This is a genomic window from Oceanimonas smirnovii ATCC BAA-899 (genome assembly GCF_000381965.1).
Classification (GTDB): Bacteria; Pseudomonadota; Gammaproteobacteria; order Enterobacterales; family Aeromonadaceae; genus Oceanimonas; species Oceanimonas smirnovii.
Map to the genome: position 1 here is coordinate 172,485 of NZ_KB908458.1, position 55,318 is coordinate 227,802.

Sequence of the window (55,318 nt, forward strand, 5' to 3'; positions counted from 1 at the left end):
TGATCCTGAAAAATCATACCGATGCGCCGGCGCACAAAGGGAATATCCCGCCGGGCAATACGGCTGACATTACGGCCGTTGAAAAACACCTGGCCGTCGGTGGGCCGCTCCATCACGCTGATCAGCTTGAGCAAAGTACTTTTACCGGCCCCGGAGTGGCCGGTTAGGTATGCCATTTCACCCTTTTCCAAATGAAAGCTGACCTTCTGCAGCGCCTGAAAGCCGCCGCTGTATACCTTGCTAACCTGCTCAAAGCGGATCATTTAGTCTTCCCGGCTGAATAGCGCCTCAATAAACTCGGAGGCATTAAAGGGACGCAGATCGTCGATTTGTTCACCCACACCGATATAGCGAATGGGAATACCGAACTTATCGGCCACCGCAAAAATCACACCACCCTTGGCGGTGCCGTCCAGCTTACTGAGGGTAATGCCGGTAATGGGCACGGCGTCGTTGAAAATTTTGGCCTGGCTGAGTGCATTCTGACCAGTGCCCGCGTCCAGGGTGAGCATGATCTCGTGAGGTGCCGCCGGGTCGATTTTCTGCATGACCCGCACTATCTTTTTCAGCTCTTCCATCAGGTGTGCCTTGTTCTGCAGGCGACCGGCAGTATCGGCAATCAGTACATCCACCTTGCGTGCCTTAGCCGCTTCAACGGCGTCATAAATCACGGAGGCGGCATCGGCACCGGTGTGCTGTGCAATCACCGGAATGTCATTACGCTCACCCCACACCTGCAACTGTTCAACGGCGGCGGCACGAAAGGTATCGCCGGCAGCCAGCATCACCGACTTGCCCTCGGCCTGAAACTGACGGGCCAGTTTGCCGATGGTGGTGGTTTTGCCCACACCATTGACGCCCACCATCAGGATCACATAGGGCTTGTGCTCGCTGTTAATTTCCAGCGGCTGATCTACCTTGGCAAGGATTTCTCCCATTTCTTCCTTGAGCAGCTCATAGAGGGCTTCGCCGTCTTTCAGCTGCTTGCGGCTGGCCTGGCTGGTGAGATTGTCGATAATCGACATGGTGGTTTCCACCCCCAGATCGGCGGTAAGCAACTGGGTTTCCAGCTCCTCAAACAGATCGTCATCAATCTTTTTACCGCGAAACAGGCCAAAAAAGCCGGAGCCCAGATTTTGCCGGGTTTTCAGCAGCCCAGCCTTAAGACGGGCAAAAAAGCCTTTTTTCGGCGTTTTTTCTGCCTGAGCAGCGGCTTCGTCAGCAAGGCGCTGTTCTTCCGCTTCCTGTGCCAGACGCTCCTGCTCGGCGGCTTCCGCTTCGGCGGCAAGACGCGCCTCTTCTTCTACTGCCAGGCGAGCTTCTTCTTCAGCCTTGGCTTCTGCGGCCAGCCGCGCTTCTTCTGCCGCCCTGGCTTCCGCCGCCAGCCGCGCTTCTTCTTCAGCCTTGGCTTCTGCGGCCAGCCGCGCTTCTTCTGCCGCCTTGGCTTCCGCCGCTAACCGCACTTCTTCTGCCGCCTTGGCTTCTGCGGCCAGCCGCGCCTCTTCAGCGGCCTTGGCTTCCGCTGCCAGCCGCGCTTCTTCTGCCGCCTTGGCTTCCGCCGCTAACCGCGCCTCTTCCGCGGCCTTGGCTTCCGCCGCCAGCCGCGCCTCTTCCGCGGCTTTGGCTTCCGCCGCCAGCCGGGCCTCTTCCGCGGCCTTGGCTTCCGCTGCCAGCCGCGCTTCTTCCGCCGCCTTGGCTTCGGCTACGGCTCGCTCTTCGGCCGCACGCTCTTTAAGTTGCGCTTCTACTTCGGCACCGTGGCCGGCTTCCGCTTCCGACTCTATTGCATTCTGTTCCTGTGTCTCTTCCGGCTGCTCTTCTTTCTTTTTGCCAAAGCCAAGCCAGGAGAAAAAACCTTTTTTCGCCATTATTGCCAATACTCGCTGTTGTTCGGAACGATTAGGGCTGGCCGCGATTCGGCCGCTTCATTAGAATATCCGTCTTTTAATGCAGATATGCTCGTCCCTTAACGGGATGAAAAACCGCCTTATACTAGCACTTTATTGAAAGACGGCGAAACGAGATGGCAAAAGCAAAACCGGCAAAAAAAACCACATCGGCCACGGGCCAGATAAGAATTATCGGCGGTCAGTGGCGCGGGCGAAAATTGCCGGTGCTGCACAGCGAAGGCTTAAGACCCACCACAGACAGAGTAAAAGAAACTCTGTTCAACTGGCTGATGTTTGATATTCGCGACAAGCGCTGCCTGGATCTGTTTGCCGGCAGCGGCAGCCTGGGGTTTGAAGCCCTTTCGCGCCACGCCGCTGAGGTAGTGATGGTGGAAAAAGACACAGCAGTGGCCAGCCAGCTTACTCGCAACCTGGCCAGTCTGCCAGAAGCGCCGGGCACAGTGGTCCAGGCAGATGCGATACAATATCTGCAACAACCGGCTCAGCCGTTTGAGCTGGTGTTTCTTGATCCGCCTTTTCATCAGGAGCTGTTGCCCCGAGTCTGTGAGCTGCTGGAAAAAAACGGCTGGCTTGCCGACAACGCCCTTATTTATATCGAACGGGAGCAGGGCCTGGCACTACCGGCACTGCCCGCCCACTGGCAGCTGCATAAAGACAAGCAGGCTGGTCAGGTCATTTACCAACTCTACCAAAGGGAGCAATGTTAATAATGAAGGTACTCAACCTGCTGATGCGGCTGATAATGCTGATGTTCTGGGCTGGCATTATTTATGCCCTGCTCGGCCCCGGCTTTGATGAAGCCGGCTCTACACCGCTGATTCTGGGTGCTGTTGTGCTGGTGATGCATATTCTTCAGATGGTGATGCTGAAACAGGTATCCAATCTGCTTAACCCCAGTGCCGGCGATTATCTGGAAGTGCTGGTCTTTGGCTCTTTTGCCATGCACCGCCACCGCGCCCGCCTGAAAGAACTGACCGGGCAGCAAAAACGATAAGTCACTACTCCGGGCCTTCGGGTCCGGAGCCACACTGCCAGCAAATTTCAAAACTGACATCGTTTTCTTCTCCACACGCACGGCAAAACCAGCTACCATCCTCTTTGTGCTGATAGTGCTGTACAAACTCACGAGCCTGCTGCCAGTTTCCCGCGGATACCAGCAGAGTAATCTGAGCCACATCCATGGGCAGCTCACCCAGCGCCCCTGACAGCGCTTCGCCTTTTAACCGCACATCAATACCCCGGCTTTCCAGCGCTCCTTTAAGAGCATGGGCTTCCAGGCTGTTGGCGGCATCAAATACTCGTATCCAGTCGTTCATTCACTCACTGCCAAATGCACAATAGAAAAAGGGGGTGACGTCATGTCACCCCCTTTTGGGTTGTCGTATGGTTAATCCGTAAACCAAGTTGCTCCCTGCAATCCCTGACAATACCTTTTCCTTAAGGTGTTCCTCTTACCGTTCCTTCGGCGCGTCCTTATGGTCTTCCTGACCGCAGTTCATCCTGAGCTGCCTGACTGTCTCCGTCCGGGGAGGTGTCCTTTACCGCATCCTGCGGTGATCCTTATGCCGTTCCTGGCAGCCGGTCTGTCCTGACCAACTTCTCTTTGCTTCCTGCACCACTAACTATAGAGAAGTTTTCTTTTGCCTCAAGCGGCCCACAGACCAAAAAGACTGCCCGCTTACTCGCTTAAAACCAACGAACAACACAAAGCACTGTTTAATAAAACAAATACCAAAAACAGAAGCATAAAATTCGCAACTGAAAGCGCCTTCTCCCACACTCAAAGTAAGAGATCTCTTACACTCAAACGGGCCGTTTTCCTTATACTGTCTCGCGGAAACAAAAACAGTGGCACCCCGGCCTTCGCTTTCTTAGGATAAACCTGTCTATATAAGGAGGGTTTATGAACCAAATAGAATTACCTTCATCATTGGTATCTCCCGAGTGGCTATCGAAGCATCTGACACACCAGGATGTGGTGGTGCTGGACGCCAGCTGGCATATGCCCGCCAGCGGCCGCAATGGCGCAGAGGAATGGCAACAACAGCGTATTCCCGGCTCCCGCTTCTTTGATTTTGATGGCCGGATTAAAGATCAGCACACCAGCTTGCCCCATATGCTGCCGGACGAAAAACTGTTTTCAAAAGAGGTGTCAGCACTTGGTATCAGCAATCACCACATTGTAGTGATTTACGACAGTCTGGGGCTGTTTGCCGCCCCCCGCGCCTGGTGGATGTTTCGCGCCATGGGTCACCACAAGGTGGCCGTGCTGAACGGCGGCCTGCCGGCCTGGCAGCAAGCCGGTCTGCCGCTGGAACAAACTGCACCGGCGGCGGTACCTCCCGGCCAGTTCAGCGCCAGGCTGCAGCCGGGCTGGATCGCCGATGCCGATATCGTAGCCCGGGCACTGCAGCAAAATAACTCGCGCGTACTCGATGCCCGCAGCCGGGAGCGCTTCAGCGGGACGGCTGCCGATCCTCGTCCGGGCGTGCGTGCCGGTCATATGCCCGGTGCTCTGTGCCTGCCTTTTAATGAGTTGCTGCAAGACGGCCGCATGCTGCCGGAGCAAGAGCTGGCAGCCATTTTCGCACCTCTGCTGACGCCGGAGCAGACACTGATTTGCACCTGTGGCTCAGGAGTAACTGCAGCCATTCTGGCACTGGGAGCAGAACTTGCCGGCCATAAGAACATTGCCGTTTATGATGGTTCCTGGACCGAATGGGGAGGATCCGCGGACCGGCCGGTAGAAAAAGACGTCTGTTGATAATAAAAAACCCGCCAGGATGGCGGGTTTTTTATTATTCATGGCACAGCGGCTTATTTCTGAGCTTCCGCATCGGGGGCCGGACGCTCAGCTACCCCCATTTTGAGGGCAAGCCAGATTACCAGAACCAGAGTAATCATCACTGACAGGAAGTTGGTACCCATTTCCGGGAACTGAGTACGCAAAAACGCTGAATAACCAAATACCCCGATCAAAAAGCTCAGCAAGGTACAAACCGGAGTGTCACCTTCCATCGGTGCGCTCAGATACTCCTGATACAGCATGTAGGCTGCCAGCACCAGAGAGATGATGGGAAACACGGAAAACGCCAGTTCACTGACACTCAGAGTAGCCAGGGTGGCGTTACCACACAGGCCTACCAGCAGTGCCAGCAGTATGGGTTTACGGCGAACATTCTTCTTTCCAGACATAGTGATCCTTCCTGATTTAGGCCTAGAGCCGTTTTGCTTTATTATATGCATCTGCGCCCTTGGCGATCATGCGCAGCTGCAGAATCATGCGTTCCGCCAGCACGGCACGCTCATCTTCGTTCATATCCAGTGCATCGGCACCGGCACTGAACACCAAAGTGACCATGGCCTGGGCCTGAGCCTCAGCATAATCACGGCTGGTCTTCTGCTTTTCTTCGAGGTAGTCGGTCAGTTCAGCGGTAAAATGCTGAATCTCCCGCGCCACCGCCTGACGAAAAGCTGCAGAAGTGCCCGATCGCTCCCGCAGTAACAGACGGAACACATCAGGACTGTTGTCGATAAATTCCATAAAGGTTTTTACCGAGATTTGTATAACGCTGCCCCCGTCGGCAATACGCTGACGGGCTTGCCGCATCAGCTGACGCAGGGTCAATCCGCCTTCATCTACCAGGGTCAGCCCCAGCTCTTCCATGTCTTTAAAATGACGATAGAAAGAAGTGGGTGCAAGCCCGGCCTCCCGGGCAACTTCTCGTAAGCTGAGACCGGAAAAGCTTCGCTCGGCACTTAACTGTCGAAAGGCCGCTTCAACCAGAGACCGACGGGTTTTTTCTTTTTGCTGCGCGCGAACGCCCACGACACACCAGACTCAAAACTTTAGTGGACCGATCATACCCTGTTTGTAGCAGAGCAGTCAGCCCCAGTGGCTGAATTTGTGACTATTCGCGCCAATGTCGATGGATGAGCACAGTGAGCGTAAACCCTCTTTCGCCGCCTCAATTTTAATCATTTCATGATGTTTGGCTTTCGATAGCGCCCTGATCACTATGTAACCCTAAGTGCCAGAGTTTTCTTTGACAAAAACTCTGCAAAACTCCATAGTTTTCGCAATTTTCTATTGAAGTGAAGTGTACGCTTTAGTTTACACCCATCAGGAGCAAGCAGACGTGAGTGCAAGGGCGCAATTCAGCAGCAAGCTGGGATTTGTCATGGCCGCCGCCGGTTCGGCGATTGGCGTAGGAAACATCTGGGGCTTTCCCACTCAGGCCGCCAGTAATGGTGGCGGTGCTTTTTTGCTGGTATATCTGCTGATGATATTGCTGCTGGGATACCCCATGCTGGTGGCAGAAATTACCATAGGCCGCCACGGTCAGGCCGGTCCTTTTCATGCACTGCAAAAGCTCACCGGCAACCGCTCGGGCAGGGCCATTGCCGGCCTGGTGGGGCTGGCGGCAGTCGTTACGGTCAGCTTAATCTTTACCTTCTATGCCATTGTATCCGGTTGGTTTATTGCCTATGCGCTGGATCCGCTGAGCAACATGCTGGGCATGAAAGGAGACTGGCTTACCGCTTTTTCTACCTCCCGTAACCTTGTGTTCACGCTTATGTTTGCTCTGCTCAGCCTGTATGTGGTGAGCAGAGGGCTGGAGCAGGGCATTGAAAAATGGTCGAGCCGGCTGATGCCGCTGCTGCTGCTGATGCTGATTGCACTGACTGCTTATATGCTCACTCAGGACGGTGCAGGTGAAGGTCTGCACGCCTATCTGGTTCCGGACTTTTCCCGGGTGCTGAACCGGGATGTGCTGATCGGTGCACTGGGCCAGAGCTTTTTCTCATTGTCGCTGGGGGCAGCCGTCATGATGCTGTACGGCTCCTACCTCAGCCGTCAGTCCAGCATTCCGGCGCTGGCCGCTCAGGTGACTCTGCTTGATACCAGCGTGGCGTTTTTGGCTGGCCTGCTGATTTTGCCGGCCATGTATGTGGCCCAGCATAATGGCGTGGCGATTTTTGCCGACGATGGCAGCCTGCTCAGCTCCGATACCCTGGTGTTCTCTGTGCTGCCGGCATTGTTTGAAACCATGGGTCAGGCCCAGCATCTGATTGCCTTTGCTTTCTTTTTGCTGATGATAGTGGCGGCACTGACCTCCTCCATTTCCATGCTGGAAGCGCCGGTGTCCCTGACCATAGAAAGCACCGGCATGTCCCGCATCAAGGCCACCTGGCTGATGACCGCACTCTGTACTCTGATCAGCATTATTATTGTGTTTAACTTCGGCAGCCTGTTTGGCCTGGTGATCACCGCTACCACCCAATATGCTCAGCCTCTGGTCAGCCTGTGCATCACCCTTTATGCCGGCTGGGTATGGCAGCGCAACAAGGTGCTGGCAGAGCTCAAAGCCGGCTGCCCTGATGTAGAGCAAGGTCTGTTCTGGAAAATCTGGCCCTGGTATGTACGCTTTGTGTGCCCGGTGCTGGTACTGGTGGTGATTATTCAGTCCATCGGTGGCTGATCCTTTCACCACTGTTCAAACACAAAGGGCCGCAATGCGGCCCTTCTTTATTAACCCGGTTAACGGGTTTCCCGATCTTGTGGGGCACTCGGGCCGGCGGCCAGGCGAGTGCTCTGCTCTTCATCGGCCAGGGCCAGCAAAAAAGCGTATTCCCGGGCCAGTTCATGATAAGCCTCAAACCGGCCTGACTTGCCGCCGTGGCCGCTGTCCATATCACAATGCAGCAGCAGCAGGTTATCGTCGGTTTTCATCTCACGCAGCTTGGCCACCCACTTGGCTGGCTCCCAGTATTGCACCTGAGAGTCGTGTAAACCGGTTGTCACCAGCATGTGCGGGTACGCCTGGGGTTTTACCTGATCATAAGGGCTGTAAGACTTCATATAGTGATAGGCATCAGCCTGGTTGGGGTTACCCCATTCACCGTATTCGCCGGTGGTCAGCGGAATAGACTCATCCAGCATGGTGGTTACCACATCCACAAAGGGCACCACGGCAACCACGCCCCTATACAGCTCAGGGGCCATATTTACCACCGCTCCCACCAGCAGACCGCCGGCACTGCCGCCAGAGGCAAATACTCTGTGCTCATCACCGTAACCTTGCTGCACCAGAGCGCGGGTCACATCAATAAAATCATTAAAGGTGTTCTGCTTGCTCATCAGCCGGCCCTGGTCATACCAGTCCCGGCCCAGCTCCTCTCCCCCACGCACATGGGCAATGGCATACACAAAACCCCGGTCCAGCAGGCTTAAACGAGCGCTGCTGAAGTCCGGATCCATACTGGCACCGTAAGAGCCGTAGGCATATACCAGCAGCGGATTACTGCCATCGCGCTTAAACGAATCAGCCCGATATACCAGCGAGACCGGCACTTTGGTGCCGTCCCGGGCGTTCACCCACAACCGCTCACTGCGGTAGTCGGCAGCATTGAACTGCTCGCCCACATATTGCTGTTTCAGCTCCCGCCGCTCACCGGTATCCATGTTTACTTCATACACGGTAGATGGCCGGGTCATGGAAGCATAGCCATAACGCAGCCAGGGCGTATCGGCTTCCGGATTGGTGCCCAGCCAGCTGACATAGGCAGGATCATCAAAGGCGATTTGGTGTTCGGTATTATTATGTCTGTTCACCTGACGCAGGTGCAGCAGGCCTTCACTGCGCTCTTCCAGCACCAGCCAGTCGCGAAACAGAGCAAAACCTTCCAGCAGCACATCGGCACGGGCAGGAATCAACGGCTGCCACTCATTCGGCTCGCTGACCCTGTCGGTCACATACAAGCCAAAGTTGGCACCGTCTTTGTTGGAGCGTACATAGAAGCGGCCATCATAATGGTCCAGATCATATTCATGACCATGCTGCCGGGGCCAGAATAACTGAGGCGCGGCAGCGGGATTGTCGGAGGGAATAATACGCAGCTCGCTGGCATCGGTGTTCCAGCCGCCAATCACAATATAATCTCCCGAACGGCTCTTGTAGAGGCTGGTATAAAAGCCGCTGTCGGGCTCTTCATACACCAGCACATCCTGGCTCTGTTCGGTGCCAAGGCGGTGGCGGTATACCTGAAACGGCAGCAGGGTACCTTCATCCTGTTTCACATAAAACAGAGTTTTGCCGTCGTTGGCCCACACCAGATTGCCCGAGGTATTTTCCAGCACTTCGTCATAAAGCTCACCGGTTTGCAGCGATTTGAAACGGATCTGATACTGGCGGCGGGAAATAAAATCTTCCGAAAAGGCCAGGGTCTGCTGATCCGGGCTGACCGCCATCTGGCCCTGATCATAATACGCTTTACCGTCTGCCCGCTGGTTGCCGTCCAGCAACACTTCAATCTGCTCGGGCCGGCCATCAGGATAACGCTCGGTAATGCCATATTCCTGCCCTTGCTGATAGCGGGTACGATACCACCAGCCCTGCTTGAAATAAGGGACAGTGTTATCATCCTGCCGTACCCGCGCCACCATTTCCTGAAACAGGCTTTGCTGAAGATCATTAAGCGGAGTGAGCACACGCTCACTATAGCGATTTTCCTGCTCAAGATACTGAATCACTTCAGGATCTTCACGCTGGTCATCGCGCAGCCAATGATAATTGTCTACACGAATATCATCATGATGACTGAGCACATGGGGAATTTTTCTGGCGACAGGCGGTTGCAGCTGCACGTCGGCTCCTTTGGCATAGGATAGGGTACACAGCACCCATGCTAACATCAGGCAAAGCCCTGCCCTATTCCCCATGCATCACCTCCGGCACACCTGCTCAAAAAACCATCAAATATTACTCACGAAGTGCCACAGCAGCCAGCAAAACCGGTGAAAAATGCCAAATAAAACGAAAAATAAAGTCAAATGAGGCCGCAACCGCAGCCTCCAAGGGAGAAGTGATTACTTACGTTGCCAGCGACCGTCAGCCAGCTGCACATACTGGCCCGGAGGGGTGCGATCAATATTCAGCTGACCGGCACGGCTTTGCACTATCGTCAGACTGGTGCCGGTTTTTTGAGCAATATCCCGGTAGCTGTCGAGCCGCTTGCGGTTAATGTCATTCACAATGGCGCTCACCTGAGCACCACCTTGCACCGCACCCACCAGACCATTTACCTGTTCACCAATCAGCCCCTGCTGTTTAGCCTGCTGCAGATCCAGTGCCCAGGCCGACAGGCTGAGAGTTGCTGCCAGAATCATAGCCAACCATCTCATATCAGTCTCCTCAGAACAGTTCCTGCTCTTGTTCAAACAGTTTTTCCAGCTCCCGATCTACCCGCACCCGAATCTCGTGATCTACCTTCACATTTAAATTCACGGTAATGGGCTTGTCGGGAACCATGACTTCCACCCTGGGTGTGCAGGCACCCAGCAGCAACACTGCCAGCACCATAGCGGTTTGTTTCATTGTTCCTTACCCCCTTGCCACTGCGCCGGCAGCCGCTCACTGAGATCTTCGGCAAAGCGCAGGCTCTGCAGCAACTGTAACAGGTTTTCCTGATGGCGGTAATTGAAGTTAACCGGGTGCATTCGCTCGCCTACCGGAGCCCGGCCCTGCAACCGCGTCATGATCACCGCCTCACCGTCAACAGCCATGGTCATGTCGGCGCTAAGACGCTGGTAACGTAAATCTTCCAGCATGCCCAGGGTAAGCGCTAACGACATATTGTCTGCGGCAGAATCACGCAGCGCCTCACCGGCCTGATAAGACACCCAGCCGTTATGGCTCCAGAGACGACCGTTATGAACACTGACAGCACCATCAAATACAAAGGGCAGCCGGCCATGCAAACGGCCGTCACCGGTCAGTCCCGACACTGTGGTCAAATTCAGCAGGCTGGCCAGCGATACATCCTGAATATGCAGCTCGCCCTGTAAGTGAGCACTTAATGGCATTGGCGACAGTGCCAGCCGGCCTTCCAGCACATTGGCGGTAAGCCCTGACAGCCAGGGCCTGTTATTACGCCAGCTTAACGCAGCGTGAATATTAGTGACGGGCACACCGGTACTCAACGCCTCTATGGTCAGACCGCTGCCGGCATTCAGCCTCAGCCGTCCCTGCTGCCAGCGACCAGCGAGCTGGCCGCTCACGCCAGTGGCGCTCAGCTCTCCCCGGCTCAGCCGGCCATCTTCAAGCCGCGCCAGTAATATCAGCGGCTGAGCAGCACTCAGTACATTGGCTGATTGCAGCGCCAATACCAGTTGCCCTTGCTCCACGTCTACATCGGGCAGCGCCAGCCAGCGGTTCAGCCAGGCCAGGCCAGCGGCCAGCGACAACCTCTGTTCAGGCAGCTCAAGGGCCAGCCCCTGCTGCCAGCGCCAGTTAGCCTTTACTTGCAACTGCGGTGACAATATCAGTTCCGCGCTGCCGTGTTCATAACTGTTAAGCTGCAAAGCCAGCTGTGCCCGGGGCAGTGCCTGCTGTTGCCAGCGGCCGCCCTGCCAGCTCAGCTCCCACCGGCCAATACCGCCCAGGGGCAAAGCGGCCGCAGGCTGCAGCATCAGCTCGTCGAGCTGCAAGTGCTGCCAGTTGAGCCGGTTTATATGCAACCGTGAGCCGGGATCCCAAAACCAGCCATCCTCACCGGTATGCAGCTGTGCGTCCAGTTGCAGCCGGCCGCTCAGCGGGGCAGGCAACCCCGTCTCTGCATTCAACCGCAGCCCTTGCCCGGGCTGCCAGCTGCCCTGCATACTCACCGGCTGTTTCAGTGCCGGCAGTAGCAGGCTGCCGGGCAGGATACCGCGCCAGCGCCAGCCGCCCTGATCCGGCGTCAACACGATAGCAAGCGGGCTGCCTTCAGCCTGCCAGTCAATCATGATGTCGCCATTATGATGGCGCAACCTGGCCGGACCATTAAGGGTCCGGCCAGGTAAATGCAGCGTTAACTGATCAATGGCAAAATCGACCGGCGGCAGGGTCAGCAGCACAGAAAGGGCATCTCCTTCACCTTGTGCGCCGGTATTACCACTACGGGAACACCCCAGATCCAGACCCAGATATGCCAGCGTGCCGGTGACTTTACCATTGTGCCAGTGCAGCCTGAGTGAGTGAGCCTGTTCTTTAGGGCAGGCTGGTACTACTGCTCGTTCCATCTGCGCCGTCAGTTCAATGCCGGCGGGCAAAGCCGCCGCCGCAGGTAAACTCAGCAATAAAACCGGCAACAGCCATTTCATCATGCCAAACTCCTTGCACTACTCCGCTCAGCTCTTAAGCTAAATCCAGTAACAGGGGGAAACCGTAAATGGATAAATTGGTGCTTTGGGGCATTGTCGTGATTGCTTTTTTGGTGCTCGGAAGGCGGCTTTATCAGCGCTTTTATGATCATACTCAGCCTGAGCACAGCATCAGGGTTACGGTCAGTGGCAAGCATATAAAGCAGTTTATGGGGCGCACCTCCAAGGAGGAAACTGAACTGCCGGCTCAGCGACAACAGTTCTATGTCAGCTTCCGGGCGCGCCCGGGAGACCAGGAACAGGAATTTCAAGTAAGCGAGCATCTCTATGAGCAGCTGCTGCTGAACAGCACCGGCACCCTGGTGTTCCGGGGCCGGCGCTTTATTGCCTTTGAGCCCGACGACACTAGCCAGGATAGCGACTGAATACCGCTGTGTTGCCCTGTGCGTCAAAACTCAGTACTTCATAGGGGGTGCCGGGAATATCCATGCCCGGTGCACTCTGGGGCATGCCCGGAATGGTCAGGCCGCGATGCTCTGGCTGGTTCTGCAGCAGCTGCTTTACATCATGTGCCGGCACATGCCCTTCAATCACATAGCCACCAACCTGAGCGGTGTGGCAGGACGCCAAAGACGGTTTGACACCGGCCCGCACCTTCACCGATTCCATATAATTGGTGTCTACGCTGGTCACGTCAAAGCCGGACTCGCGCATGTGCTCTACCCAGTCTTCACAGCAGCCACAGGTAGGTGACTTGTATACGGTAACCGAAGGAAGTGCTGCAGGTGCTGCCAGCGCAGGCCCGGCCAGCAGCAGTGCCAGACTCATCAAGCTTTTTTTCATCATGCTTTCCTGTGTTGAATGACCCGCCACCAGACTAGCAAAGCTCGGTCTTCGGGTCGCCTGTTGTCGGTATTCAGACCGGCGTCAAACGGTTATGCTTACCACTTTATAAAGTATAACTCCGGAGCCAATATGTCTTATCTTGCCCTTAAGCATGCACACATGATGTTTGCCATTATCAGCATAGTGCTGTTTATGCTGAGAGCCTGGCTGGCGGTCCCCTCTCCCGCCCGCATCAACAACAAGCTGCTGAAGATTTTGCCTCATATCAACGACACCCTGCTGCTGATATTTGGCATCTGGCTGGCGGTCAGCCTTAAGTTCAACCCCCTTGAGAACAGCCCCTGGCTGGCAGCCAAAATTATTGGCCTGGTGCTCTACATCATAGTGGGCACCATTGCCATCAAACGCGGCAAAACCCGCGGCCAGCGCCTGATGGCTGCGCTCGCTTCCATTGCTATTTTTGCCTACATCTATGGTGCGGCAGTCACCAAATCACCACTGTCCTGGCTGGTGCTGTAACGCGCGTTGCCGGGGTTAACCGGAAACACCGGAAACGGCCCCGGCTTCAGCCAGCGCCAGCCTGCTTCCTGATACAGGGCATTGGCTGAGCGCGGATCCAGCATCAGTGCCGCCAGCGGCCCCAGGGGTTGATCCATGGGGACCAGCATATCTCCCAGCCCCAGCCTCAGCTCACCGGCTTCAGTACGCGCCTGTACCCGCCATTTTTCTCTGACACCCGGTTTTGCTCTGGGCTGTGGCTGCAGCGCCTCTATCAGGATGCGCTCGGCCCGGACGTCTTGGGGTGCCCGTAACGTCATAAAGCGAATATGATGCCGTTCAAGCCAGCGAGCCATTCGTTCACGTTCCCGTGTGATGGCATAGGCTGGCGGCAACAATACCTGCTCCCCGGCCACGATGGCGTTGTAATTAACAAACTCATGATAACGGCGCTCACCGCTGCTGAGTCTGACCAGTGGCAGCCTCACCTCGGGCTTGGCATGATTACGGGCAAAGTGCACATCCATGCTCAGGGAGCGATCCGCGCCGGCCGACTGCCACTGTGCTTGAGCTTGCCGCGACACCGCCATCAGCCGCTGGCTGTCGTCGGCCGCCAGCTGCAGCAGGCTTAGCAGGGCCAGATACTGCTTGCGAACCCGCTCGGCAATATTGCGCGGCGTGGCGTAACTGCCGCTTTTATTGTCCAGCCGGCTTTCCACCAGCACAGACACCCGCCCCTGCATGGCCGCATAGTTACGCAGATTGGTAATGCCCAGGCCACCCCGGGCCACCCGCTGCCCCAGCTGCGTAATTTCCCCCCGGTAGGCCTCGGCCCTGACGCCGGTTTCGCTGACCTTGCGGATCAGCGCCGGCAGCAGATAGCCGGCGGTATAATCCTGCAGGCGGGCATCGATATTAGGGTTGTTGCCCACCTCGAACTGCACTTCCACATCGGTAAGCCAGCCCTGCTGTCTGGTCAGCACCCGTTTCCAGATGCCCGACTCGTGCGCGTCGTATACCAGATCCGGATCAAAAGTATGCAGCGCATTCACCAGCAGCCGGGTTTCGCCGGCGTTCAGCGCCACATAGTCAATATTGGTGTTGTCGTTATTGGCATTGTGCCGACGGGATAAATCCCGGCCGTCGGGGTTGGCCATGGGCACCAGCACCAGATTCAGCCGCTCCAGCAAAACCTTATGCCGGCCCAGAGTCAGCTCCTGTGCCAGTTGCTGCACCGCTTCGGCACCGGCGGGTTCATTACCGTGCTGGGCCGCCAGCACCAGCACTGTGGCCTTGCCGGGCTCGGGCCGGTAATGCTGCAGAAAGGCCGGTGAAGAGGATATCAGCAGGGCATGAACCGGACGGCCGCCGGCAGAAGTGCCAATGTGAACCCTATGAGACCGATCGTTGTGTTCGGCCAGGGTAAACAGGTAGTGGTCAATGTCGCGGCTGTCGGGCAACGACAAATAATTTGCTTTCTTTAATGGCGTCAAGGGTTCCAATCCGGCCCAACCCTGATTTCCCCAGAGGAACAGCAGCAACCACAAAAGACGCATAGAAACCCCAAATAGTTATATAAATATCAAAAGGTTATAGTTCTAAAATCACATTGCAGCAAGCGCTGCAGAACGTCAGGAACAGACCGAAAAACAGCAACTGTGGAAAAATGGCGACACTCGCTCATGAAAAAGGTGCGTCAAAACTTGTCACACCCTGTGCCTAGGATACAATCATCCCAAGCAAGAGGGCATAACCATGAGTAAGAAACTGCTGAGACAACTGACCCTGGCGCGCTGTGTTCCCTACCGTCCATACAAGCTGACCGCACGCCAGCTGCAAGAAAAACTGGAAGAAGAAGGAATTCAGGTAAGCCTGCGGACCGTACAGCGGGATCTGGAAGAAATGTCGGGCATGGGCCTGTTTGATCTGACTTCCGATGATCGCAGCAAACCCCACGGCTGGTGTTTCGAACGCAATGGTTTGAACGACTTCGCCAACTTTATGCCGCTGGGCCTGGCCATGGCACTCAAGACCTGGAACGACCAGGCCGCCGACCTGCTGCCAGCCAGCGTGCTGACCGAACTGACGCCCATCATCGACAAGGCGACTCAGGTTATTAACGACAGCCAGAGCGAGCTCGCCGGTCGCTGGATGGAAAACGTGATACAGCTGCCCAAGCCCTTTGCCGGCAGTCCGGAAATGCGCCGCGCCACCACCATACGCGACGCCCTGTGGCGTGGCCGCAAGTTTACCGCCGAAATCAAGCGCCAGATCAAGGGCCGCACCGTGTGGCTGCGCTATGAGCAGGTTAACCCGCTGGGCATTGTCAGCCGCAAAGACGGCACCATGCTGCTGTGCACCATGACCGACATGGATCCGAAGATTTACGGCATTCCCTTTGAGCACATCAAGGATGTGGAGCTGACCAGCCGGCCGGTTACTCAGCCTCGTGAGTTCAGCACCCACAAACTGGTGCGGGAAAAAGGCTATCAGGAAGAGGCAGAAACCATTCGTTTTGTTGGCCGCATTGCCAACTCGGGCCGCCCGCTGCTGGAAGACACCATTCCGGGTCACAATCCGCGTTTGACCCGTTATGACAAGCAGAGCATGATGGTAGAAACCGATGTGAAAGATTCGCCCGAATTCCGGCGATGGCTCACCGATATGGCCGGCAAGGTAGAAATACTGGCCCCGGAATCACTGAAGTCCGCCAAATAAAGGCACCCACACCGATGATAAGGGCTGACTGGTTCAGCCCTTTGTTTTTTCACGGAGACCAGGATGGATCAGATCCTTTTTGAGCCCGCCGAACCCGACTGCGACACCATTCGCATCAGCGTAGTGGGTGTGGGCGGCTGTGGCGGCAACACCGTCAACCTGCTGGCCGATCATCAGTTACCGGCCCATGTCAGCACCATGGCCATGAACACAGATGCCAAGGCCCTGCAACAAAGCCGGGTAGAAATTCTGCAGCTGGGTCGTGAGCTGACCCGGGGTCTGGGTGCCGGTGCCGAAGCGGAAACCGGCCGCAAAGCCGCCGAGGAAAGTGAAGACGAGATCCGCGCCCGTCTGCAAGGCGCGGATCTGTGCTTTATTACCGCCGGCATGGGCGGTGGCACCGGCACCGGTGCCGCTCCTGTAGTGGCGCGCCTGGCCCGGGAAATGAACATAATGACGGTGGCCATCGTTACCCGTCCCTTTGGCTTTGAAGGCAAAAAGCGCGCTCAGGCGGCGGAACACGGCCTGGAAACCCTGGCCGAGCATACCGACGCCCTGCTGGTATTGCCCAATGACTATCTGCTGCGGGTACTGGGTGCCCGCACGCCACTGCTGAAGGCGTTTTCTGAGAGCAGCAAGGTCATTCAGAATGCCGTACGTGGCCTGGCCGACATCATCGGTCAGACCGGCCTGATTAACATCGACTTTGCCGATGTGCGCACCATTATGAGCCAGCAGGGCAAGGCAGTAATGGGCATTGGCCTGGCCAGTGGTGAAAACAAGGTGGAAGAAGCCACCCTGCAGGCCCTGAACAATCCGCTGCTGGAAAAAGTAGAGCTGGAGCGCGCCCGGGGCGTGCTGCTCAATGTGGTCGCCTCAGCGGATATCGGGCTGGATGATTTTCAGAAAATCGGTGATCGCGTAGCCGAAAGTGTGGGCGAAGAAGCCACTGTGGTGTCGGGTATTACCCTGGATCCGGACTTAACCGACAGCATTCAGGTCACCATGATCGCCACCGGTATTCAGCCGCCAAAAGAAACCATAGCGCCGGTGCAGCAACCTCAGCATCAGCCCGGCCAGCCAGCAGAACAGCCGCTGCAGGAAGGTCTGGATATTCCGGCGTTTCTGCGCCAGCGCCAGCAATAATTTCAGGTACAAAAAAAGGCCGACGCAATGCACCGGCCTTTTTTAATGCTCAAACCCGGACTCAGCCAAACACGTTCAGGCACCAGGTAATGGCCGGAATGGCCACGATATCGATCAGTACGGCACCACACAAAGGCGCCACAATAAAGGCCTTGTGGGAGAAAACCCGATAACGATCGCACACAGCACCCATATTGGCCACCGCATTGGGAGTGGCACCCAGACCATGCCCCACAAAGCCGGCACAAAGCACGGCAGCATCATAGTTACGGCCCATCAGCCGGAACATCACAAAGTAGGCCAGCAGAATAATGGCCAGGGTCTGCACCGCCAGAATGATCATCAGGGTTGCGCCCAAATCCGCCAGCTGCCACAGCTTCAGCGACATCATCGCCATGGTCAGAAAAATACCCAGACAAAAATCCCCCACCAGGGTATTGGCACTGTCGGAAATGGGCAGCAGACGTATCAGCTCATTGAGATTACGAATTATGATAGCCACAAACATGGCACCCACATAGGAGGGCAGAATCACATCAAAATGGGCGCGCAGGTTATCACTCAGCCACAGCCCCACCACCATGGTGCACAATACCAGGGTGACGCTTTTCAGCAGCAGGGTACCGGTGACGGTTTCCCGGCCGGGCTTTTCGGCCTCTTTCAGCGCTTCCAGCTCGTGTACCTGCTCCGCCTCAATGGCCACCTTGTGGCGCTTGATCAGCAGACGGGCCACAGGCGCACCCAGCAGACCGCCGGCGACCATACCAAAGGTAGCCGCCGCCAGCGCGGCCGTAGTGGCGCCGGTTACCCCCAGCGCCTCGGCCTCGGGACCAAAAGCGGCGGCAGCGCCAAAGCCGCCTTCCAGTGATACGGCACCGGCCATCAGACCCAGCAGCGGATGCTCGCCCAATACAGATGCCATACTGATGCCAATGGTGTTCTGCAAAATGGCCAGCACCCAGCAGGCCACCAGATACACCCCCAGCACCTTGCCGCCTTTTTTCAGCAGTGCCAGGCTGCCGCCCAGACCTACGGTGGCAAAAAATGCAATCATCAGCGGGCTTTGCAGTGCCAGATCAAACCTGAACTCCACCTGTGCCCAGTCCCGGGCCAGCCAGGCAAATACCGCAAAACCAAAACCACCAATCACAGGTGCCGGCACGCACAGCTGATGCAGCACCGGAATACGGCGTTGCAGATACATACCCAGCATCAGCAACAGCGCCGCCAGCGTGGTGGTGGTCATTACATCGAAGGTCATTACATTCATAACATATCCCTATTGATACAGCTTTCAGGGGCCTGCTGATCAGCCGGCAAGGCGGGCCAGCAGGCGGGCGGCCACACGGGCCGTGAGTGACTGGTGATCACGGGACGGATTCAGCTCGGCAATATCCGCCATCATCACCTTGTTGCTGGCAAGAATGCGGTCGAGCGCCGCCTCCAGCAGACCCATATCCATGCCCCGCACCGCCGGCGCACTCACGCCCGGTGCCAGGCTGGCAGGTAAGACATCCAGACAAATCGTCAGATAAATCACATCGGCTTCAGCCAGTGCCATATCTACCGCATCAAACAGCGGTATCGGATTCCAGCTGAGCAGCTGCTCATCGTGGACAATGCGGGTATTGAGCTCGGCCGCACGCTCAAACAGCGCCGCCGTGTTATGGCACCGGCTGACACCAATGCAGGTGTAGTGAAACGCCGTATTCAGCTGCTCACACAAGTGGGCACACTGGTTAAAAGGAGTACCGGAGCTGGGCCGGGCGGAACGACGCAAATCCAGATGAGCATCAAAATTGATAATACCCACTTTGGGCAAGGTACCCTGCGCCTGCAGGTGCTGCATCAGACCGCTGAAGCTGCCAAAGGCAATTTCATGTCCCCCGCCCAGGCCTACCACCTTGTGACCTTCATTCAGCAGACGGGCCACCTGTTCGGCGTAAATCGCCTGGGCACTCTCCAGCTCATCTTCATGACAAATAACATCACCGCCGTCATAGACAGGACGGCTGCCATGCCAGGACAGATTGGCAGCAGCACAACGCAACGCCCTCGGACCGGCAGCAGCACCCGGGTTACCCTGATTCCGGCGCACACCGGCATCGCTGCAAAAGCCAAGCAACGCCACCCCGGTCGGCGCATTACCAAACAACGACTGCACCTGCTGATGCCAGCGCAGTGCCAGCGGGCCTTCGTCGGTATCGGTCCGGCCTTGCCAGACATTCATATCAGCCGTTTTGTAGGTGGTTTGCTTCATGATTGACTCCTGCTTTTTATATTAATAACTCATGGCACCCAGACGCTGGGCCGCCTCACAGGTCCAGCGAATCCACTGACCGGCCAGGGTGCCCACCCGCTCAGCGGGTGCCATCAGGCTGATGCCGCCCAGCAGGTGATCCCGGCCGCTTAATACCGGTGCGCTGACTCCCCAGATAGTCGAATCCAGCTCACCTTCTGATACGGCGTATCCCTGCTCTCGCACCCTGGCCAGCTCTGCCAGCATGAGGTCCTGTTCGGCATCATCCAGGCTCGCCAGTACACTATTGCGCAGCGTGTTGCCGGCAAAAGCCAGCAGCACTTTGGCACTGGCTCCCCGCCGCAATGGCTGAGACTGGCCTTTCTGATAGCAGCAGCGCAGCGCCTGGGAGCTGTCGATCATCTCCACACACAGAGCCCGGTGGCCGGACAGCATCATCAGGGCGGCACTCTCACCGGTACGCACCGCCAGTTCACTGAGTAACGGCCGGGCCCAGGTGAGCATACTGTTGTGCTGTTCAAAGCCCGCTGCCAGCTGCACCGCCATGGGGCCGGGAGCGTAATAGCCGCTTTGCCGTTCCTGCACCAGTGACCAGCGCGACAAGGTGCTCAGGTAACGATACACACTGGAAAGAGGCAGGCCGGTCTGCTCTGCCAGTGTTTTGGCGGTCAGGGGTTCGGCAGCCACTGCCAGCGCTGACAACAACGCAAATGTTTTATCCTGGGAGGGTGTTTTTTCAGCCATTGGGTTCTCCTGAAGAGCGCGACCTTCGCTCGAAAAGCGACCTGTGTAAAATCAGATTCTCAAAATATGAGAAATAATGCTTATTTAAGCAGGTTAATTCCGCACATATGAAAAAATAAAACAGCTGTACCGATCCGGACAAAGCGTGGCAGGAGAGCAACAAAACAGACGAAAAAAAGGGCAGGCCGAACGGCCTGCCCTGATATGAAGAAATTCAGCTGATTCTTCGGGTCACCAACCCGAAAAACTGAAGCTTCGAAAGCAATCTAGGGTCTCGAAAAGCATTTAATCGCTAAAAAGACGCGCTTCCCAGCATTGCCTTTCCAATGTTTGACCTTGCTCGCGTTATTACTTTCGCGCTCCGTGAAAGCGTGAAGACACTCACATCACGGCATGATATCCACCCATACCAGCCGGTGATCCGAGCCAAGACTGCGCCGGGCCGGCCTGCCATTGCTCCGCCAGAACCAGCCCGTCTCGTCTTGCTCCGGTGCTGGCCAGTGAACCCCGCTGGCCAGCGCCTTGAGCCGGACAGACGGCAACACATAATCCAGCCGCAGGCCATTAACATGGGTCCATAACCGGGCCGGCCCCCGGCGAGGCTCAAAGGGCCGCAGCCGGCGCGCCCCTTGTGATGCCGGCTGCAACCGGCCCCGGCTGACCTCCTGATTAAGCCCCGGATCTGCCAGCAATGAACGAATGGCCCGGCGAAAACCGTTACCATCCTTGGGATCCGCGTTCAGATCTCCCAGAATCACAAAGTCGGCACCGGCTTCAAGACCACCCCGGCTGCCTTTATCATCCACCAGATAATCCGCCCTGCCCGGGCGAATATAATCATGCCAGAGCCGAAGTTCATCGTGATTACGGCAGCTGTTGCGCCGCTCCGGGCCTTCATCAATGGGCGGAGCCGGATGACTGGCCAGCAAATGCAGCCGCCGCCCGTGCGGCAGGCACACCGGCAGATCGATATGGTTTTTGGAAGACAGCGGTAAAAACGCCAGCACGTCAGGCGGATAGTAGGACTGGCCGTTCAGCGCCGGCAATCGAGCAGAAGGCATATCTTTCCATAAAAACCGGCGAAAACTGCGCAACTTGTCAGTATCCAGCGGAAAACGGGATAATACCGCGAAACCGTACTGACCATGAAAGGCACCGAAACCAAGCCCGTCTTGCGGCAACACAGGGGCATCACTGCCATTTAATGCTTTTGGTCCGGTCAGTCCGGTGTTGACCGGTGCCAGAAAATAATAAGGGTAATCCATGCCCTGCTCACCGGCGGCAAGATATTTCCGGGCAAAAGTAATGAGATGATCGGCCTGCCGCGCCTCGCCATCGTGATCAAATTCATTCAGCAGCAAAATATCAGGTCGCACCTGCTGTACCATGGCCGCCAGGTTGTGCAGCTGAACACTGCCGGCTCCGGCTATCTCGTCAGCCAGCGCACCGGAAAAACTGCGATCCAGCGCCACATTAAAGCTGGCAATTCGTAATTTTTGCACGGGAGTTATTGCCTTTAGCGTTCAAAATGTCATCATTTTGTATTCAATGTTTTCAGGGAAGAAAACCATGTTTGGCACACTGGCTGCAACCTCGGCCTCGCTGTTTGCGCTGCTTTATTTGCTGCGCCGGCGGCAGGAAAGCTTCTGTATCACCATTCGCAATGATCATCTTAAAGTAAAGCGCGGACAGCCGCCTTCATATCTGCTTCATCACTGCCATCAGCTGGCTACCGATGCTCAAACCCTCAGAGGCACCATAAGGGGCATGAACAAGGGTGGCAGAGTGGTATTAACCTGCTCCCGCAGCATTCCGGCGTCTTACCGGCAGGATATTCATCTGTTCTGGCAGAAGCAGTCGCACCAGACTGAACCTTGAGGAGCATGATGAGTCTCACCCTTGACTTGTATTCTGTTTCCCGCTTTGCTGGATATATTCTTTCTCAAGAGACTCAACCATGAAAAAACTTAGTCCGCTTCTGTTGTGTGTGCTGCTGGCCGCCTGTGCCGGCAAGCCCGACTCAGACACCGCTGCCAACACCGAGAGCAAAAAACAGACACCTCAAACTAGTGAGCAACAACCACCGCAGGGGCCCGTTACTCCCAAAGGTGAGTTTGCCCGGATTGATGTCAGCCGTTCTCAGCAGGCCATGGATGATATTGCTGCCGGCAAGGCAGATACCATTAACACCATTTTGCAAGACCCCAACAGCTATGCACCGCCGGTACTGTATCTGATGTCGGCCATTATGTTTGACAACGATTATGAAGATCAGGGCACTTTCTGGTATTACGTGGCACAGCTGCGCGCCCGCAGCGACGCCAACAAATCCGGTGATAACACCACTCATGCCGCTGTGAGCCAGCTGAACAAACAGTTTGGCGTGCGTATTGGTCCGCATTCCATGGGCAACCCAGACCGGCTGCAGGCCATTGTGAACCAGGTGCTGCAATGGGACAGCGAACAAACCCGTGACTATGACCCGCGCTGGATTGCTCTGCAGGGCCGGGATGTGGCCACCGAGACCACCATCGACTTTGCTCCCGAGGCCAAATGGCAGGAAATTAACGCCCTTACCCGTAATCAGTATCGTCAGGGCCTGGAGCAGGCACTGGCTGAAATACGCGAAAAGCAGGCCGAACAAGCCAAATAAACCCTGCCTCCCATTAATGCTATCCCGGTCTTTACCGGGATATTTTATTTTGGCACCTTTGCAGTACTAAAAGGTCATACCAATCTGCCCGGGTGGCGGGTAACTGGTTGCACGGAGAATCATGGTTTATGAGTACACCCCCTTCATCTTCGGTTCCGGTCTGGGACTGGTCCATTCGTTTGTTTCACTGGAGTATGCCGGTATTAATGGCGCTGCTGTGGTATTACGCCGGTGAAGACATGGACAAGCACATGTTGTTTGCCCAAATCCTGATAAGCCTGGTGTTATATAGAGTGATCTGGGGCTTTATAGGCACTCCCTATGCCCGCTTCAGCCACTTTGTGTATCACCCCCGCCATATTGTGGCCTATCTGCGCGCCAGCCTGACACCACAAAAGCCCGTTTACCTGAGCCACAACCCCATGGGCGGCATTATGGTACTGGTGCTGCTGGGTGGTTTGCTGCTGCAGGCAGGTACGGGCCTGTTTGCCACCGATGATATTTTCTATACCGGCCCGCTTTACGACTACGTTACCGGTGACACTGCCGAGCAGATGACCCGCTGGCACAAACGCTGGTTTTACTGGGGCATACTGGTATTGGTGGGGCTGCATGTGTGTGCTGTGCTGCTTTACCGGTTACGCGGTGAAAATCTGGTGGGCCCCATGATCACCGGCCGCAAACAGGCACCGGCAGAGCGGGTGGCCGACCGGCTGCCCGGGCATACCGGCTTTCCGTGGCTACGCTTTATCATTGCTGCCATCATTGCCTGGGGTGCCGTTGAGGCGCTGTTCAGACTGTAATAACAACAACGCCGGGGCAGGCCCCGGCGTTGTTATATCTGCAATATAAGTTTAGTCTTTGCGGTAATTATCGTGGCAACCCTTACAGGTTTTGAAAAGAGCACCGGCGGCCTTGCGGGCATCAGCCTGATCAAAGCCTTCCTCACCGGACACCTTAACCAGATTCTGCAGCGCATCGCCAAAGTCCTTGCCCTTGGCCTGCATGCCTTCCATATCGTCCCAGGCTTTGTCCAGCAGGTTGCTTGACTCTACGCCGCGGGTTTCAGGAAAGTAGGTTTCACCCAGCAGACCCGCCGCCTGGCTCAGGTTAAGGGCACGCTGGTGCAGAGCAGCAGCATCAAAGTCGATTTCACCCTTGGCCATACCACCAATCACGCCCGCCTGAGCAGACATCACCTGATACAGGGACTGACGATATTTAACGGCATCTTCCGGCTTGAACAGATCAGCCTGGGCAGAAACAGAGGCGGCAAACAGGCCGGTACTCAGAATGAGTGCTTTCTTCAACATGGCTTTGCTCCTTGGGGGTTGGGTAGTGCTCAAAAGGCACCATTTTTAATTAGAGAGCCACGATATATCACCCACCAGCAGGGATCTAGCTTAAAAACGGGAAAACGCGCGGCATGCCGCAAACACACCCGGCTGCGCTGGCGGCAGCATAACAAGCCGTTTTTATTTGGCTTTGGGTGTTTGCGTGCACTGCGCCAGCAACTGAACAAAAAAGTCACTGCCCTTGCGCCGGGCAAAGTGAATATTACGCTCGGGAATGGATTCGGGATCATCGTAGTCTGCCAGTGCCGCTTCAATGCTGGCTTCACGAATCAGGTGCAGAGTGGGATAGGGTGAGCGGTTGGTGTAGTTGGCGGCGTCATCCTGGGGTTCGCCGTCAAAACAGTAGTCGGGGTGAAAACTGGCCAGCTGATATTTACCTTCATAACCCTGCTCAAACAGCAGCTCATCCGCCAGGTCAACCAGATCCAGATAGGCGTAAAAGCCCTCAAAACCCCGGGGCAGGATCACCAGAGTGGTTTCTGTTTCCGGCTGCTCGTCCAGCAGCCGGCATTCCGCCAGCAGCGCCTGCAGCACCTCTTTCGGCTTGTGCTCTTCCACCACCACATAGCGAATGCTGGCCCGCTCCACCTCCCGCCGGGCAAAGGGGCACAGGTTGTATTTCATGATCACCTGCTTCACCCAGTTTTCAGTGTGCTCTATATACTGCTGTTGTTCCGGCATGACTCGTTTCCCTGTTGGTTGTATTAGCACCGGCCACCATCATAACCGATAGCGTTGCCACGGCGGTTAACTGCTACTCCCAGCGCGCCCACCACAGCAGCACCGGCAGCGTCAGATTCAGCAGCACCGTCAGCCAGAAGATGATGCGAAACGACGCCTTGCGGGTTTTATGACGCAGCCAATATTGCCCCAGCCAGGCACCGGGCCAGCCGCCCAGCAATGCCAGCATATGCAGAGTGCGCTCGGGCACCCGCCAGTTACCATGAATAGCGGCGCGCTTGTCCCACCAGTACACCCCAAGCGTGATCAGACTGAGCAGCAGGTACCAGAGCGCCAGCCCCAGATAAACCTTGATCATGCCGGTTGCTCCTCTTGTTTCTGCTGCAGCCGCCACAGCTGGGCATAAAGGCCGTCTGCGGCCAGCAACTGCTCGTGGCTGCCCTGCTCGGCGATGCGGCCGTCCTGCATCACCAGAATATGGTCGGCGTCCACTATGGTGGACAGCCGGTGGGCGATCACCAGGCTGCTCTGGCCCCGGGACACCTCGCGAATGGCCTGCAATATGCTGCGCTCGGAGCGGCTGTCGAGGGACGAGGTGGCCTCGTCAAACACCAGAATGGGCGGCCGCTTTAAAATGGTGCGGGCAATGGCCACCCGCTGTTTTTCGCCGCCACTCAGTTTAAGACCTCGCTCCCCCACCAGAGTGGCGCTGCCTTCCGGCAACTTGGCAATAAACTCATCGAGGTGAGCCAGGCGAATGGCCTCGTTCACCTCGTCCTCGCTGGCGTCGATGCGGCCATAACGAATGTTGTCGTAAATAGAGGCGTTAAACAGCACCGTATCTTGCGGCACTATGCCGATAGCCCGGCGCAGGGACGCCTGACTCACTCGCCGTATGTCCTGGCCGTCGATAAGAATGGCGCCCTCGCCCACCTCGTAAAACCGAAACAGCAGCTTGACCAGGGTGGACTTGCCCGAGCCGCTGGCCCCCACCACTGCCAGCTTCTGTTGTGGCCTCAGGGTAAAGCTGAGATCATGCAGAATTTGCCGGTCGGGGCGGTAACCAAAACTGACGTGGCGAAACTCGATTTCGCCCCGGCTGACTTCAAGCTCAGGCGCGTTATCCGCGTCGGTAATTTGCGGCTGGCGGCGCAGCAGCGCAAACATACGCTCAATGTTGGCCAGTGACCCCTTCATCTCCCGGTACACAAAGCCAAGAAAATTGAGCGGCAGAAACAGCTGCATCATAAAGGCGTTGATCAGCACAAAGTCGCCCAGGGTCATGGTGCCCGCCACCACTTGCTGGCCGGCCAGTATCATCATGGCGGTCATGGCCACGGCAATGATCAGCGCCTGCCCGCCGTTCAGCGCAAACAGGCTGAGCCGGTTATTGCGCCGGGCCTGCTCCCACTCGGCCAGATCGTCGTCGTACCGGCCCGCCTCGTACTGCTCGTTGTTGAAGTATTTGACCGTTTCAAAGTTGAGCAGGCTGTCCACCGCCCGGCTGTGGGTTTGCGAGTCGGCCTTGTTGGCGGCGCGCACATAGCGGGTGCGCCAGTCGGTGGCCACCACCGACCAAGCCACATACACCACCACGGCCCCAAGAGTAATCAGCGCAAACCACACCGAGTAGTTGATCAGCAGCAGCGCCGTAACCAGGCCAATTTCCAGCAGAGTGGGCACAATATTGAACACCATAAAGCGCAGCAAGAAGCCCACCCCGGTCACGCCCCGCTCTATATCGCGGGACAGGCCGCCGGTGCTGCGGTTAAGGTGAAAATCCAACTCCAGCCGGTGCAGGTGATTAAACACGCTCAGGCCAATACGGCGCATGGCCCGCTCGGTGACCCGGCCAAACAGGGCGTCGCGAATTTCCCCAAACAGCACATTGGCAAAGCGCACCGTGCCGTAGGCCAGCAACAGCCCAAGGGGCAGCGACACTACCGTGCTTACGGCGGTGTCCATGCCATCCACTATGTGCTTGAGAATAAAGGGCAGGCCCACGCTGGCCAGCTTGGCTGCCACCAGGCACAACAGCGCCAAGGCAATGCGGCCCTTCCAGGCCAGCAGGTAAGGAACCAGGGTTTTCAGGGTACGGACATTGATGGTGGCGTCATCCATATCCGGGTGGTACGAGCCTCGGCGCATATCTTAGTCGGGTAAGTGAGCAATGGGGCCTAGTTTACATGGGATTGAAGTGACTGAAAGAAAGCAAAGGTTTCGCATGAACCTGGCAGCACCATATTATAAGCTGGTGCTTTGGTGTGAGTGGGAGAGAAGCCGATGGAACAGCTACCGCAAAAGTGCATTTATCGTCTTCAGCTGAGTGCTGAGGGCGGTCTCAGGCCATTACAGGATCAGCAGGCCACCACGGCGGCACCGGTGTGGCTGCATCTGGACTACGAGCAGCCCGAGAGCGCTGGCTGGCTGCGAAAAACGGAGCTGATCAGCGAGGCCGCCCGCGAGGCATTGCTGGGCCAGAGCAGCCGGCCCAAGCTGGTGCGCCAGGGCGACAACCTGCTGCTTACCCTGCGCGGCATTAACCATAACCAGGGCAACAGCCCGGAAGAAATGGTCGCCCTGCGCATCTACATCACGCCCTCGCTCATTATCAGCAGCCGGCACCGGCCGCTGCTGTCGGAGCAGGATGTGTATGAGCAACTGGCCAATACCGGCGAACCCGTCACTCTTGGGGACTGGCTGGTGGAAATATGCGACGCCCTCACCGACCGGGCCGGCGAGTTTGTGGAAGACCTGCACGACCATATTCTGGAGCTGGAAGAGCAGATACTGATGCGTGAGCTGCCCACTAACAGCCGGCTGGGCCGCATTCGCAAACAGATGATTTTGGTACGACGTTATCTTTCTCCCCAGCGGGATCTGATCGCCCGGCTGGCCAGCGAAAAAATCGGCTGGCTCAACGACGATGATCGCCGCCGCCTGCTCGACATTGCCGACCGCCTGCGGCGGTGGTTGGACGACCTCGACGCCGGCCTGGCGCGCACCGCCGTGCTGGCGGACGAAGTCAATAACCTGATGACCGAGGCTACTAATCACCGTGCCTATCAGATGTCGATTATGGCGCTGATGTTTTTGCCCGCCAGTTTTCTCACCGGCCTGTTCGGTATTAACCTGGGAGGCATGCCCGGTGCCGACAGCCCCGCTGCCTTCTGGATTTTCTGTATCAGCCTGCTGGCGCTGGGTGGCGGCCTGGGGTTCTGGCTGCACCGCAACCGCTGGTGGTGAAGCATTTTTGCCAGCCAGCAGGTCTGTTTGTAGCACTGCCGAACGTTAAAGGATGCCCGTTATGAAACGACTGATCGGAACTCTGTGTACTGCCCTGTTCTGCTCTGCGGCGACCGCTGCAGAGCCTGACACCACCGCCCTTTATGAGCACCAGCTGCCCCGGCTGCATGCCGACACCATGCTGGATATGCGCCAGTTTGCCGGTCAGCCTATGCTGGTGGTGAACACCGCCAGCCACTGTGGCTTTACCGGCCAGTTTGAAGGGCTGGAGGCGCTGCATCAGCAATATAAGGATAAAGGCCTGAAGGTGGTGGGCTTTCCGTCCAACGATTTTAATCAGGAAGCCAAAAGCGAGGAAGAAGCCGCCAGAGTCTGCTTTCAGAACTTTGGCGTTACCTTTGATATGGCCGCCCCCATTGGCGTGAAAGGCGACTCGGCTCATCCCATTTTCAAGGAAATTACCCGCCAGAGCGGTAAGCAGCCCCGCTGGAATTTTTATAAATTCGTGATCGACAAAGACGGCCGGGTCACCGAGGTGTTTTCCAGCATTACCGGCCCCGAGAGCAAGCGTCTGAAGTCGGCAATTGAGCAGGTGCTGTAGGAAGCATAATGCGAAGCATCGGCAGGGTTACCTACGCCGACACGCTTCGAGCCCATCCTAAAGACAGACAAAAAAGGGAGCACAGTGTGCTCCCTTGTTATTTGCTTAAGGCTTATGCCGCCAGCGGCGTGATGCGCACCTGAGCAATGCGGAAGTCTTCCACTTCCGTTACCTCAAAGCGCAGATCTTCATGTTCAAACACGGCACCAGCTTCCGGTAGTTGTCCTGCCAGCGCCAGCAGCAGGCCGGCCAGGGTGGCGTATTCATCTTCAGGATCCACCAGACCCCGGCGAGACAGCACCTGCTCCAGATAGTGCAGATCGGTACTCCCCTTTACCAGCCAGCCACTGTCTTCGGTAATGATTTCCGGGTCTTCGTCTTCATCCAGAAACTCACCCACTATGGCTTCCAGCAGATCGTGAGGCGTGACCAGGCCCTGTACGGTACCAAACTCATCGTTTACCAGCACCATATGGCCACGGGCATCGCGCAGCACGTTAAGCAGGCGGATAACGCTGATGCTGTCGGGCACAATAATGGGCACACTGCCTTCTGCCAGCTCAGCCAGGTTTTTACCGGCCTTCAGGCCGGCCATCAGATCCTTGGCCCGCACCACCCCCAGCAGATTATCCAGCTCGCCGTCGCACACCGGAAACTGGCTGTGAGAAGACGCCATCAGCTCTGCCACCTGCTCTTCCCGGGTGTCGTTAATGTCCAGCCACACTATGTCGGAGCGAGGCGTCATCACGGTGCGAATGGAACGCTCAGCCAAAGACAGCACACCGCTTATCATATTGCGCTCTTCGTCCACAAAGCCCTGCTGTTCAATTTGCTGGGGGGTTTCTTCCGTCTCGTCTTCGGTTTTGTCCTTGCCGCCCATCAGCCGGAATATGGCATCAGTAGTGCGTTCACGCAGCGGCCGGTGAGACTCCTGGCGCACTTTGTTGCGCTGGGCCAGCTGGTTAAAGAACTCAATCAGAATCGAGAAACCAATGGCAGCATACAAATAGCCTTTGGGAATATGGAAGCCAAAGCCTTCCGCCACCAGACTGAAGCCAATCATCAGCAGGAAGCTCAGACACAGCACCACTACCGTGGGATGAGCGTTCACAAAGTCGGTCAGGGATTTGGACGCCGCCAGCATCACCGCCATGGCCACCACAACGGCAATCATCATCACTGCCAGGTTATCCACCATGCCCACAGCGGTAATAATGGAGTCGAGCGAGAACACCGCATCCAGCACCAGGATCTGGGCAATCACCACGCCAAAGCCGGCGTAAACATTGCTCTTTACCTCTTCGTGCATGCTGCCTTCCAGCCGCTCGTGCAGCTCTGAAGTGGCCTTGAACAGCAAAAACAGACCTCCGGCCATCAGAATGAGATCCCGTCCCGAGAAGCTGAAGCTGCCCAGAGTGACCAGCGGCGTGGTCAGCGTTACCAGCCAGGACACCACACTCAGCAAGCCCAGACGCATGACCATTGCCAGGGTCAGGCCAATAACCCGGGCTTTTTCGCGCTGATGAGGCGGCAGTTTTTTGACCAGAATGGCAATAAATACCAGGTTGTCGATACCCAGTACAATTTCAAGAATAACCAGTGTCAGCAAGCCCGCCCACACAGACGGATCCATCAGGAATTCCATGTTTTACCTCGTAGCAGAGAAGGTGGTAGTGCGGTTCAGCAAACAGCGCGCGTCATACCGGCAAAGTCAGTATAGCCATGACGGCGGCAGGGTCGGAGTAAAATGGCGAGTGCCAAAAACAGCGGAGAAAAGTGGGAAAAAGAATGTGAAACAGTGTGGTGCAAGCAACTTCGCGAGCAGTCCATATTATATACCGGCGTTTGACCGGACCTCTTGGTTAAAATGAGCGCACATCATAATCTGAAAAAAACTGCAGGCAAGATTATTTTTTTATGGCCTTGCCGGCGGCCGTGATGCTGCTCACAACCGCCGTCTGATATTACACCCTAAAGTGTCTGACCTGCTCCTGCAGCTGCTCAGCCAGCCGGGCCAGACCGCTGCTGGAATCGCGGGTTTGATCCGTGCCTGTGTTCACCTGCTGGGTAATGTCGTTAATATTGGTAATATTGCGGTTAATTTCTTCCGCCACCGCCGACTGCTGCTCGGCGGCGCTGGCAATGCTGGCGTTCATATCCCGTATACGAGCCACTGCGGCGGTGATCTTTTCCAGCGCCATACGCGCATCCTGTGCCGACTGCACGCTGTCATAGGCCTGGTTGCGGCCGGTTTGCATCACGGCAATGGCATTACGTGCGCCGTCCTGCAACTGAGTGATCATGGCATGAATTTCGGCAGTGGAGTTTTGGGTGCGGCTGGCCAGGTTGCGCACTTCGTCGGCCACCACAGCAAAGCCCCTGCCCTGCTCGCCGGCACGGGCGGCTTCAATGGCAGCGTTCAGCGCCAGCAGGTTGGTTTGATCGGCAATATCACGAATCACACTCAGCACCGAGCTGATTTGCTCGCTGTGATCCCCTACCTGCTCCATGGCCTGAGCGGCTTTTTCTACCTCGCTGGCCAGCTGCTCTATGCTGCGGCCGGTATGCTCCACCACTTTGTTGCCTTCTTCGGTGGCATCATCCACCTGCAAAGCAGCATCCGATGCCGACAAGGCGCTCTGCGCCACTTCCTGCACGGTGGCGGTCATTTCATTCATGGCAGTAGCTACCTGCTCGGTTTCGGTGTGCTGTCGTTGCACTGAGCCCGCCGACTGCTCGGTGATCTGTGCCAGCTGTTCGGCAGCGGCAGTAACCTCAAAGGTAGATGCTGTCACTTCCTTTACCAGCCGGTGCACCTTGTCTACAAATACGTTCACGCTGGCGGCCATGGCAGTCAGCTCGTCGTTACCGCTCAGCTCCAGCCGGCGGGTCAAATCACCGTCACCGTCCGCCAGCTCGTTGATCATGCGCTGAGTCAGCCCCAGCCGCTGGTGCAGGCTGCGGGAAATACCCAGATTAATGACCAGTACCACCAGCACCGCGAGCGCACCGGCAATCAGGCCGCGCATGTAAGTGTTATCTACCTGCTGTTGCATGTGATCACGAATGAGCAGGGCCTCTTGATGCTCGCTCGCCATCAGGCTATCCAGTTCAACCCGAATGGCACGCCAGGCCGGGTTTTCAGTGCGTGCCAGCAAACGGGCGGCCGCTTCCTGACGGCCATTGGCTGCCATGGCCAGCACTTGCCGGCGGCTGTCACTTACGGTTTGCCAGTGTTCGGCAATAATGGCCATGCTGGCCCGGGTGAGTTCACTGGCACCGGCACCGCTGGTTAAAAACGCCATATCACGCTCAAACCCGGCCTGGGCCTCGGCCACGACTTCGTCGGCCATGGCCAGCGACGCATTAAAAATTTTATTACGACTGGCAATGCCTGCCAGCAGGCCATTGCCATACATGCGGTTTAACGCATCCAGCCGGGGCTGGCTGACTTCCAGAAAATCAACGAAGGTATCGCGCACCTGCTGCACACCATACAGCGTCATGCCCAGAGCACTGCCTATCAGCAGCAGCGTCAGCACAACCGAGGCAAACAGTTTGGCCCGAATAGTGGATAATGAAAACATGGCAATCCCGCCTGAGTCTGTTAGTTATTCTGAGGCTATGATGCCGTTAAAACGACTTGGTTAATTTGATTTAGTCGACCCTTTAACTGTTTTTTGAGTAAGAAGGAAAGTAAATGGCCACATTACTGCTGAATGCCGATATGGGAGAAAGTTTTGGTACCTGGACCATGGGTCAGGACGAGGCAGTAATGCCCTTTGTGGATCTGGCCAATGTGGCCTGCGGCTTTCACGCCGCCGACCCCGACACCATGCGCCGCACCGTGCAGCTGGCCAACGCGCATGGGGTGAAAGTGGGCGCGCACCCCGCCTACCCCGACATGGTGGGTTTTGGCCGCCGCTCGCTGGCGGCATCCCCTGCCGAAGTGGAGAACATGGTGCTTTATCAGCTGGGCGCCCTGCATGGCATTTGTGTGGCAGAGGGTGCGCAAGTGCACTACCTCAAACCCCACGGCGCGCTTTATAACGACATGATGAAAGAAGAAGCAGTGCTGGCGGCCATTATGCGGGCAGTGGCTGCCTTTAACCCTACCCTGCCGCTGATGCTGATGGCCACCGCAAATCCGCAGCCAGCGCAGGAACTGGCCGAACAACACGGCATCACTTTATGGTTTGAAGCCTTTGCCGATCGTGCCTATGATGCCGCCGGCTTTCTGGTGCCCCGCAGTCAGCCCGGTGCCGTGCATCACGCCCCCGGGGTGATTGTGGAGCAGGCCCGGCGCATTGCCGCCGGCGAGCCCCTTGCCGCCATTGATGGCAGCCCGCTCAGACTTACCGCCCATACCTTGTGCGTGCACGGTGACAATCCAGAGTCCATTGCCGCCGTGGCAGCTATTCGCCGCATGCTGGACAGCATGGCATGAACCCCGGGCTGGAAAATGCCGGTCTCGACGCCTGGCTGGTGCGGCTGTTCGATCATATCGACGACGCCAATATGAACTGGATTGCGGCGCTGATACAGGACTGCGAACGGGTCTTTGGTAAGCATCTGCTGGATCTGGTGCCGTCTTACACCACTTTGCTGGTGCAGTTTGACCCGCTCACGCTTGATCACGGTGAGGCCCGCCACCTGTTGCAGCAGGTGCTGGCTGACCTCACACCGCTGCAAGATAACGCAACAGCCCCGGTAAAAACCCTGCCAGTCTGGTATCACCCCAGCGTGGGCCCGGATTTGGCCCGTTTGGAGCAACATACCGGCCTGAGCATACAACACATTATTGAGCTGCACAGCAGCCACACCTACCGGGTGTTTGCCCTGGGCTTTGCGCCCGGCTTTGCCTTTATGGGCACCCTGCCCGCCGAGCTGGAAACACCCCGTCTTGCCAGCCCGCGCGCAAAGGTGCCCGCCGGCAGTGTGGCCCTGGCCGGCCGCCAGACCGCCGTCTACCCTAGCGCCACCCCAGGCGGCTGGAACCTGCTGGGACGTACGCCCATCAGGCTGTTTGACCCCGCCAGCCGCAGTCTGAGCCTGCTGCGAGTGGGCGACAGAGTACGCTTTGAGCCGGTAAGCCGCGCCGAGTTTGAACGGCTGGGGGGCGATATGACCCCTATGGAGGCATTATGAGTCTGCTGATAGCAAAGCCCGGTCCGCTCAGCACACTGCAGGACGCCGGCCGCGTTGGTGTGCGTCATCTGGGGGTAGCTCAGGGCGGGCCTGCCGATATGCACGCCTGGGCCTGGGCCAACTGGCTGGTGGGCAATAGCTGGGGTGCCACGGCGCTGGAAATCACCCTTGGGGGATTAACCCTTATTGCCCGGCAACCCTGCCGGCTGGCGTTGTGTGGTGCTCAGTTACAGGCACGGGTAAATGACAGGCCGCAGCCAAACTGGCAGTCGTTTACCCTGCAACCCGGCGATACCCTTGCTCTTGGCATGGCACGCAGCGGAGTGCGTGGTTATCTGGCGGTAGCCGGTGGCTTTATTGCCGGGTCTGTGTTGGGCAGCACCGCCTGCGTAGTGCGCGACGGTCTGGGCGGCCACAAGGGCGATGGCAGTCCGCTGGCCGCCGGCGACGAACTGATGTTTGATGCCAACGCGCAGGAAAATACGTTAACTCGTGGCCTTCCCGCTCAAGAAAAGCCTGATTACCAGGACGAGCCGGTGCTGGCGCTGATCCCCGGTGCCCAGTTTCGTCATTTTGAGGATCACAGCCTGATCGAAACATTGAACCGGCCCTGGACCGTGGATCCTCACTCGGATCGCATGGGGATCCGGATTCAAGGATCTGTTTTGCAGTGCAACATGACATCATTGATTTCAGAAGGGCTGACTCTGGGTGCGGTGCAGGTCCCCCCGGACGGCCAGCCCATCATACTGCTGAACGACCGTCAAACTATTGGCGGTTATCCGCGCCTCGGCACCCTCACGCCCCTGGCCTGCGCTCGCCTGGCCCAGTGCCGGCCCGGGCAGACTCTGCGGTTATGCACCATCACCGCCAGTGAAGCACAGCGGGAGTACCGGGCATTCCGGGCGCAATTTTAGGCACAAAAAAGCCCGCTTTATATCGCGGGCTTTTTATTAGCTCAGGGCTGGCTTTCAGTCGACCTTATCGAAGTTCTTGTTTTCAATAAACTCAAGGGACATAAAGCTTTCCAGTGAGTCGTCCTTGATATCCAGCCAGGTGCCCGGCAGACGGGTAGCCATGGTGCCGGTCACGGTGGAGCGATAGCACTTTTCGCGGAAGTTCATAATGCCTTCCTGCTTGTGCTGCTGCCATTCCTTGAGCAGGGCTGCCTGCTCTTCCACCTTAAACTCGGGATAGTCGGTGGGGCCGAGCAGATCGCGAATATAGCTGGCCTGGAAATCAATGGAGTCACAGCAGCCACCCAGCCGCTCGTGGCGCGTCAGCCAGCTGTCCATATCTTTACGGCGCTGATCAGCCTCGGGCAAGGTGATCTTGCCCATGATCACGTCGCGGGCATACCAGGCCTGGGCGTCGAACATGTTGAAGGTGAAATACTGATCCTGCATGCCCAGATAAATCATCTTCGGGTTGTTCTGGAAGAAAATGCCCTTGTACAGGTTGTCCGGGTACAGGCAGTTATGAGTCTGCAGACGCAGTGCATCCGGCAGGAACGGGAAATGGAACAGATAGCCGGTGCACATAATAATGGCATCGAACTCTTTGGTAGAGCCATCGGCAAAATAGCCGGTGCTGCCATCAAAATGAGACAGCAGCGGACGTTCTTCCATGCCCTCGGGCCAGTCAAAACCCAGCGGATTGCTGCGATAACTGATGGTTACCGATTTAGCACCGTACTTATAGCACTGGGAGCCGATGTCTTCCGCTGAATAGCTGGCACCTACCAGCAGTACGTTCTTGTCTTTAAATTCCAGCGCGTCACGGAAGTCATGGGCATGCAGTACCCGGCCCGGAAACTGCTCTACACCCTCAAAGTAAGGCATGTTGGGGGTGGAGAAGTGACCGGTGGCCACCACCACATAGTCAAATTCGTCGCTTTCCTGCTGACCGGTCTTGTGGTTCATCACGGTCACGGTGAACTTGCCGGTAGCATCGTCATGGCTGACCCAGCGAACCGGGCATTCAAAACGGATGTATTTAGAAATGGCCTGCTTGTCGATACGACCCATGATGTAGTCTTTCAGCACGGCACGCGGCGGATAGGAAGGAATGGCACGGCCGAAGTGCTCGTCAAACGAGTAGTCGGCAAATTCCAGACACTCTTTCGGGCCGTTGGACCACAAATACCGATACATGCTGCCATGAACTGGCTCGCCATTTTTATCTAAACCCGTGCGCCATGTGTAGTTCCACATGCCACCGATGTCACTTTGCTTTTCAAAACAAACGATTTCTGGCAGATCCTGAACCCCTGCCTTGCGAGCTGCTTCAAACGCTCTCAACTGTGCCAGACCACTGGGACCGGCGCCCAAAATCGCGATTCTTTGCTTGCTCACAATCAACTCCTTCTACTGCAAAAACCTTGCCATACTAAAGGAACTGACTGCTGAGTTACAGTTTTTTGTATAAAAACGCCGCAAAAATACACAAACACCCTAAACAATAGGGTGCTAAGTGCTTATATGAAAAAGTATTTTATTCCAGAATCGCACGCAATGTGCGGGCTGCTGTCTGCGGGCAGGAAGCACTGCAAATGGCTGATACCAGCGCCACGCCATGCACACCAGTTTGAGCAATAATGCCTAAATTATTCTGATGGATACCCCCAATGGCCACTATGGGCCGGGCGCTGACGGCCAGCGCCTGCTGCAGTCCGTCTATACCCCAGTGCTTTTTGAGATCGGTTTTGGTGGGCGTAGCAAAAATGGCACTCAGGCCCAGATAGTCTATCGGCAATGATTCGGACTCGAATAATTGTTGCTCTGTCTCTACCGACAGCCCCAGCAGCTTATCCGGCCCCAGCAAACGCCGGGCACAAGCCGCCGGCATATCAGACTGGCCCAGGTGCACCCCATCGGCATTCACCGCCAGCGCTACATCCACCCTGTCGTTAATAATCAGCGGAACCCCTGTGCCTTTAAGCACTGACTGCACCGCTTCGGCCCGCTCAATAAAGGCACGCACATCGCCGTGTTTTTCCCGTACCTGCACCAGGGTTACGCCACCGGCCACCGCCTCGCGCACCACCTGCTGCAGGCGTTCCACCGACAGCTGGTCGTCGGTTACCAGATATAAACGATAAGGGTTCATGCTGTAGTCACCTCAATGCTCAAATGGTTTTCCAGGGTCTCGGCATCAAGCCGGTAGAGGGTATCAAGCAGGTTGAGTTGCAGGCTGCCCGGCCCCGGCGACCGCGCGGCGGCGATTTCTCCCGCCACACCCATTACCGCCGCGGCCGCCGCACCAGACATTTCCCCCACAGCGGCAAAAGCACCGGTGAGTGCCGACAAAGTGCACCCCATGCCGGTAACAAAGGGCATCATGGTATGGCCGTTGTTCAGCCTGACTTCGCGGTTTTCACCGATAATGACGTCGGTTTCACCGGAAATCACCACATGAGCGCCATACTGCTGCACCAGTTGCTGCCCGGCGCTTACTGCTGCTTCGCTGCCATCCATGGCATCCACCCCCTTGCTGTTGGCAGCCGCACCGGCCAGGGCGATAATTTCCGAGGCGTTGCCACGAATAATCAGCCGCTCTGCCAGCGCCGCCAGCCGGCGCGAGGTATGGGTGCGCAGGCTGCTGGCACCACAGCCCACCGGATCCAGCACCACCGGCTTACCATGCCGGTTGGCAAGCGTCACCGCCGCTTCCATGCTTTCAATCCAGTAGCTGTCCAGGGTGCCGATATTAATCACCACGGCCCCCACCAGGGGCACCAGCTCCGCCAGTTCATCTTGTGAATGCGCCATAATGGGTGACGCTCCCAGCGCCAGCAGGCCATTGGCGCTGTTATTCATCACCACATAGTTGGTAATGTTCAGCACCAGCGGTTTTTGTTCCCGCACCGCCTTGAGTGCAGTAATGATTTGTTGTTTGTTCATTGACTTATCCCTGCCAGTTTTGCTGAATTTCTGCCTGTTCTAGCATAAAGAACACCCACTCTCTGCCCAGCTTTTTCTTGCCAAAGACGCCCAGCTCCACCAGACCGTTAAGGGCGGCAGACGCCGTATTGTAGGAACAGCCCAGGTTTTCTCTGGTATTTGCCGCGGTAAACTCCCGGGCTTTGCCACTTTTGGCCACCTGAAAGATCACCCGCTGCTTTTCCGACAACTTGCGATACAGGCCGGAGTGCCAGATCCAGGCATTGAACTGTTCAATGCTTTCAAGAGTGCTGGTATAGGCCTTTTTAAAGTCATTAATGGCCCGCAATATCACCTGACACTGGTAATCCACAAAATAGGTCAGATCCATGTCGTCGGTTTCGGTATACAGATAAGACTTGCCGTATTTCACCGGCGCCGCCTTGAGCAGGGTACTGATGGCAATATAACGAAACGCCGCATAATCGCTTTTAAACAGCTGCCAGTAAAACAGGGTACGGGCCACCCGGCCGTTGCCATCCCGGAACGGATGCTCGTAACCAATGGCAAAATGCAGGCAAATAGCCTTGATCATGGGGTGAATGTAAGCATTACTGTCGGCATCATCATGATTAACGTTGGCCCACTCCACCAGCCTTGTAAGCCGCCGGCGAATGCCCTTTGCTGAAGGCGGCACATGCACCGTATTGCCATCGGCATCCACCACCGCCACGTCGTCGGTTGTTCTGAACACACCCGGCGTGTACTCATCGTCGTCGATGTCTTCGGTGCCGGTCTTGTGCATGGCCAGTATCAGCTCCACGCTCAGCGGTTTGTGTCTTTGCTCCCAGGCAAACTGCATCATTCTGAAATTACCCAGGATCATTTTCTCATCCGGCGTTCTGGGCTTGCGCTTTCTTTTCAGCATGTCTTTGGCCACCTGTGTGGTGGTGGCCGCCCCTTCAAGCTGACTGCTGCTGATGGCTTCGTCCTCGATCAAATCGTTGATCAGATACTCGAAGTGATTTTCTTCCCCTATTTTGCTGCTCATCCACTCCAGCGCTCCTGTGGTGGCGTGGCGATCGGCCCATGAAATGGCCTTCTGAATGGCGGGGGTCAGCATGAAATTGCACAGCTCCCCCCGCTCGCCCAGCGGCAGCAGCTGTAGGTACTGAACCCGGCGCGACAGCTTGGTCATGGCCCAGCACAAATCCACATTCAGTCCTTTGGGAACCCGGTGGCGAAATTCGTCATAAGGCAGATAGCGCCCTTTGGCATCCACCGGCGTGTGCAGCGCCATGTAATCGGCCAGACGCTCGGGATGCTGACAGGAAATGGTCTCAAATACACCGGGCAACAGCTCACTGGACGGCGGCGGTATCTTGATCATGACGCTATCTCAAAAAAGGGAAAAATTGAGATAACGTTACACTATTCAGGGTTTACTGTCTCAATTTTTATCAATTTTGAGATAGATTAGGCTTTACCAATGAGCAGGATATTTTTGTCCAGTGCTACGGTGATACACCAATCCGCCCATGATGATAATGACGGCCCCCAGCGCCACCGGTGACCACAAAAAGTGCCAGTCCTGGCCGCTCAGCATCACAATCAATGGGTTAGCCCCAGCCGGCGGATGTGTCGTTTTGGTCAACATCATCAGACTGACCGCAAGACCTACCGCTAAACCCAGCGACCAGGGCTGTACGCCGAAGCTATTCAGCACAATCAATCCCACCAGAGTGGTAAGCAGATGGCCAAAGAGAATATTCCGAGGCTGGGCCAGCGGGCTGTCGGGCAGCCCAAATAAAATGACCATGGTTGCGCCAAAGGGAGCCATCAGCCACAAGCCGGACGAGTAAATGCCATCCAGCCCGGCCAAAGTGGTAATGCACAACATGGCCCCCGTGCCGGCAACCAGTGCCGGATAACGTCTCACAAACCCGCAAAAAGCATTTTTACTATCCATATTCACATATTCCTTGCATGAAGGTAGACAGACTTGTCTACGCTCCGCACAATGTAGACAGACCTGTCTACCCATGTCAATATGTCCGAATAAAACAGGGAGACATCATGGACAAACGCCAGCAGCTGGTGACCACCGCTTTTGAGCTCTTTTACCGACAGGGCATTCATGCCGTGGGCATCAATCAGATACTGCAGCAATCAGGAGTAGCCAAAAAAACCCTTTACCATCATTTTTCCGGCAAGGAGGCATTGGTGGCGGCCGTAATCGCCTATCGGGATCAAGTATTTCTGGCATGGCTGGAAGGACGTCTGAAGCGAACTGAGCCCACGCCGGTAAGTGTGATTGAGGATCTGTTTACCGCTCTGGATGACTGGATAAACGACCGAGAAGCAGCCCTGACAGCCTTTCACGGCTGCTTTTTTATCAATACCTGCGCCGAATATGGCGACCCCGGTCATGAGCTGCACCAACAGTGCGCACAACACAAAACGGCGGTCACGGCAATGCTGACGTCTTGTTTATTAAAGGCGGGCCTGAAACATACGGCGGCGACGCAGCTGGCGGGCATCCTTAACCTGTTAAAGGAGGGTGCCATTGTGCAGGCACAGGTACAGGGCGACAAGCAGGCCGCCCTGCAGGCAAAAACCGTTGCCCTAAATCTGGGCGTCAGCCAAAGCGCCGTGAACGGCGGTTAACCTCGTCGATCTGGGTATTGAGAGTGCAGTAATCGTAGAGATAGCCGATCAGGAACAGGCCGCCAGTGAGGAACCAGATAATGGCGGTGACCCACTTACCCAGATAGAGCCGGTGCAGGCCAAAGATGCCGAGAAAGGTCATCAGTATCCAGGTCAGGCTGTAGTCTTTGGGGCCGGTGGCGTAGCGCTGATCAGCATCCCGGTCCATGGACGGAATAAGAAACAAGTCCACAATCCAGCCGATAAAGAACAGGCCAAGGGTAAAGAAGTAGAGGGTGCCGCTGACGGGACGGCCATAGTAAAAGCGGTGAGCGCCCATGAACCCGAAGATCCACAGAATGTAGCCGATCACCTTGCTGTGTGTGTTGTTCATGCAGCCTCGGGCAGTTTGATAAAAACGACCATTCTAGACCTTGCCCATGGCAACCGCCATGCTTGTATTTGCATCGGCGACCCGGTTCGTCGCCCGAAGCCGTAAGCGATCAGCTTTAAGTATAAGTAAAATAGAAAGGCTGCAGGCACAGCATTGTGTTGCAGCCTATATCGGGCGGCTTCCAGCTGTCAGCTTACGGCTTCAAGCTTCAGCGGCTTGCAGAGTAGCTGTTGTCCCAGTCCTTCCATACCGGCTGCAGGCCGGTGGCGGCAATAGCCTGGGCCACTTCGGCGGGGCTGCGGTCGTCGTCGATTTCGAACTGCTCCAGCTCTTCCTTGACGTTCTCCACATAACCGCCGGGCTGGGTTTTGGAGCCGGCGCTGATGCTGGTCACCCCGAGCGGGATCACCTTGTCGCGGAATTCCTGGGCTTCCCGGGTGGACAGGCTCAGCTCCAGCTCGCCGTCAAGCAGGCGGTAGGCGCAGATCAGCTGCACCAGCTGGCGGTCGGTCATGATCGACTTGGGCTGCAGGCCACCGGTGCAGGGGCGCAGCCGCGGGAAGGACACCGAATAACGGGTCTTCCAGTAGTGCTTCTGCAGGTAGCGCAGGTGCGAGGCGGTGTAAAAACTGTCGGTACGCCAGTCTTCCAGACCGTACAGCGCGCCCAGGCCGATTTTATCGATGCCGGCCTTGCCCAGGCGGTCCGGGGTTTCCAACCGCCAGCGGAAGTCCTTCTTCTTGCCGCGAATATGATGCTCGTCGTAGGTCAGATGCTGGTAGGTTTCCTGATACACCATAACACTGTCGAGGCCGTACTGGCGCAGCTCGGCGTATTCTTCCTGAGACAGCGGCTGCACTTCCATCATCACATAGCTGAAGTGGCGCTTGACGATGGGCAGCATTTGCTTGAAATACTCCAGACCCACCTTGCCCTCGTGCTCGCCGGTCACCAGCAACACGGTATCAAAGCCCATGGCCTTGATCGCCAGGCATTCCTGCTCGATTTCCTCGGCGCTCAGGGTTTTGCGCTTGAGCCGGTTGCTCATGGAAAAACCGCAATAGGTGCAGTCGTTGGCGCACAGGTTGGACAGATACAGGGGAATGTAAAAACCCACTGTATTGCCAAAGCGCTGCCGGGTCAGCTGATAAGACTGCTGCGCCATTTGCTCCAGATAGGGCTCCGCCGCCGGCGAGATCAGCGCCATAAAGTCGTTCAAATCCCGCTTCGGCTTGGCCAGCGCCCGCTCCACATCGGCGGCGCGCTTGCTGTAGATGGTCATTTTGATGTCATCCCAGTCCATGGATGACCAGACATCGAAGAAACTCATAAGGTCTCCAGGAAGGACGTTAGCGGGCTGGACGCCTGAGCCTGCCGGCTTTGCCCGGCCAGACCGGCTTCATAGCCCATGCGGCCGGCAATCACCGCCCGGCGGAAGGCATCGCCCATGGCAACCGGGTCACCGGCCACGGCAATGGCGGTGTTCACCAGCACGGCGTCGGCCCCCAGCTCCATGGCGTAGGCGGCGTGGCTGGGGGCACCTATGCCCGCATCCACCACCACAGGCACAGTGCTCTGCTCAATGATGATTTCCAGGAAGTCGTGAGTGACCAGACCCTTGTTGGAGCCAATGGGCGCACCCAGCGGCATGACGGCGGCACAGCCCACTTCTTCCAGCCGCTTGCACAGCACAGGGTCGGCACCGCAGTAAGGCAGCACCACAAAACCTTCCTTCACCAGCTGTTCGGCGGCCTTGAGGGTTTCAATAGGATCGGGCAGCAGATACTTGGGATCCGGGTGGATTTCCAGCTTGAGCCAGTGGGTGCCCAGGGCTTCCCGGGCCAGACGGGCGGCGAACAGGGCTTCGTCTGCGTCTTTGGCACCGGAGGTGTTGGGCAGCAGGTTCACCCCCATTTCCAGCAGCGGCGGCAAAATGTCGTCGCTGTGGTTTTTCAGATCCACCCGCTTCAGCGCCATGGTCACCAGCTGAGAACCGGAGGCCGTGAGTGACTGCTGCATCTGCTTGCCGTTGGCATATTTGCCGGTGCCGGTAAACAAACGGGATTCAAAGGTTTTATCGGCGATTTTCAGACTCATATCAGCCTCCGGCAATGGCGTGGAACAGGGTAATGTTGTCGTTGGGTGCAAGCTGACGCTCCGCCCACTGGCTGCGTGCCACCACTTCACGGTTGAGTGCCACCGCCACACCGGGTTTGTCCTGCTCCAGTTCGGTCAGCAGCTGCGCCAGGGTGGTCCCCTCGGTCAGCGGGTGTTGTTCGTCGTTCAGAATTATGTGCATCAGTTCTCACTCCCCTTGATTCCACATACCGGGCAGGCCGGGTCCTTGGGCACTCGAAGGCTGTGCCAGCGGTGGGCCTTGGCATCAAACAGCTTCAGCTCACCCCAGGGCACAGTGCCGGTGCTGGTTAAAAATTTGATGGCTTCCAGCGCCTGCAACAGACCTATGGTGCCCACCACGGGGCCAATCACACCGGCGTTGCTGCAGGTCAGCCGTTCTTCCATTTCAGGGCCATACAGGCAGCGATAGCATCCATGCTCGCGGGACGGGTCCAGCGCCAGCAGCTGGCCTTCAAAGCGAATGGCCGCGCCTACCAGCAGGGGCTTGCCCTGGGCGTAGCAGGTGGCGTTCAGGGCCTGGCGCACCGTCATGTTGTCGGTGCAGTCCAGCACCAGGTCTGCCTCGGCCACAAAGCCGGCCAGACTGTGCTCGTCCATTTTCTGATTCACCGCCACCAGCTCTACCTCGGGGTTGAGCTTTTGCAGCTTTTCCCGGGCTACTTCGGCCTTGGCCATTTTCAGGCTGTCGATGTCATACAGGGTCTGGCGCTGCAGGTTGCTGACCTCAATCTGATCGAAGTCGGCCAGCCACAGGGTGCCTACGCCGGCCGCCGCCAGATATTGGGACGCCGGCGAGCCCAGCCCGCCCAGGCCTACGATGAGCACGGAAGCATTTTTAAGCTTGAGCTGACCTTCCTCGCCCACCTCTTCCAGCAGCAGATGCCGGCTGTATCGCATGAATTCGCTATCGCTGAGCATGATTAGCCCTCCACCATGTGCAGCAGTTCCTGCGTGGCTGCATCCGGGTCCGCCGCCTCGGTAATGGCGGTGACCAGTGCAATGCTGCCGACGCCGGTTTCCGCCACCAGCGGCACTCTGTCCTTGCTGATGCCACCAATGGCCACCAGCGGGAACTCGTCCTGCATCAGCGCCACATAGCGGTGCAGCCGCTCCAGGCCCTGCGGGCGGGACGGCATGTCTTTGGTGCGGGTAGGGAAAATATGCCCCAGTGCCAGATAAGACGGCTGCAGCTCCCGGGCCCGCAGCATCTCGTAATAGCCGTGGGTAGACAGCCCCAGCTTGAGGCCGGCAACCCGAATGGCTTCCAGATCCGCCACTTCAATGTCTTCCTGACCCAGATGCACGCCATAGGCACCATGCTGAATGGCCAGCCGCCAGTAATCGTTGATAAACAACCGGGCGTTATAACGCTTGCCCAGCTCCACCGCGGCCTTGATATCGGCTTCCACCTCGGCATCGGTCTTGTCCTTGATGCGCAGTTGCAGGGTGCGAACCCCCTGCTCCAGCAGTCGCTCCAGCCAGGCAACCGTGGTCACCACCGGGTACAGACCGAGCTTGTTGGTGTCCATGGCGGCAAAAGCGCCATTCGGGTGCGGACCTTCAATACCCAGCTGCCCGGCCAGCGGGCTGCCGGGCATGACCACGGCAGGAAAGTCATCCAGATTGGTGGGCCAGCCCAGATGGGCCACCGGACCGGCACCGGCACCAATGCCTTCGGCGGCTTTCAGGCCCTGATTAACGTAGGCCTTGGCCAATACCAGAGCATCCTCGATGGGATAATCCAGCGCCATGGCGGTGGCAATGGCGGAGGACAAGGTACAGCCGGTGCCATGACCGTGCTGCGTGTCGAGGCGCGGGCTGGCCAGCCAGATTTCCCGCTCGCCGTCACTGTAGAAGTCGATGGACTGGTCGCCGGTCCAGCCGAGATGGCCGCCCTTGACCAGCACAGCACCTACGCCCATTTCCCGCAGGGCGGCAGCACCGGCACGCAGTGCCTGAGGTGAGTCGGGCGTTATGCCCGACAAGGCTTCCAGCTCAACGGCGTTGGGGGTGATCAGGTCCACTTCCGGCAGCAGATCAGCCTTGATGGCCGGCAGCAGGTTGGCTTCTGCCATGGACTGACCGGTGCTGGCAATGGCCACCGGATCCAGCACCACATAAGGCTGCCACTGGCGGCGATATTCCTTGAGGTAGCGCGCCAGCACCTCGGCGCGCAGTCCGCCCGGCAGCAGGCCCACCTTGATGGCGGCGGCCTGCATATCGGTAGACAGAGAAACCAGCTGGCTGGTAAAGGCCTGCATCAATACCGGCTCCACCATGGATACCGACACCGAGTTCTGAGCGGTAATGGCGGAGATGACTGAGCAGCCGTGGCCGCCCAGTGCATGAATGGTGTGCAGATCGGCCTGAATGCCGGCTCCGCCGCCCGAGTCGGAACCGGCTATGGTCCAGACGATGGGTTTGGTCATAGAGTTTCTTGCTCCAGTTTATCGGCCTGGTGATAGAGCTCACCGCCGCGTTTCTTGAATTCTTCCGACATTTTCGCCATGCCGGCCTGTACGATTTCAGGCTGGCCGTCCATGCCCACCAGCTGCACTTCTATATTGTTTTCCAGGCTGGCGGCGTAATCGCGCACATCCTGAGTGATCTTCATGGAGCAGAACTTGGGTCCGCACATGGAGCAGAAGTGCGCCACCTTGCCCGATTCCTGGGGCAGGGTTTCGTCGTGATATTCCCGGGCGGTTTCCGGGTCCAGCGCCAGGTTGAACTGATCGTGCCAGCGGAACTCGAAGCGCGCTTTGGACATGGCATTGTCGCGAATTTGTGCGCCCGGATGGCCCTTGGCCAGGTCGGCGGCATGAGCGGCGATCTTGTAGGTGATCAGGCCCTGTTTCACGTCTTCCTTGTTGGGCAGCCCCAGGTGCTCCTTGGGAGTAACGTAACAGAGCATGGCACAGCCATACCAGCCGATCAGCGCGGCACCGATACCAGAGGTGAAATGGTCGTAACCCGGGGCAATGTCGGTGGTCAGCGGGCCAAGGGTATAGAAAGGCGCTTCGTGGCAGTGCTCGAGTTGCTCTTCCATGTTGCGCTTGATCATGTGCATGGGAATGTGACCCGGGCCTTCAATGATCACCTGCACGTCATATTCCCAGGCGATCTTGGTCAGCTCACCCAGCGTATACAGTTCGGCAAACTGGGCCTCGTCGTTGGCATCGGCCACCGAGCCCGGGCGCATGCCGTCACCCAGTGACAGGGACACATCGTAAGCGGCACAGATTTCACAGATTTCACGGAAGTTCTCGTAGAGGAAGCTTTCCTTGTGGTGGGTGAGGCACCACTTGGCCATGATGGAGCCACCGCGGGACACAATGCCGGTCACCCGCTTGGCGGTCATGGGCACATAGCGCAGCAGCACGCCGGCGTGAATGGTGAAGTAGTCCACGCCCTGCTCGGCCTGCTCGATCAGAGTGTCGCGGAATACTTCCCAGTTCAGGTCTTCGGCCACGCCGTTCACTTTTTCCAGGGCCTGGTAGATGGGCACGGTGCCGATGGGCACCGGGCTGTTGCGCAAAATCCACTCACGGGTTTCGTGAATGTAGCGGCCGGTGGACAGATCCATGACGGTGTCGGCACCCCAGCGGGTGGACCACACCAGTTTTTCCACTTCTTCTTCAATGGAAGAGGTCACTGCCGAGTTGCCGATGTTGGCGTTGATCTTCACCAGGAAGTTGCGGCCGATGATCATGGGCTCGGCTTCCGGGTGGTTGATGTTGGCGGGAATGATGGCGCGGCCTTCGGCCACTTCCTTGCGCACAAATTCTGGGGTGATGTTTTCCGGCAGATTGGCACCAAAGCTCTCGCCCTTGTGCTGCCTGAGCAGCAGTTCGTCCCGCACCCGCTCACGGCCCATGTTTTCGCGAATGGCGATGTATTCCATCTCGGGAGTGATAATGCCTTTACGGGCGTAGTGCATCTGGGTGACGCAGTGGCCGGCCTTGGCCTTGCGCGGCTTGGGCAGGTGCTCAAAGCGCAGGTGATCCAGACCATCGTCGGCCATGCGCTGCTGAGTAAACTCGGAGGTGACGCTTTCCAGCTCTACGGTGTCGTTACGCTCCAGAATCCAGTCCCGGCGCAGCTGAGGCAGACCCCGGCGCACATCAATTTCAGACTCGGGATCGCCGTAGGCACCTGAGGTGTCATATACCGGTACCGGATCGTTGGGCTCGAAAATGGGGTTTTCTTCAGTGCCGCCTTTATAGCTGTCGGCCAGGGCGATTTCGCGCATGGCGACTTTTATGTCGGGGCGTGAGCCGTCGAGATAAATGCGGGAGGAATTCGGAAAGGGTTCGCCCTTCAGGTTGTGAATATATTCCTGGGCCTGGCTGCGAACTTCACGACGGTTTACTTTTGTTGACATAGCAATCTCACTTTTGCGTCCATTGTGGTGAAAATGCTTGTCGGGAGTGTTGATAAAGAACTGCCTACATCCGGTGGCGGGTTCTTTACTTGCTTCCCTTCGCAGGTATTAGCCTGATCAGGTTCAACGGATCCCGCTTTCGCGGTCTCAGCCCCATGAGGGCACTCCGACAAGATGGTCGCAGTATAACCAGACCAAGTTCACAAAAGCAAAGGTGATTCATTGCCAGGCAACAGCCAAAATGGCAGCAGGCCATTACTTTTTTGCATAAGCGGCTGATGGTGAATGACCTGCCGCCCCACAATACGAAGTATCAGTGCGGTTACGCTCCGCCGACACGCTTCAAGGCTCCGGTAATCCCCACTGCTGCTTAGTGTAATCACTAAGCTGTCTGCACACTTTTAGTCCGTAGGTTGCGGATGAACGCAGTGAATCCCAACAAAAAGTGCCACAAAAGCCCATTTATTCAAGATGTTATTAACCCCAGGGCCAGCCCCGCTGTGAGCATTAAAGTGCCTTTGGCCGTCTGCGCCAATGCCTGGTTTAATTCACCACCTTCACGGGTCAGCACCAGCTTTAGTCCTATTGCCAGCGGCCACAACCCTGCCAAGGCCAGATACCCCCAGCCGGTCATTAGCCGTTCGGCTGCCAGCACCGCCAACGCCAGCAGCCCGGCCTGCCAGGCCCGTGCCCGGGGCAGCCCCAGCCGTAAAGCAAGCGTGTGTTTGCCCGCCTGAGCATCACCCGCCATGTCGCGAATATTATTGATATTGAGCACCGCCATCGACAGCAAGCCTGCCACCAGCGCTGCCCAGCTGCCGGCAGCGGCAAGCTCCGGCCGCATCAGCCAGCCAGTGCCCAGCACCGCTACCGGGCCAAAGAACACAAATACTGCCGCATCGCCCAGCCCGGAATAACCATAGGGCCGCCGGCCCAGGGTATAACCCAGTGCCGCCAGCACAGATAACGCCCCCAGCAGCAAAAAGCCCAGCCAGGCGGCAAGGTCGTGACCCAACGCCAGGGCCAGCAACGCCAGTCCGCTTGTCAGTGCCAGTAAAATCACCACTATTATGGCCCGGCGCAGCTGAGCCACCGACACTCGCCCCGAAGCCAGCACTCGTACCGGGCCGGTGCGCTCATGACCATCTGTGCCGCGCAGACCGTCGCCGTAATCGTTGGCCAGATTCGACAGAATCTGCAGTAACAGGGCCGTGAGCAGGGCCAGGGCCAGCACACCAACATTTATAGTGCCGGCACTGGCGGCTCCCAACACAATGGAAGCCACCGCCAGCGGCAGGGTTTTGGGCCGAATGGCCAGCAGCCAGATGTTCAGGGGCATCACAAACACAATTCCACTTATATAAAGCGCTCCATGATACTCAATAAACACCGCTGTTGCTTATCAGGGCAGCATGTTACCTTTATGTGAAAATAAGTATGAGAGCACCTGTTTATGTCTGTTTCCGTATATCGTTATGCCCTGCCCCTGACCAAAGAAAAAGTGATCGACGGCGTTGCCGTGCGCCGCCGCCATGGCTTGTATATATGTATTAACGGTCACTGGGGCGAGGTGGCACCCCCGGTCACCGCCGATATAGCAGCAACAGAAACCGAACTGCTGACCGCCTGCGCGCGGCTGGAACAAGGCCTTGAACATACAGCCACCTCACCCTGGGTGCGCTTTGGACTGGGTTGCGCGCTCACGCCACTCACAGCTTCTCCTGCTCCCAGCCTGCCGCTGCTGGAAGGCGAGCGCGAAGCCATTATTCGCGCCTGGCGCTGCCGCAGGGAGCACCCTGTTCAAGCCTGGCTGACCCTTACCGGCGATGTGCAGCTTGACGCCGGCCTGGTGCGCGAGCTGTCCATTCTGGTGCCCGGCCTCAGGCTGGTGCTGGATGCCGGCGGCCGGCTCAGCGAAGCACAGCTGGCTGAACTGTGGCGACATACCGGTGGTCGCGCTACCGACTGGCTGCTGGACCCCGGTGCCAGCGCGGCCGACACTCGCACACTTGCCCAACGGAATGGCTGGCCGGTGGCCATCAGTGCTGATCGCTGTGGCGATAAACTTCCGGCGGTGTTTGAAGGGCTGAAAGCCCTGGTACTGCGCCCCTCCCTGCTGGGCGAGCCGGCCTTGTGCCGGCAGTGGGCCAATACGGCACTAGCGCAAGGGCTGCAGGTGATGCTGGCGGGCAATCTGGAAAGCGGCCTGGCCAATCAGCATATTGCACAACTGGCGGGGGAGCTGACACCGGACAGCCCGGCTCAGGTCGACGGCCTGCGTTATTTGCTGCACAACGGCGTCACCACTCAAGGCCAGCCGGACGTTAATCACCTTACTCTGGTTTATGGATCAGGCTGTTTATAAAACAGCCACAAAAAGCGCACCAAACTGGTGCAAAAGGCAAGGTTTTCTTGGCATTTTGAGGGTAAATCCGTATAGTCAGGCCGATATTTCGACAGGTTCCCAAACACATGTTTCAAGACAATCCCCTGCTGGCTCAGCTCAAGCAACAAATCCGCGACACCCTTCCCACCAAGGAAGGCATGGTCAAAGGCACCTCCAAGGGCTTCGGCTTTCTCGAAGTCAGTGACAAGGAAAGCTATTTCATTCCGCCCCCGCACATGAAAAAGGTGATGCATGGCGATCACATTACCGCCGTGCTGCGCACCGAGAACGACAAGGAGATGGTGGAGCCCGAGACCCTGATCGAGCCTGGCCTGACCCGCTTTGTGGCCCGGGTAAAGTGGTTCCGTGACCGGCTCAATATTGTGCCCGATCACCCGCTGATGAAAGACGCCATCAAGGCTCGCACCATCAAGGGAATGAACGACAAGGACCTGAAAGATGGCGACTGGGTGCTGGCGGATCTCAAGCGTCACGCCCTGAAAGACAATGGCTTTTTTGCTGATGTGGTAGAAGTGATTGCCGGCGTGGAAGACCCCATTGCCCCCTGGTGGGTGGTGCTGGCCCGCAATAGCCTGGCCAACCAGGCCCCTCAGGACCGGGAACAGTGGGAGCTGCTGGACGACACTCTGCCCCGCCAGAACCTGACCGAAGTGCCCTTTTTCACCATCGACAGCGAGTCCACTCAGGATATGGACGACGCTTTGAGCGTGAAAAAGCTGGATGACGGCGGCTGGGAGTTGCTGGTGGCCATTGCCGATCCCACCGCTTATGTAGCCCACGACAGCGACATGGACAAAGTAGCCGCCGAGCGCGCCTTTACCGTGTATTTGCCGGGCCGCAACATTCCCATGCTGCCGCGCACCCTGGCCGATGAGCTGTGCTCCCTGAAAGAAGGGGAAGACCGTCACGCCCTTTGCGCCCGCATTCATATTAACGCCGACGGCAAAGTGGCCGACAACGCCGACTTTTTTGCCGCCCGCATTCGCTCCCACGCCCGCCTGGCCTATAACAAGGTCTCCGACTGGATTGAAGGCACCGGCGACTGGCAGCCCGAAAGCGAAGTGATTGCCGAGCAGTTGCGCGAGCTGAACACCATGACCCTGGCCCGCAACAACTGGCGCAGCACTCACGCCATTGTGTTCCCGGACCGCCCCGACTTCCGTTTTGAACTGGACGATGCCAGCAACGTGGTGGCCATTCATGCCGACCACCGCCGCATTGCCAACCTGATGGTGGAAGAGTCGATGATTGCCGCCAACCTGGCCTGCGGCAACTGGCTGACCAAACACTGCGGCACCGGTGTATTCAACGTGCACGCCGGCTTTGACGAAGAAAAACTGGCCCAGCTGCAGGAACTGCTGAAAGAGCATGATGCACCGGTAGACCTCGACAGAATCACCACCCTGGAAGGTTTCTGTGAGCTGCGCCGCTGGCTGGATAGCCGCGACACCAGCTATCTGGACAACCGGGTGCGCCGCTTCCAGTCTTACGCCGCCATGAGTACGGCTCCGGGTGAGCACTACGGCCTGGGTCTGGACGCCTACGCCACCTGGACCTCGCCCATTCGTAAATACGGCGACATCATCAACCACCGGCTGATCAAGGCCATTCTGGCCGAGAAGGCCCACGATGCTCACGCGCCCAACGCCGAGCTGGCCGTGCACCTCTCGGAGCAACGCCGCATGCACCGCCGTGCCGAGCGCGACATTGCCGACTGGCTGTATGTGCGCTATCTGCAGCCGGCGGTGGCTGGCGGCCATGTGTTTGATGCCGAGATTATCGACATCGGCCGCGGCGGCGTGAAGCTGCGCCTGCAGGAAAACGGTGCCGTGGTGTTTATGCCGTCCTCCCTGATCCTGCCCAACCGGGATCGGCTGGAATGCAGCTGGGATGACGGCCGCGTCTATCTCGACAAACAGCCGGTATACGAGCTGGGCCAGCACATTCAGGTGATCCTGACCGAGGCTATCGAAGACACCCGCTCCCTCATTGCCAAACCGGCCATTCCGCTGGTACCGGAGAAGCAGGAAAAACCCGCTTCCTGAGCGGAACTCTGATACTGAAAAGGCCTGCGAATGCAGGCCTTTTTTGTCCCTTATATCCACCCTTGCTTATATATTCCAAAAGCAACTATCAAAGTTAGTTTAAATATCTTTTGCGCATATTAGAATCGATTACAGTTTCTTCATTTTTGTTTGGAGTTGGATCATGCGCAAATCCCTTCTGGCCTCTGTGCTGTTTGCCGCCGGCGTGAGCGCCACCGCCCTGCCGCTGCAGGCCAAAGAGCTGCTCAACAGCAGCTACGACATCGCCCGCGAGCTGTTTGCCGACATCAACCCGGTGTTTGTGAAACACTGGCAAGAGCAAACTGGTGAGACCCTGGAGATCAAGCAATCCCATGCCGGTTCATCCCGCCAGGCCCAGGCCATTTTGCAGGGCCTGCGCGCCGATGTGGTGACCTACAACCAGACCACCGATGTGGATGTGCTGCACCAGAAGGGTAATTTGATCCCCGAAGACTGGAAGGCCCGCCTGCCCAACGACAGCTCCCCCTACTACTCCACCATGGCATTTCTGGTACGCAAGGATAACCCCAAGCAGGTGCAGGGCTGGGACGATCTGACCCGGGACGACGTGCAGCTGGTATTCCCCAATCCTAAAACCTCCGGTAATGGCCGTTACACCTATCTGGCCGCCTGGGGCGCCGCCCACAAGGCCTTTGACGGCGACGAAGCCAAGATCCGCGAGCACATGGGCAAGCTGGTGAAGCAGGTAGCCGTGTTCGACACCGGCGGCCGGGGTGCCACCACCACCTTTGTGGACCGTGGCATTGGTGATGTGCTGATCACCTTTGAATCGGAAGTGAACAACATCATTGCCCAGTACCCGGATCAGGCCTTTGAGCGGGTGGTACCGCCGGTGGATGTGCTGGCCGAGTTCCCGGTGACCTGGATTGACCGCAACGTGGAGCGCAACGGCACCGCCGACGCCGCCAAAGCCTATCTGGAGTTCCTCTACACCCCAGAGGCTCAGCGCATTCTGGCCAGCTACAACTACCGGGTGCATCACGAAGAAGTGGCCGCCGAAGTGGCCGATCAGTTCCCGGCCACCGAGCTGTTTACCGTGGAAGAGATCTTTGGCAGCTGGGAGCAGGCCATGCAGGATCACTTCTCTAATGGCGGCAGCCTGGATCAGCTGCAAGCCGAGGCCCGCTAAGCCATGGCGGCGTTGCTGGGTGCTTCCAAGCGGGTGCTGCCGGGCTTTACCCTGAGCCTGGGCACCAGCCTGCTGTTCGTCAGCCTGATCATATTGCTGCCGCTCACCGGGCTGGTGATGAACACCAGCCAGATGGGCTGGGAGCAATATTGGCAAGTGGTGACAGACCCGCGGGTGGTGGCCACCTACAAGGTGACCCTCAGCGCCGCCGCCGTGGCCAGCCTGTTCAACATGGCCTTTGGTCTGCTGATGGCCTGGATCCTCACCCGCTACCGTTTTCCCGGCCGGGCCCTGCTCGACGGCCTGATGGACCTGCCCTTTGCTCTGCCCACGGCCGTGGCGGGCCTGACCCTGGCCTCGCTGTTTGCCACCAATGGTTGGTACGGTGCCTGGCTGGCGGAGTTGGGTATCAAGGTGTCCTACACCTGGGTGGGCATCGTCGTGGCCATGGTGTTTACCAGCGTGCCCTTTGTGGTGCGCACGGTGCAGCCGGTGCTGGAAGACCTGGGCCCGGAATATGAAGAAGCCGCCGCCACCCTGGGGGCCAGCCCCTGGCAGGCCTTTACTCGCGTGGTGCTGCCCGAGCTGCGCCCGGCACTGTTTACCGGCACCGCGCTGTCATTTACCCGCAGTCTGGGGGAGTTTGGCGCCGTCATCTTTATTGCCGGCAACATGCCCTGGCAGACCGAAATCACCTCGCTGATGATCTTTATTCGGCTGCAGGAGTTCGACTACGCCGCCGCCAGCGCCATTGCCAGCCTGGTGCTGCTGGCCTCGTTTGTGCTGCTGTTTGCCATCAACACCCTGCAAAGCCGCTTTATGCGCCGCATTCGAGGTAACGCCTGATGGAACAGACGCTCACGTTCAAGGCTTCCCGCCCCTGGGGCCGCTGGCTGCTGATTGGCACCGGCGTGGTGCTGACCCTGTTGTTGCTGGTGGTGCCGATGATTGCCATCTTTGCCGGCGCTTTGGCCGCCGGTGTGGGGGGCGTGATCGACAACCTGAATGAGCCCGACATGCTGCACGCCATTGGCCTGACCCTGCTGGTGGCGGCCATTACCGTGCCCATCAACCTGCTGTTCGGCACTCTGCTGGCCTGGCTGGTCACCCGTTTTCGCTTTCCCGGCCGCCAGCTGCTGCTGACCCTGATGGACGTGCCCTTTGCGGTGTCGCCGGTGGTGGCCGGTTTGCTTTATCTGCTGATGTACGGCGTCAACGGCCCGGTGGGCGGCTGGCTCGACAGCCACGATATGCAGCTGATGTTTGCCTGGCCCGGCATTGTGATGGTGACGGTGTTCGTAACCTGCCCCTTTGTGGTGCGGGAGCTGGTGCCGCTGATGAGCAGCCAGGGCACCGATTCGGAAGAGGCCGCCGTGCTGCTGGGGGCCAGCGGCTGGCAGTTGTTCCGCAAGGTGACCCTGCCCAATATTCGCTGGGCGCTGCTGTACGGCGTCATCCTCACCAACGCCCGGGCGGTGGGCGAGTTTGGTGCCGTGTCGGTGGTGTCCGGCGGTATTCGCGGCGAAACCAACACCCTGCCGCTACATGTGGAGCTGCTGCACCAGGACTACAACGCCGTGGGTGCCTTTACCGCCGCCGCCCTGCTGACCCTGATGGCAGTGGTCACCCTGATGATCAAATCTTACCTCGAGTGGCGTCTGCACAGCGCCAGTGAACAGGAGTAACCGGCATGAGCATTCGCATTGACGGCATTCAGAAATCCTTCGGCAAGACTCGGGTACTGCACGACATTAACCTGGATCTGCCCAGTGGTCAGCTGGTGGGCCTGCTGGGGCCGTCCGGCTCGGGCAAAACCACGCTGCTGCGCATTATTGCCGGGCTGGAGCAGGCCAATGCTGGTCGCATTCACTTCAGCTGCACCGACGTAACCGGGCTGCACGCCCGGGATCGAAAGGTGGGCTTTGTGTTTCAGCATTACGCCCTGTTCCGCCATATGACGGTGTTCGACAACATCGCCTTTGGCCTGACCATCAAGCCGAGAAAGGAACGCCCGTCCGCCGCCGAGATTAAAACCCGGGTGGGCAAGCTGCTGGAAATGATCCAGCTGTCACACCTGGCCGACCGCTTTCCGTCCCAGCTGTCCGGTGGCCAGCGTCAGCGGGTGGCCCTGGCGCGGGCACTGGCGGTGGAGCCGCGGGTGCTGCTGCTGGACGAGCCCTTTGGTGCCCTGGATGCTCAGGTGCGTAAAGACTTGCGCCGCTGGCTGCGCCGGCTGCACGACGATCTGCACTTCACCAGCGTGTTCGTGACTCACGATCAGGAAGAGGCGCTGGATGTGTCGGA

General features: G+C 57.5%; 57 protein-coding genes and 1 riboswitch (2 of these 58 only partly in view). Of the genes, 23 read left to right on the top strand and 34 right to left on the bottom strand.

All coding sequences use genetic code 11. The features are described 5' to 3' along the window. Positions 1 to 263: the 5' portion of a cell division ATP-binding protein FtsE gene (gene ftsE / locus G364_RS0107685; RefSeq protein WP_019934565.1), read on the bottom strand. The gene continues 403 nt to the left of window position 1, outside the view; 263 of the gene's 666 nt are visible here — the first part of the coding sequence; its start codon is at positions 261 to 263; the stop codon falls past the left edge of the window. Then, on the bottom strand, positions 264 to 1,868 hold the full coding sequence (ftsY, locus tag G364_RS0107690) for a signal recognition particle-docking protein FtsY (protein WP_019934566.1): 1,605 nt from the start codon (positions 1,866 to 1,868) through the stop codon (positions 264 to 266). Positions 1,869 to 2,023: 155 nt separating this feature from the next. Here ftsY and rsmD point away from each other — a divergent pair, with 155 nt between their 5' ends. After that, positions 2,024 to 2,617, top strand: a complete 594-nt coding sequence (rsmD, locus tag G364_RS0107695) for a 16S rRNA (guanine(966)-N(2))-methyltransferase RsmD (protein ID WP_019934567.1) — start codon at positions 2,024 to 2,026, stop codon at positions 2,615 to 2,617. A 2-nt stretch (positions 2,618 to 2,619) separates the two neighbouring features. Further along, entirely contained in the window at positions 2,620 to 2,904 is a 285-nt protein-coding gene (locus G364_RS0107700) for a DUF1145 domain-containing protein (RefSeq protein ID WP_019934568.1), read from the top strand. A gap of 4 nt (positions 2,905 to 2,908) precedes the next feature. On the opposite strand, the gene G364_RS0107705 is transcribed toward G364_RS0107700, so the two are convergent. Continuing rightward, entirely contained in the window at positions 2,909 to 3,226 is a 318-nt protein-coding gene (locus G364_RS0107705; RefSeq protein ID WP_019934569.1) for a putative signal transducing protein, read from the bottom strand. A gap of 587 nt (positions 3,227 to 3,813) precedes the next feature. Between G364_RS0107705 and sseA the strand changes: the two genes are divergently transcribed. After that, on the top strand, positions 3,814 to 4,674 hold the full coding sequence (gene sseA, locus G364_RS0107710) for a 3-mercaptopyruvate sulfurtransferase (protein ID WP_019934570.1): 861 nt from the start codon (positions 3,814 to 3,816) through the stop codon (positions 4,672 to 4,674). A gap of 53 nt (positions 4,675 to 4,727) precedes the next feature. On the opposite strand, the gene G364_RS0107715 is transcribed toward sseA, so the two are convergent. Both G364_RS0107715 and fabR read right to left on the bottom strand, forming a co-directional pair. Continuing rightward, positions 4,728 to 5,105, bottom strand: coding sequence for a YijD family membrane protein (locus G364_RS0107715; protein ID WP_019934571.1), 378 nt, complete (start codon positions 5,103 to 5,105; stop codon positions 4,728 to 4,730). Between the two features lie 22 nt (positions 5,106 to 5,127). Continuing rightward, the gene (fabR, locus tag G364_RS0107720) at positions 5,128 to 5,739 is read right to left on the bottom strand and encodes an HTH-type transcriptional repressor FabR (RefSeq protein ID WP_019934572.1); all 612 of its coding nucleotides are present in this window, start codon (positions 5,737 to 5,739) and stop codon (positions 5,128 to 5,130) included. Positions 5,740 to 6,049: 310 nt separating this feature from the next. Between fabR and G364_RS0107725 the strand changes: the two genes are divergently transcribed. Continuing rightward, the gene (locus G364_RS0107725; RefSeq protein WP_019934573.1) at positions 6,050 to 7,393 is read left to right on the top strand and encodes a sodium-dependent transporter; all 1,344 of its coding nucleotides are present in this window, start codon (positions 6,050 to 6,052) and stop codon (positions 7,391 to 7,393) included. A gap of 59 nt (positions 7,394 to 7,452) precedes the next feature. Here G364_RS0107725 and G364_RS0107730 read toward each other — a convergent pair whose 3' ends face one another. The 4 genes from G364_RS0107730 to G364_RS0107745 all read right to left on the bottom strand — a co-directional run bounded on the left by G364_RS0107730 (position 7,453) and on the right by G364_RS0107745 (position 12,057). Then, positions 7,453 to 9,633, bottom strand: coding sequence for a S9 family peptidase (locus G364_RS0107730; protein ID WP_083928707.1), 2,181 nt, complete (start codon positions 9,631 to 9,633; stop codon positions 7,453 to 7,455). Between the two features lie 147 nt (positions 9,634 to 9,780). Beyond that, positions 9,781 to 10,095 (bottom strand): YdbL family probable chaperone protein, encoded by a 315-nt coding sequence (locus tag G364_RS0107735; RefSeq protein WP_245541395.1) that lies wholly within the window; start codon positions 10,093 to 10,095, stop codon positions 9,781 to 9,783. Positions 10,096 to 10,105: 10 nt separating this feature from the next. Then, positions 10,106 to 10,288, bottom strand: a complete 183-nt coding sequence (locus G364_RS0107740) for a YnbE family lipoprotein (protein ID WP_019934576.1) — start codon at positions 10,286 to 10,288, stop codon at positions 10,106 to 10,108. Continuing rightward, positions 10,285 to 12,057, bottom strand: coding sequence for an intermembrane phospholipid transport YdbH family protein (locus tag G364_RS0107745; protein WP_019934577.1), 1,773 nt, complete (start codon positions 12,055 to 12,057; stop codon positions 10,285 to 10,287). Before G364_RS0107745 ends, G364_RS0107740 begins: the two co-directional genes overlap by 4 nt. A 65-nt stretch (positions 12,058 to 12,122) precedes the next feature. Here G364_RS0107745 and G364_RS0107750 point away from each other — a divergent pair, with 65 nt between their 5' ends. Continuing rightward, positions 12,123 to 12,479, top strand: a complete 357-nt coding sequence (locus G364_RS0107750) for a DUF2500 domain-containing protein (protein ID WP_019934578.1) — start codon at positions 12,123 to 12,125, stop codon at positions 12,477 to 12,479. On the opposite strand, the gene G364_RS0107755 is transcribed toward G364_RS0107750, so the two are convergent. Further along, the gene (locus tag G364_RS0107755) at positions 12,460 to 12,897 is read right to left on the bottom strand and encodes a DUF411 domain-containing protein (protein ID WP_019934579.1); all 438 of its coding nucleotides are present in this window, start codon (positions 12,895 to 12,897) and stop codon (positions 12,460 to 12,462) included. The genes G364_RS0107750 and G364_RS0107755 overlap by 20 nt on opposite strands. 132 nt (positions 12,898 to 13,029) lie before the next feature. Here G364_RS0107755 and G364_RS0107760 point away from each other — a divergent pair, with 132 nt between their 5' ends. Further along, positions 13,030 to 13,419 carry a SirB2 family protein gene (locus G364_RS0107760; protein ID WP_019934580.1) on the top strand — a complete coding sequence of 130 codons (390 nt, stop codon included), beginning with the start codon at positions 13,030 to 13,032 and terminating at the stop codon, positions 13,417 to 13,419. Here the strand turns inward: G364_RS0107760 and G364_RS0107765 are convergent. Then, a complete protein-coding gene (locus G364_RS0107765) occupies positions 13,371 to 14,891 on the bottom strand; it encodes a M14 family zinc carboxypeptidase (protein WP_245541396.1) in 1,521 nt (506 codons plus the stop codon). The genes G364_RS0107760 and G364_RS0107765 overlap by 49 nt on opposite strands. Before the next feature lie 262 nt (positions 14,892 to 15,153). On the opposite strand from G364_RS0107765, the gene G364_RS0107770 reads away from it, so the two are divergent. Both G364_RS0107770 and ftsZ read left to right on the top strand, forming a co-directional pair. Continuing rightward, positions 15,154 to 16,116 (top strand): helix-turn-helix transcriptional regulator, encoded by a 963-nt coding sequence (locus G364_RS0107770; RefSeq protein ID WP_019934582.1) that lies wholly within the window; start codon positions 15,154 to 15,156, stop codon positions 16,114 to 16,116. Positions 16,117 to 16,179: 63 nt separating this feature from the next. Then, positions 16,180 to 17,262, top strand: coding sequence for a cell division protein FtsZ (gene ftsZ, locus G364_RS16445; RefSeq protein ID WP_019934583.1), 1,083 nt, complete (start codon positions 16,180 to 16,182; stop codon positions 17,260 to 17,262). 61 nt (positions 17,263 to 17,323) lie between these two features. On the opposite strand, the gene gltS is transcribed toward ftsZ, so the two are convergent. From gltS to G364_RS0107795, 4 genes are all read right to left on the bottom strand, one after another. Further along, a complete protein-coding gene (gene gltS / locus G364_RS0107780; protein ID WP_019934584.1) occupies positions 17,324 to 18,532 on the bottom strand; it encodes a sodium/glutamate symporter in 1,209 nt (402 codons plus the stop codon). Positions 18,533 to 18,571: 39 nt separating this feature from the next. After that, positions 18,572 to 19,522: a formimidoylglutamase gene (gene hutG / locus G364_RS0107785; protein ID WP_019934585.1), complete on the bottom strand. Its 951-nt coding sequence runs from the start codon at positions 19,520 to 19,522 to the stop codon at positions 18,572 to 18,574. Positions 19,523 to 19,543: 21 nt separating this feature from the next. Beyond that, positions 19,544 to 20,266, bottom strand: coding sequence for an IclR family transcriptional regulator (locus G364_RS0107790; protein ID WP_019934586.1), 723 nt, complete (start codon positions 20,264 to 20,266; stop codon positions 19,544 to 19,546). Between the two features lie 386 nt (positions 20,267 to 20,652). Continuing rightward, positions 20,653 to 21,768 (bottom strand): endonuclease/exonuclease/phosphatase family protein, encoded by a 1,116-nt coding sequence (locus G364_RS0107795; RefSeq protein WP_019934587.1) that lies wholly within the window; start codon positions 21,766 to 21,768, stop codon positions 20,653 to 20,655. Between the two features lie 67 nt (positions 21,769 to 21,835). Here G364_RS0107795 and G364_RS0107800 point away from each other — a divergent pair, with 67 nt between their 5' ends. The 3 genes from G364_RS0107800 to G364_RS0107810 all read left to right on the top strand — a co-directional run bounded on the left by G364_RS0107800 (position 21,836) and on the right by G364_RS0107810 (position 23,722). Further along, entirely contained in the window at positions 21,836 to 22,144 is a 309-nt protein-coding gene (locus G364_RS0107800; RefSeq protein WP_019934588.1) for a DUF3634 family protein, read from the top strand. Positions 22,145 to 22,223: 79 nt separating this feature from the next. Continuing rightward, positions 22,224 to 22,919, top strand: a complete 696-nt coding sequence (locus G364_RS0107805) for a hypothetical protein (RefSeq protein ID WP_019934589.1) — start codon at positions 22,224 to 22,226, stop codon at positions 22,917 to 22,919. Between the two features lie 128 nt (positions 22,920 to 23,047). Further along, the gene (locus tag G364_RS0107810; protein ID WP_026344772.1) at positions 23,048 to 23,722 is read left to right on the top strand and encodes a cytochrome b/b6 domain-containing protein; all 675 of its coding nucleotides are present in this window, start codon (positions 23,048 to 23,050) and stop codon (positions 23,720 to 23,722) included. A 51-nt stretch (positions 23,723 to 23,773) separates the two neighbouring features. On the opposite strand, the gene G364_RS0107815 is transcribed toward G364_RS0107810, so the two are convergent. From G364_RS0107815 to G364_RS0107830, 4 genes are all read right to left on the bottom strand, one after another. After that, positions 23,774 to 24,232 carry a c-type cytochrome gene (locus G364_RS0107815; protein WP_019934591.1) on the bottom strand — a complete coding sequence of 153 codons (459 nt, stop codon included), beginning with the start codon at positions 24,230 to 24,232 and terminating at the stop codon, positions 23,774 to 23,776. A gap of 162 nt (positions 24,233 to 24,394) precedes the next feature. Then, positions 24,395 to 24,955, bottom strand: coding sequence for a DUF1415 domain-containing protein (locus G364_RS0107820; protein ID WP_019934592.1), 561 nt, complete (start codon positions 24,953 to 24,955; stop codon positions 24,395 to 24,397). A 73-nt stretch (positions 24,956 to 25,028) separates the two neighbouring features. Continuing rightward, complete coding sequence (locus G364_RS0107825; RefSeq protein WP_019934593.1) at positions 25,029 to 25,313, bottom strand: DUF1294 domain-containing protein; 285 nt, start codon at positions 25,311 to 25,313, stop codon at positions 25,029 to 25,031. Then, positions 25,310 to 27,103 (bottom strand): ABCB family ABC transporter ATP-binding protein/permease, encoded by a 1,794-nt coding sequence (locus G364_RS0107830; RefSeq protein WP_051089268.1) that lies wholly within the window; start codon positions 27,101 to 27,103, stop codon positions 25,310 to 25,312. Before G364_RS0107830 ends, G364_RS0107825 begins: the two co-directional genes overlap by 4 nt. A 135-nt stretch (positions 27,104 to 27,238) precedes the next feature. On the opposite strand from G364_RS0107830, the gene zntB reads away from it, so the two are divergent. Then, on the top strand, positions 27,239 to 28,201 hold the full coding sequence (gene zntB, locus G364_RS0107835; protein ID WP_019934595.1) for a zinc transporter ZntB: 963 nt from the start codon (positions 27,239 to 27,241) through the stop codon (positions 28,199 to 28,201). A gap of 61 nt (positions 28,202 to 28,262) precedes the next feature. After that, on the top strand, positions 28,263 to 28,802 hold the full coding sequence (locus tag G364_RS0107840; RefSeq protein WP_019934596.1) for a glutathione peroxidase: 540 nt from the start codon (positions 28,263 to 28,265) through the stop codon (positions 28,800 to 28,802). A gap of 112 nt (positions 28,803 to 28,914) precedes the next feature. Here G364_RS0107840 and G364_RS0107845 read toward each other — a convergent pair whose 3' ends face one another. Further along, on the bottom strand, positions 28,915 to 30,447 hold the full coding sequence (locus G364_RS0107845) for a TerC family protein (protein ID WP_026344774.1): 1,533 nt from the start codon (positions 30,445 to 30,447) through the stop codon (positions 28,915 to 28,917). Between the two features lie 319 nt (positions 30,448 to 30,766). Continuing rightward, complete coding sequence (locus G364_RS0107855) at positions 30,767 to 32,389, bottom strand: methyl-accepting chemotaxis protein (protein WP_019934599.1); 1,623 nt, start codon at positions 32,387 to 32,389, stop codon at positions 30,767 to 30,769. Positions 32,390 to 32,502: 113 nt separating this feature from the next. Between G364_RS0107855 and G364_RS0107860 the strand changes: the two genes are divergently transcribed. The 3 genes from G364_RS0107860 to G364_RS0107870 are packed head-to-tail and all read left to right on the top strand — an operon-like array spanning position 32,503 to position 34,867. Next, positions 32,503 to 33,249, top strand: coding sequence for a 5-oxoprolinase subunit PxpA (locus G364_RS0107860; protein ID WP_019934600.1), 747 nt, complete (start codon positions 32,503 to 32,505; stop codon positions 33,247 to 33,249). Next, the gene (gene pxpB / locus G364_RS0107865) at positions 33,246 to 33,950 is read left to right on the top strand and encodes a 5-oxoprolinase subunit PxpB (RefSeq protein ID WP_019934601.1); all 705 of its coding nucleotides are present in this window, start codon (positions 33,246 to 33,248) and stop codon (positions 33,948 to 33,950) included. Before G364_RS0107860 ends, pxpB begins: the two co-directional genes overlap by 4 nt. Continuing rightward, positions 33,947 to 34,867, top strand: a complete 921-nt coding sequence (locus G364_RS0107870) for a 5-oxoprolinase subunit C family protein (RefSeq protein WP_019934602.1) — start codon at positions 33,947 to 33,949, stop codon at positions 34,865 to 34,867. Before pxpB ends, G364_RS0107870 begins: the two co-directional genes overlap by 4 nt. A gap of 54 nt (positions 34,868 to 34,921) precedes the next feature. On the opposite strand, the gene G364_RS0107875 is transcribed toward G364_RS0107870, so the two are convergent. The 5 genes from G364_RS0107875 to G364_RS0107895 form a co-directional block, all read right to left on the bottom strand. Continuing rightward, positions 34,922 to 36,304 (bottom strand): NAD(P)-binding domain-containing protein, encoded by a 1,383-nt coding sequence (locus tag G364_RS0107875; RefSeq protein WP_019934603.1) that lies wholly within the window; start codon positions 36,302 to 36,304, stop codon positions 34,922 to 34,924. A 139-nt stretch (positions 36,305 to 36,443) separates the two neighbouring features. Beyond that, the gene (thiE, locus tag G364_RS0107880) at positions 36,444 to 37,058 is read right to left on the bottom strand and encodes a thiamine phosphate synthase (RefSeq protein WP_019934604.1); all 615 of its coding nucleotides are present in this window, start codon (positions 37,056 to 37,058) and stop codon (positions 36,444 to 36,446) included. After that, positions 37,055 to 37,852 carry a hydroxyethylthiazole kinase gene (thiM, locus tag G364_RS0107885; RefSeq protein ID WP_019934605.1) on the bottom strand — a complete coding sequence of 266 codons (798 nt, stop codon included), beginning with the start codon at positions 37,850 to 37,852 and terminating at the stop codon, positions 37,055 to 37,057. Before thiM ends, thiE (G364_RS0107880) begins: the two co-directional genes overlap by 4 nt. 4 nt (positions 37,853 to 37,856) lie before the next feature. Then, positions 37,857 to 39,221 (bottom strand): Fic family protein, encoded by a 1,365-nt coding sequence (locus G364_RS0107890; RefSeq protein WP_019934606.1) that lies wholly within the window; start codon positions 39,219 to 39,221, stop codon positions 37,857 to 37,859. A 93-nt stretch (positions 39,222 to 39,314) separates the two neighbouring features. Continuing rightward, positions 39,315 to 39,800, bottom strand: a complete 486-nt coding sequence (locus tag G364_RS0107895) for an HPP family protein (protein WP_019934607.1) — start codon at positions 39,798 to 39,800, stop codon at positions 39,315 to 39,317. 107 nt (positions 39,801 to 39,907) lie between these two features. Here G364_RS0107895 and G364_RS0107900 point away from each other — a divergent pair, with 107 nt between their 5' ends. Further along, positions 39,908 to 40,498, top strand: a complete 591-nt coding sequence (locus G364_RS0107900; protein ID WP_019934608.1) for a TetR/AcrR family transcriptional regulator — start codon at positions 39,908 to 39,910, stop codon at positions 40,496 to 40,498. Here G364_RS0107900 and G364_RS0107905 read toward each other — a convergent pair. From G364_RS0107905 to menA, 8 genes are all read right to left on the bottom strand, one after another. Continuing rightward, complete coding sequence (locus tag G364_RS0107905; RefSeq protein WP_019934609.1) at positions 40,470 to 40,871, bottom strand: NINE protein; 402 nt, start codon at positions 40,869 to 40,871, stop codon at positions 40,470 to 40,472. The genes G364_RS0107900 and G364_RS0107905 overlap by 29 nt on opposite strands. A 208-nt stretch (positions 40,872 to 41,079) precedes the next feature. After that, positions 41,080 to 42,201, bottom strand: a complete 1,122-nt coding sequence (gene thiH / locus G364_RS0107910) for a 2-iminoacetate synthase ThiH (RefSeq protein WP_019934610.1) — start codon at positions 42,199 to 42,201, stop codon at positions 41,080 to 41,082. Next, positions 42,198 to 42,968, bottom strand: a complete 771-nt coding sequence (locus G364_RS0107915; protein ID WP_019934611.1) for a thiazole synthase — start codon at positions 42,966 to 42,968, stop codon at positions 42,198 to 42,200. Before G364_RS0107915 ends, thiH begins: the two co-directional genes overlap by 4 nt. A gap of 1 nt (position 42,969) precedes the next feature. Then, the gene (thiS, locus tag G364_RS0107920) at positions 42,970 to 43,170 is read right to left on the bottom strand and encodes a sulfur carrier protein ThiS (RefSeq protein ID WP_019934612.1); all 201 of its coding nucleotides are present in this window, start codon (positions 43,168 to 43,170) and stop codon (positions 42,970 to 42,972) included. Next, entirely contained in the window at positions 43,170 to 43,928 is a 759-nt protein-coding gene (locus G364_RS0107925) for a HesA/MoeB/ThiF family protein (RefSeq protein ID WP_019934613.1), read from the bottom strand. Before G364_RS0107925 ends, thiS begins: the two co-directional genes overlap by 1 nt. 2 nt (positions 43,929 to 43,930) lie before the next feature. Beyond that, the gene (gene thiE / locus G364_RS0107930) at positions 43,931 to 45,439 is read right to left on the bottom strand and encodes a thiamine phosphate synthase (protein WP_019934614.1); all 1,509 of its coding nucleotides are present in this window, start codon (positions 45,437 to 45,439) and stop codon (positions 43,931 to 43,933) included. Next, positions 45,436 to 47,391 carry a phosphomethylpyrimidine synthase ThiC gene (gene thiC / locus G364_RS0107935; protein ID WP_019934615.1) on the bottom strand — a complete coding sequence of 652 codons (1,956 nt, stop codon included), beginning with the start codon at positions 47,389 to 47,391 and terminating at the stop codon, positions 45,436 to 45,438. The genes thiE (G364_RS0107930) and thiC overlap by 4 nt, the downstream gene beginning before the upstream one ends. Positions 47,392 to 47,467: 76 nt before the next feature. Beyond that, positions 47,468 to 47,570, bottom strand: a riboswitch (TPP riboswitch). Between the two features lie 287 nt (positions 47,571 to 47,857). Beyond that, positions 47,858 to 48,730 (bottom strand): 1,4-dihydroxy-2-naphthoate octaprenyltransferase, encoded by an 873-nt coding sequence (gene menA / locus G364_RS0107940; RefSeq protein ID WP_026344778.1) that lies wholly within the window; start codon positions 48,728 to 48,730, stop codon positions 47,858 to 47,860. A 114-nt stretch (positions 48,731 to 48,844) separates the two neighbouring features. Between menA and G364_RS0107945 the strand changes: the two genes are divergently transcribed. The 6 genes from G364_RS0107945 to cysA form a co-directional block, all read left to right on the top strand. Continuing rightward, complete coding sequence (locus tag G364_RS0107945; RefSeq protein WP_019934617.1) at positions 48,845 to 49,756, top strand: hypothetical protein; 912 nt, start codon at positions 48,845 to 48,847, stop codon at positions 49,754 to 49,756. A gap of 107 nt (positions 49,757 to 49,863) precedes the next feature. Next, entirely contained in the window at positions 49,864 to 51,843 is a 1,980-nt protein-coding gene (locus G364_RS0107950) for an exoribonuclease II (protein WP_019934618.1), read from the top strand. 163 nt (positions 51,844 to 52,006) lie between these two features. Then, positions 52,007 to 53,014: a thiosulfate ABC transporter substrate-binding protein CysP gene (cysP, locus tag G364_RS0107955; RefSeq protein WP_019934619.1), complete on the top strand. Its 1,008-nt coding sequence runs from the start codon at positions 52,007 to 52,009 to the stop codon at positions 53,012 to 53,014. Positions 53,015 to 53,017: 3 nt separating this feature from the next. After that, positions 53,018 to 53,860 carry a sulfate/thiosulfate ABC transporter permease CysT gene (cysT, locus tag G364_RS0107960; protein ID WP_019934620.1) on the top strand — a complete coding sequence of 281 codons (843 nt, stop codon included), beginning with the start codon at positions 53,018 to 53,020 and terminating at the stop codon, positions 53,858 to 53,860. Continuing rightward, a complete protein-coding gene (gene cysW / locus G364_RS0107965) occupies positions 53,860 to 54,699 on the top strand; it encodes a sulfate/thiosulfate ABC transporter permease CysW (RefSeq protein ID WP_019934621.1) in 840 nt (279 codons plus the stop codon). The genes cysT and cysW overlap by 1 nt, the downstream gene beginning before the upstream one ends. A 5-nt stretch (positions 54,700 to 54,704) precedes the next feature. Continuing rightward, positions 54,705 to 55,318: the 5' portion of a sulfate/thiosulfate ABC transporter ATP-binding protein CysA gene (gene cysA, locus G364_RS0107970; RefSeq protein ID WP_019934622.1), read on the top strand. Its footprint extends 478 nt past the window's final position; only the first 614 of its 1,092 coding nucleotides appear in the window; the start codon lies at positions 54,705 to 54,707; its stop codon lies beyond the right edge, outside the window.

Excerpts from the sequence above, each read along its gene's own strand:
- ftsY (WP_019934566.1), bottom strand. The coding sequence starts at position 1,868 with ATGGCGAAAAAAGGTTTTTTCTCCTGGCTTGGCTTTGGCAAAAAGAAA.
- rsmD (WP_019934567.1), top strand. The coding sequence starts at position 2,024 with ATGGCAAAAGCAAAACCGGCAAAAAAAACCACATCGGCCACGGGCCAG.
- G364_RS0107700 (WP_019934568.1), top strand. The coding sequence starts at position 2,620 with ATGAAGGTACTCAACCTGCTGATGCGGCTGATAATGCTGATGTTCTGG.
- G364_RS0107705 (WP_019934569.1), bottom strand. The coding sequence starts at position 3,226 with ATGAACGACTGGATACGAGTATTTGATGCCGCCAACAGCCTGGAAGCC.
- sseA (WP_019934570.1), top strand. The coding sequence starts at position 3,814 with ATGAACCAAATAGAATTACCTTCATCATTGGTATCTCCCGAGTGGCTA.
- G364_RS0107715 (WP_019934571.1), bottom strand. The coding sequence starts at position 5,105 with ATGTCTGGAAAGAAGAATGTTCGCCGTAAACCCATACTGCTGGCACTG.
- G364_RS0107730 (WP_083928707.1), bottom strand. The coding sequence starts at position 9,633 with ATGGGGAATAGGGCAGGGCTTTGCCTGATGTTAGCATGGGTGCTGTGT.
- G364_RS0107735 (WP_245541395.1), bottom strand. The coding sequence starts at position 10,095 with ATGAGATGGTTGGCTATGATTCTGGCAGCAACTCTCAGCCTGTCGGCC.
- G364_RS0107740 (WP_019934576.1), bottom strand. The coding sequence starts at position 10,288 with ATGAAACAAACCGCTATGGTGCTGGCAGTGTTGCTGCTGGGTGCCTGC.
- G364_RS0107745 (WP_019934577.1), bottom strand. The coding sequence starts at position 12,057 with ATGATGAAATGGCTGTTGCCGGTTTTATTGCTGAGTTTACCTGCGGCG.
- G364_RS0107750 (WP_019934578.1), top strand. The coding sequence starts at position 12,123 with ATGGATAAATTGGTGCTTTGGGGCATTGTCGTGATTGCTTTTTTGGTG.
- G364_RS0107755 (WP_019934579.1), bottom strand. The coding sequence starts at position 12,897 with ATGAAAAAAAGCTTGATGAGTCTGGCACTGCTGCTGGCCGGGCCTGCG.
- G364_RS0107760 (WP_019934580.1), top strand. The coding sequence starts at position 13,030 with ATGTCTTATCTTGCCCTTAAGCATGCACACATGATGTTTGCCATTATC.
- G364_RS0107770 (WP_019934582.1), top strand. The coding sequence starts at position 15,154 with ATGAGTAAGAAACTGCTGAGACAACTGACCCTGGCGCGCTGTGTTCCC.
- ftsZ (WP_019934583.1), top strand. The coding sequence starts at position 16,180 with ATGGATCAGATCCTTTTTGAGCCCGCCGAACCCGACTGCGACACCATT.
- gltS (WP_019934584.1), bottom strand. The coding sequence starts at position 18,532 with ATGAATGTAATGACCTTCGATGTAATGACCACCACCACGCTGGCGGCG.
- hutG (WP_019934585.1), bottom strand. The coding sequence starts at position 19,522 with ATGAAGCAAACCACCTACAAAACGGCTGATATGAATGTCTGGCAAGGC.
- G364_RS0107790 (WP_019934586.1), bottom strand. The coding sequence starts at position 20,266 with ATGGCTGAAAAAACACCCTCCCAGGATAAAACATTTGCGTTGTTGTCA.
- G364_RS0107800 (WP_019934588.1), top strand. The coding sequence starts at position 21,836 with ATGTTTGGCACACTGGCTGCAACCTCGGCCTCGCTGTTTGCGCTGCTT.
- G364_RS0107805 (WP_019934589.1), top strand. The coding sequence starts at position 22,224 with ATGAAAAAACTTAGTCCGCTTCTGTTGTGTGTGCTGCTGGCCGCCTGT.
- G364_RS0107810 (WP_026344772.1), top strand. The coding sequence starts at position 23,048 with ATGAGTACACCCCCTTCATCTTCGGTTCCGGTCTGGGACTGGTCCATT.
- G364_RS0107815 (WP_019934591.1), bottom strand. The coding sequence starts at position 24,232 with ATGTTGAAGAAAGCACTCATTCTGAGTACCGGCCTGTTTGCCGCCTCT.
- G364_RS0107820 (WP_019934592.1), bottom strand. The coding sequence starts at position 24,955 with ATGCCGGAACAACAGCAGTATATAGAGCACACTGAAAACTGGGTGAAG.
- G364_RS0107825 (WP_019934593.1), bottom strand. The coding sequence starts at position 25,313 with ATGATCAAGGTTTATCTGGGGCTGGCGCTCTGGTACCTGCTGCTCAGT.
- G364_RS0107830 (WP_051089268.1), bottom strand. The coding sequence starts at position 27,103 with ATGCGCCGAGGCTCGTACCACCCGGATATGGATGACGCCACCATCAAT.
- zntB (WP_019934595.1), top strand. The coding sequence starts at position 27,239 with ATGGAACAGCTACCGCAAAAGTGCATTTATCGTCTTCAGCTGAGTGCT.
- G364_RS0107840 (WP_019934596.1), top strand. The coding sequence starts at position 28,263 with ATGAAACGACTGATCGGAACTCTGTGTACTGCCCTGTTCTGCTCTGCG.
- G364_RS0107845 (WP_026344774.1), bottom strand. The coding sequence starts at position 30,447 with ATGGAATTCCTGATGGATCCGTCTGTGTGGGCGGGCTTGCTGACACTG.
- G364_RS0107855 (WP_019934599.1), bottom strand. The coding sequence starts at position 32,389 with ATGTTTTCATTATCCACTATTCGGGCCAAACTGTTTGCCTCGGTTGTG.
- G364_RS0107860 (WP_019934600.1), top strand. The coding sequence starts at position 32,503 with ATGGCCACATTACTGCTGAATGCCGATATGGGAGAAAGTTTTGGTACC.
- pxpB (WP_019934601.1), top strand. The coding sequence starts at position 33,246 with ATGAACCCCGGGCTGGAAAATGCCGGTCTCGACGCCTGGCTGGTGCGG.
- G364_RS0107870 (WP_019934602.1), top strand. The coding sequence starts at position 33,947 with ATGAGTCTGCTGATAGCAAAGCCCGGTCCGCTCAGCACACTGCAGGAC.
- thiE (WP_019934604.1), bottom strand. The coding sequence starts at position 37,058 with ATGAACCCTTATCGTTTATATCTGGTAACCGACGACCAGCTGTCGGTG.
- thiM (WP_019934605.1), bottom strand. The coding sequence starts at position 37,852 with ATGAACAAACAACAAATCATTACTGCACTCAAGGCGGTGCGGGAACAA.
- G364_RS0107890 (WP_019934606.1), bottom strand. The coding sequence starts at position 39,221 with ATGATCAAGATACCGCCGCCGTCCAGTGAGCTGTTGCCCGGTGTATTT.
- G364_RS0107895 (WP_019934607.1), bottom strand. The coding sequence starts at position 39,800 with ATGGATAGTAAAAATGCTTTTTGCGGGTTTGTGAGACGTTATCCGGCA.
- G364_RS0107900 (WP_019934608.1), top strand. The coding sequence starts at position 39,908 with ATGGACAAACGCCAGCAGCTGGTGACCACCGCTTTTGAGCTCTTTTAC.
- G364_RS0107905 (WP_019934609.1), bottom strand. The coding sequence starts at position 40,871 with ATGAACAACACACACAGCAAGGTGATCGGCTACATTCTGTGGATCTTC.
- thiH (WP_019934610.1), bottom strand. The coding sequence starts at position 42,201 with ATGAGTTTCTTCGATGTCTGGTCATCCATGGACTGGGATGACATCAAA.
- G364_RS0107915 (WP_019934611.1), bottom strand. The coding sequence starts at position 42,968 with ATGAGTCTGAAAATCGCCGATAAAACCTTTGAATCCCGTTTGTTTACC.
- thiS (WP_019934612.1), bottom strand. The coding sequence starts at position 43,170 with ATGCACATAATTCTGAACGACGAACAACACCCGCTGACCGAGGGGACC.
- G364_RS0107925 (WP_019934613.1), bottom strand. The coding sequence starts at position 43,928 with ATGCTCAGCGATAGCGAATTCATGCGATACAGCCGGCATCTGCTGCTG.
- thiE (WP_019934614.1), bottom strand. The coding sequence starts at position 45,439 with ATGACCAAACCCATCGTCTGGACCATAGCCGGTTCCGACTCGGGCGGC.
- thiC (WP_019934615.1), bottom strand. The coding sequence starts at position 47,391 with ATGTCAACAAAAGTAAACCGTCGTGAAGTTCGCAGCCAGGCCCAGGAA.
- menA (WP_026344778.1), bottom strand. The coding sequence starts at position 48,730 with ATGCCCCTGAACATCTGGCTGCTGGCCATTCGGCCCAAAACCCTGCCG.
- G364_RS0107945 (WP_019934617.1), top strand. The coding sequence starts at position 48,845 with ATGTCTGTTTCCGTATATCGTTATGCCCTGCCCCTGACCAAAGAAAAA.
- G364_RS0107950 (WP_019934618.1), top strand. The coding sequence starts at position 49,864 with ATGTTTCAAGACAATCCCCTGCTGGCTCAGCTCAAGCAACAAATCCGC.
- cysP (WP_019934619.1), top strand. The coding sequence starts at position 52,007 with ATGCGCAAATCCCTTCTGGCCTCTGTGCTGTTTGCCGCCGGCGTGAGC.
- cysT (WP_019934620.1), top strand. The coding sequence starts at position 53,018 with ATGGCGGCGTTGCTGGGTGCTTCCAAGCGGGTGCTGCCGGGCTTTACC.
- cysW (WP_019934621.1), top strand. The coding sequence starts at position 53,860 with ATGGAACAGACGCTCACGTTCAAGGCTTCCCGCCCCTGGGGCCGCTGG.